Raw genomic sequence first — 55373 nt, 5'->3', positions numbered from 1 at the left:
GATCGACTTCGCCGGCGGCATCGCCGTCAACGTGCTCGGTCACTGCCACCCGGCGCTGGTAGCAGCCTTGACCGAGCAGGCCAATACCCTGTGGCACATCTCCAACGTGTTCACCAACGAGCCGACCCTGCGCCTAGGCAAGAAGCTGGTGGAGGCCACCTTCGCCGAGCGCGTGTTCTTCTGCAACTCCGGCGCCGAGGCCAACGAGGCCGCATTCAAGCTGGCCCGGCGTGTCGCCCATGACCGTTTCGGCGCGGACAAGCACGAGATCATCGCGGCCACCAACAGCTTCCACGGGCGCACTCTGTTCACCGTCAGCGTCGGCGGCCAGCCGAAGTATTCCGACGGTTTCGGGCCGAAGATCCAGGGCATCACCCATGTTCCTTACAATGATCTGGAGGCGCTGAAGGCGGCCATCTCCGACAAGACCTGCGCCGTGGTGCTGGAGCCGATCCAGGGCGAGGGCGGGGTGCTGCCGGCGGACAAGGCTTATCTGGAAGGTGCCCGCGCGCTGTGCAATGCGCACGATGCGCTGCTGGTGTTCGACGAGGTGCAGAGCGGCATGGGTCGCAGCGGCGAACTGTTCGCCTACATGCATTACGGCGTGGTGCCGGACATCCTCTCCAGCGCCAAGAGCCTGGGCGGCGGTTTCCCCATCGCGGCGATGCTTACCACCACCGAACTGGCCAAGCATTTCTCCCCTGGCACCCATGGCACCACCTACGGCGGCAACCCGCTGGCCTGCGCCGTGGGCGAGGCGGTGCTGGACATCGTCAATACCCGCGAGACGCTCGATGGCGTCAAGGCCCGGAGCGCGCGTTTCAAGAGCCGCCTGGAGGCCCTCGGCCAGCAGTACGGCCTGTTCGAGCAGGTGCGCGGCATGGGCCTGCTGCTCGGTTGCGTGCTCAATGACAAGTGGAAGGGGCAGGCCAAGCAGGTACTCGATGCCGCCACGGCCGAAGGCCTGATGGTGCTGCAGGCTGGCCCGGACGTGGTGCGTTTCGCCCCGAGCCTGGTGGTCGAGGACGTCGATATCGAAGAAGGCCTGGTTCGTTTCGAGCGTGCGCTGAGCAAGCTGACGGCGGCCTGAGTAGCCCCAGGCAAGGGTTCGAGCCGCACAGCCGCGGCTTGGGCCCGTGTCGCCGCCTTACCGATTCCCTGTTGAGAAGGAGTGCCCCATGCTGGTGATGCGCCCCGCGCAAATGGCGGATCTGGCCGAGGTGCAGCGGCTGGCTGCCGACAGCCCGGTCGGGGTCACCTCGTTGCCGGACGATGCCGGCCGCCTGGGTGACAAGATCGGCGCGTCGGAGTCATCCTTCGCTGCCGAGGTCAGCTTCAATGGTGAGGAAACCTATTTCTTCGTCCTCGAAGATACCGTCAGTGGGCGCCTGGTCGGCTGCTCGGGCATCGTCGCCTCGGCCGGTTATTCCGAGCCGTTCTACAGCTTTCGCAACGAAACCTTCGTGCACCACTCCCGCGAGCTGAAGATCCACAACAAGATCCACGTGCTCTCGCTGTGCCACGACCTCACCGGCAACAGCCTGCTCACCAGCTTCTATGTCGAGCGCTCGCTGGTGTCCACGGCGTTCGCCGAGCTCAACTCCCGTGGCCGCCTACTGTTCATGGCCAGCCACCCCGAGCGCTTCGCCGACGCGGTGGTGGTGGAGATCGTCGGCCACAGCGACGAGCATGGCGAGTCGCCGTTCTGGGACGCCGTGGGACGCAACTTCTTCGACATGAGTTATGCCGAGGCCGAGCGCTTGTGCGGTTTGCGCAGTCGCACCTTCCTCGCCGAGCTGATGCCGCATTACCCCATCTACGTGCCACTGTTGCCGGACGCGGCGCAGGAGGCCATGGGCCAGGTGCACCCGCGGGCGCAGATCACCTTCGACATCCTCATGCGTGATGGCTTCGAGACCGACCACTACATCGATATCTTCGACGGCGGGCCGACCCTGCATGCGCGCACCTCGGGTATCCGCAGCATCGCCCAGAGCCGCCTGGTGCCGGTGCTCATCGGCGAGGGCGCGCAGGCTGGCCGGCAGTACCTGGTGAGCAATGGCCAGTTGCAGGATTTTCGCGCCATCGTCGCCACGCTGGACTGGGTGCCGGGCAAACCCGTGACCCTCAGCGCCGAAGCCGCCGAAGTGCTGAGCGTGGGCGAGGGCGGCAGCGTGCGTTTGGTGGCGGTTTGAATCGAAGCGGCAAGCCCCAAGCTCCAAGCGGCAAGCCAGCCTGGCTTCTGACTTGTAGCTTGTCGCTTGAAGCTAATAGCTTGATCCGGAGGATCCAATGATCGTTCGTCCCGTGCGCAGTGCCGATTTGCCGGCTCTGATCGACCTGGCACGCAGTACCGGCGCCGGCCTGACCACCTTGCCGGCCAATGAGGCGCGTCTGGCGCAGCGTGTCGTCTGGGCGGAAAAGACCTTCCGTGGCGAGGCCGAGCGTGCCGACGCCGATTACCTGTTCGTGCTCGAGGACGATGCCGGCCAGGTGCTCGGCATCTCTGCCGTGGCGGGCGCCGTGGGCCTGCGCGAGCCCTGGTACAACTACCGCGTCGGTCTGACCGTCAATGCCTCGCAGGCGCTGAACATCCATCGGCAGATTCCGACCCTGTTCATGGCCAACGATCTGACCGGCAACAGCGAGCTGTGCTCCCTGTTCCTGCATGCCGATCACCGTACCGGGATCAATGGCCGCCTGCTGTCCAAGGCGCGCTTTCTGTTCATCGCCGAGTTCCGCGAGTTGTTCAGCGACAAGGTGATCGCCGAGATGCGCGGCATGTCCGACGAGCACGGCCGTTCACCGTTCTGGGAAAGCCTGGGGCGGCACTTCTTCAAGATGGAGTTCTCCCAGGCCGACTACCTCACTGGCGTTGGCAACAAGGCCTTCATCGCTGAGCTGATGCCCAAGTTCCCGCTCTATACCTGCTTCCTCTCGGCGGAGGCGCGCGCGGTGATCGGCCGTGTGCACCCAGATACCGAGCCGGCGCTGACCATGCTCAAGGCCGAGGGCTTCAGCTATCAGGGTTATGTCGACATCTTCGATGCCGGGCCGGCCATCGAGGCGGAAACCGCGAAGATTCGCGCCGTACGTGACAGTCAGCAACTGGTGCTGGCCATCGGCACGCCGGGTGACGACGCAGTGCCCTATCTGGTGCACAACCGCAAGGGCTACGACTGCCGCATCACCGTCGGCCCGGCGCGGGTGGCCGCCGGTACCCTGGTGGTGGCGCCATTGACTGCCAAGCGCCTGCGCATGTCCGCCGGTGACCTGGTACGTGCCGTGCCGCTGGCAGCCGGCGGCTGAAAAAACTGTACCGGGCCGGTCAGCCTGCCGGCCGTGAATGCGTGGAGTGAAAAATACAATGAGCACTCACTATATCGCCGGCCAGTGGCTGGCGGGGCTTGGCGAGCCGCTGCAGTCGCTCGACCCGTTCAGCCAGGCCGTGCTCTGGCAGGGGCACGGCGCCACGACCGAACAGGTCGATGCCGCTGTGACGGCTGCGCGCCAGGCCTTTCCGGCCTGGGCCGGGCAGTCGCTGGACGCCCGTATCGCCATGCTCGAGCGCTTCGCCGTGCAGCTCAAGGATCAGGCCGAGTCCCTGGCGCAGGCCATCGGCGAAGAAACCGGCAAGCCGCTGTGGGAAGCGGCCACCGAGGTCAGCAGCATGATCGGCAAGGTAGCCATCTCCATCCAGGGTTATCGCGAACGCACCGGCGAGAAACGCGGGCAGGTGGCCGACGCCAGCAGCGTGCTGCGGCACAAACCTCATGGCGTGGTGGCGGTGTTCGGCCCCTACAATTTTCCGGGGCATCTGCCCAATGGCCATATCGTGCCGGCGCTGCTGGCCGGCAACTGCGTGCTGTTCAAGCCCAGCGAGCTGACCCCGAAGGTGGCCGAGCTGACGGTCAAGTGCTGGATTGCGGCGGGGCTGCCGGCGGGCGTGCTCAATCTGCTGCAGGGCGGGCGTGGCACCGGCATCGCCCTGGCCGGTCATGATGGCATCGATGGGCTGTTCTTCACCGGCTCCAGCCGTACCGGCAACCTGTTGCATGCGCAGTTCGCCGGGCGCCCGGAGAAGATCCTGGCGCTGGAGATGGGTGGCAACAATCCCTTGATCGTCGATCAGGTGGCCGATGTCGAGGCCGCTGTCTATACCATCGTGCAATCGGCCTTCATCAGCGCCGGCCAGCGCTGTACCTGCGCGCGGCGCCTGCTGGTGCCCGCAGGAGAGTGGGGCGATGCCTTGCTGGCGCGCCTGGTGCAGGTGGCCGGGCAGCTTGGCGTCGGCCGTTTCGATGCGCAACCGGCACCTTTCATGGGAACGGTGATTTCCCTGCAGGCCGCCGCGCAGTTGTTGCAGGCGCAGCGGGAGCTGCTGGCCGGTGGCGCCACGGCGCTGCTGGCGATGACCCAGCCGCAGGCCGATGCGGCGCTGCTCACACCCGGCATCCTCGATGTCACGGCGCTGGCTGAGCGTCCGGATGCGGAATTCTTCGGCCCGTTGCTGCAGGTGATCCGCTACAGCGATTTCGAGGCCGCCCTCGCCGAGGCCAACGCCACCGCCTATGGTCTGGCTGCTGGGCTGCTGTCCGATTCGCGGGCGCGCTTCGAGCGCTTCTGGCTGCACAGCCGCGCCGGCATCGTCAACTGGAACAAGCCGCTCACCGGCGCCGCCAGCAGCTCGCCGTTCGGCGGCATCGGCGCCTCCGGCAACCATCGCCCCAGCGCTTACTACGCCGCGGACTATTGCGCCTATCCGGTGGCCTCGCTGGAAAGCGAAAGCCTGGCGCTGCCTGCGACCTTGAGTCCAGGAGTGAGCCTCTGATGCCTGCCTATGAGATGAACCTCGACGGCCTGGTCGGGCCGACCCACAACTACGGTGGGCTGTCCTACGGTAACGTCGCCTCGCAAAGCAACGGCCAGGCGGCCTCCAACCCCAAGGAAGCCGCCAAGCAGGGCCTGGCGAAGATGAAGGCGCTGATGGACATGGGCTTCAAGCAGGGCGTGCTGGCCCCGCAGGAGCGCCCGGCCGTCGCCGAACTGCGCCGTTTGGGCTTCAGCGGCAGTGATGTCGACGTGATCCAGCGCGCCGCACGCGAGGCCATGCCGTTGCTGGTGGCGAGTTGCTCGGCCTCGAGCATGTGGACGGCCAATGCCTGTACCGTCAGCCCCAGTGCCGACACCGCCGATGGCCGCGTGCACTTCACCGCCGCCAACCTCAATTGCAAGTTCCACCGCTCGATCGAGCACCCCACCACCAGCCGCGTGCTGCAGGCCATGTTCGCCGACGAGGCGCACTTCGCCCATCACCCGGCGCTGCCGGCGGTGGCGCAGTTCGGCGACGAGGGGGCGGCCAACCACACGCGCTTCTGCAAGGATTATGGCGCTGCCGGCGTGGAGTTCTTCGTCTACGGGCGCAGCGCCTTCGACACCCGCTACCCGGCACCGGCCCGTTACCCGGCGCGGCAGACCCTGGAGGCCAGCCAGGCGGTGGCACGCCTGCATGGCTTGAGCGAGGCGGGGGTGGTCTACGCTCAGCAGAATCCGGCAGTGATCGATCAGGGCGTGTTCCACAACGACGTGATCGCCGTGGGCAACGGTGAGGTGCTGTTCTATCACCAGGACGCCTTTCTCCACAGCGACCAGGTGCTGGCCGAACTGAGCGACAAGCTGGCCCGACGCGGTGGCAACCTCCAGGCGGTGTGTGTGCCGACTGCGGCGGTCAGCGTGCAGGATGCGGTTTGCTCGTATCTGTTCAACAGCCAACTCCTGACTCGCGCCGATGGCAGCATGCTGCTGGTGGTACCGGAGGAGTGCCGTCACAACGCCAGCGTCTGGCGCTACCTCGAACAGCTCACCGTCAGTGGCGGGCCGATCCGCGAGGTGCGTGTGTTCGACCTCAAGCAGAGTATGCAGAACGGTGGTGGCCCGGCCTGCCTGCGTCTGCGTGTGGCGCTGAACGAAGCTGAGCTGGCGGCGGTCAATCCGGGTGTGGTGATGACGGCTGGGCTGCACGAGCGCCTGGTGGCTTGGGTCGACAGGCACTACCGTGACCGCCTGAGCGAAGCCGACCTGGCCGACCCACAACTGCTGTACGAATGCCGCACGGCATTGGATGAACTGACGCAGATCCTTAAACTGGGCTCGGTCTATCCTTTCCAATTGAACTGAATTAGCGACAAGCTCCAAGCCTCAAGCTGCAAGTGTCAGCTTGTCTTGCAGCTTGAAGCTTGTAACTAGGAGCTGTTTCATGTCCCTGCAACTGATTCTCGAAGATACCGACGGCACTCAGCTAGAAACCTCCTGCACCCGCTTCGCCGTGGTCTGGCAGGGCAAGGAGGTATGGATTCAGGCCGTTGGCGATCAGTTGCTGATCGGTGTCGACGTCGAGGAGGGCGATACCGAGTACGCCAACCTGCTGCTGCGCCCGCAGGCCACCAATCTGGTCAGCCTGCAGCTGGAAATGGAGGCGGTCGATGCCGGTGACGACGATCACGTGCATGGTCCGGACTGCAATCACTGATCGAGCCTGGTAGGGGTGAGCGAAAACGCTTGTTCGCTCGCCCCTACAAGAATGCTGCGAACCAAGGAGTCGCCATGCTTGCCCTCGGCAAACTGCTTGAACTGACCCTGGCCGGCCATGAGCCGTCGGCGAAGATTCAACTGACACCCGACGGCACGCGCCTGCGATGGCTGGACGAAGGTGCGCTGGAGGTCACTCCGCCGGCTGCCCGTGACACTGGCCTCGACCTGCTGCTGTCGGCCGGCATCCACGGTAACGAAACTGCGCCTATCGAGCTGCTCGACCGTCTGCTGCGTGGCATCGCGCGCAACGAGTTGCATCCGGCGGCACGCATGCTTTTCCTGTTCGGTAACCCCGAGGCCATGCGCCGCGGCGAGCGCTACGTGGAACAGGACATCAACCGCCTGTTCAGTGGTCATCACGAACAGGCCAGCGGCTTCGAGGCGATTCGTGCCTGCGACCTGGAGCATCTGGCTGCCACCTTCTTCGGCAAGGCAACGGGGCGCATGCGGCTGCACTACGACCTGCACACCGCCATGCGTGGCTCGAAGATCGAGCAGTTCGCCCTCTATCCCTGGCAGGAGGGTCGCGCTCATTCCCGTCGCGAGCTGCAGCGCCTGCGCGCCGCCGGGATCGAGGCGGTGCTGCTGCAGAACAAGGCATCGAGTACCTTCAGCGCCTACACATATGCGCAGCTCGGTGCCGAGGCCTTTACCCTGGAGCTGGGCAAGGCGCGCGCCTTCGGGCAGAACCAGCGGATCAACCTCGGGCTGCTGGAAGGCGCTCTGCACGACTTGATCGAGGGGCGTGAAATGACGAGCGACGGGACTAGCCTCGATGGCCTGCAACTGTTCGCCGTATCGCGCGAGATCATCAAACACAGCGACAGCTTCCAGTTGCACCTGCCGGCGGACATCGAGAACTTCACTGAGCTGGAGCCCGGGTATCTCCTGGCCGAAGACATCGCCGGCACGCGCTGGGTGGTGCAGGGAGAGGGCGAGCGCATCATCTTTCCCAATCCCAAGGTCAGGAACGGCCTGCGCGCCGGCATCCTCATCGTTCCCGACGATGGCGCCGGCGTGCTGTAGCCCGGATGCAATCCGGGGATGGCCGGCACATTTTCCCCGGATTGCATCCGGGCTACGGTGTCGGCCAGTTGCTTTATCGCACAACTGTATCTTTCACTGTCCGGGCAGCCTCTTTAGCATGGGCTTTTTCGCCAGAAGCCGGGAATGCCTGCCATGCATCTGATCGACCTGCGTAGCGATACCGTCACCCAGCCCACCGCCGCCATGCGCGAGGCCATGCTCACCGCCGAACTGGGTGACGATGTGTATGGCGAGGATCCTACCGTCAACCGCCTGGAAAGCTGGCTGGCCAAGGAACTGGGCTTTGCCGCGGCACTGTTCGTGCCCACCGGCACCATGAGCAACCTGCTGGGCCTGATGGCGCACTGCGAGCGCGGTGACGAATACATCGTCGGCCAGCAGGCGCACACCTACAAATACGAGGGCGGTGGCGCCGCCGTGCTCGGTTCCATCCAGCCGCAGCCGATCGACGCCGAAGACGATGGCTCGCTGGATCTGGCCAAGGTGGAGGCGGCGATCAAGCAGGACGACTTCCATTTCGCCCGCACCCGCCTGCTGACACTGGAAAACACCATGCAGGGCAAGGTGTTGCCGCTCGACTATCTGGCCGCCGCGCGCGAGCTGACTCGTCGACGTGGCCTGAGTCTGCATCTGGATGGCGCGCGCCTGTTCAATGCGGCAGTCAAGCTGCAGGTGCCGGCACGCCAGATCACCCAGTATTTCGACTCCGTGTCGGTATGCCTGTCCAAGGGGCTCGGTGCGCCGGTCGGCTCGGTGCTCTGTGGCAGCGAAGAGTTGATCGCCAAGGCCCGGCGCCTGCGCAAGATGGTCGGCGGCGGCATGCGCCAGGCGGGCCTGCTGGCGGCAGCCGGGCTCTATGCCCTGGAACACCAGGTCGAGCGCCTGGCCGAGGATCATGCCAAGGCCGCGCACCTGGGCGAAGCACTGCGCGAGCTGGACTACAGTGTCGAGCCGGTGCAGACCAACATGGTCTACGTGCAGCTTGGCGAGCGGGCCGCGCGGATCAAGGCCTTCATGGCCGAGCGCCGCATCGCCGTCGTCGCCGCACCGCGCCTGCGCCTGATCACCCACTTGGATGTCGGTGCCGAAGGTATCGAGCGGGTGATCGAGGCCTTCGCCGCTTTCCGTGACCATTGAGCAAGAAAGGGACGGTTCATAGCTGTCGCCTATCAACAGGGCACTAGCCGCGGGCGACAGGGCCGATATAATGCGTCCCTTTGCAGACTGCGTGATAACCGTTGCGCCCGGTCATGCTGCGTTGGGAATCGGCTCGGAATGCTCATTCACAGGCTGTGAATTCTGCCTCCTCGCTGCCTTCTGCCTTGGCTGACCTTCGCTCGCTAGGTTGTCACTTCGCCGGCTCTGCCGTAGCCGCCTGATTCCGTGGATATCCCCTATGAAAAGCGCAGAAATCCGTGAAGCCTTCCTGAGCTTCTTCGAAGAAAAAGGGCACACCCGTGTCGCTTCCAGCTCGTTGATTCCGGCGAACGACCCGACCCTGCTGTTCACCAACGCAGGCATGAACCAGTTCAAGGACTGCTTCCTGGGCCTGGAAAAGCGCGTCTACACCCGCGCTACCACCAGCCAGAAGTGCGTGCGTGCCGGCGGCAAGCACAACGACCTGGAAAACGTCGGCTACACCGCGCGCCACCACACCTTCTTCGAGATGCTGGGCAACTTCAGCTTCGGCGACTATTTCAAGCGCGATGCCATCCATTACGCCTGGGAATTCCTCACCTCCGAGAAGTGGCTGAACCTGCCCAAGGAAAAGCTCTGGGTCACTGTCTATGCCACCGATAACGAGGCCTACGACATCTGGACCAAGGAAGTCGGCATCCCCACCGAGCGCATGATCCGCATCGGTGACAACAAGGGGGCGCCCTATGCCTCCGACAACTTCTGGGCCATGGGGGATACCGGCCCGTGCGGCCCGTGCACCGAGATCTTCTTCGACCACGGCGAGCACATCTGGGGCGGCCCACCCGGCAGCCCGGAAGAGGACGGCGACCGCTACATCGAGATCTGGAACAACGTCTTCATGCAGTTCAACCGCACTGCGGACGGCGTACTGCACCCGCTGCCGGCGCCGAGCGTGGACACCGGCATGGGCCTGGAGCGCATCAGCGCCGTGCTGCAGCACGTCAACTCGAACTACGAGATCGACCTGTTCCAGAACCTGCTGGCCGCTTCGGCCAAGGCCATTGGCTGCACCAACGAAGGCCAGGCCTCGCTGAAAGTGGTCGCCGACCACATTCGTTCCTGCAGCTTCCTGATCGCCGACGGCGTGACCCCGTCCAACGAAGGCCGTGGCTACGTGCTGCGCCGCATCGTGCGGCGTGCCTGCCGTCACGGCAACAAGCTGGGCGCCAAGGGCAGCTTCTTCTACCAGATCGTCGCTGCCCTGGTGGCCGAGATGGGTGACGCCTTCCCCGAACTCAAACAGCAACAGGCGCATATCGAGCGCGTGCTGAAGACCGAGGAAGAGCAGTTCGCCAAGACCCTGGAACAGGGCCTGAAGATACTCGAGCAGGATCTGGCCGAGCTCAAGGGCACTGTCATTCCTGGCGAGGTCGTGTTCAAGCTGTACGACACCTATGGCTTCCCGGTCGACCTGACTGCCGACATCGCCCGCGAGCGCGAGCTGTCGGTGGACGAAGAAGGCTTCGAGCGCGAGATGGAAGCGCAGCGCGAGCGCGCCCGTTCCGCCAGCGCCTTCGGCATGGATTACAACGCGCTGGTCAAGGTCGACGCCGACACCCGTTTCCTCGGCTACGAAGGCACCAGCGGCAGCGGCAAGATCATCGCCCTGTTCAAGGCCGGCAGCGCCGTGGACAGCCTCGCCGAAGGCGAGGAGGGCGTGGTGGTGCTGGATCAGACCCCGTTCTACGCCGAATCCGGTGGCCAGATCGGCGACTGCGGCTATCTGGAAGGTGCCGGCGTGCGCTTCGACGTGCGTGACACCACCAAGGCTGGCGGCGCCTTCCTGCACCACGGTGTGGTGGCCAAGGGCGGCCTGAGTGTTGGCGCCAGCGTCAAGGCCGAGGTCGATGCCGAGGTGCGCCAGGCCACGGCGCTGAACCACTCGGCCACTCACCTGCTGCACGAAGCCTTGCGCCAGGTGCTGGGCGAGCACGTGCAGCAGAAGGGCTCGCTGGTCAATAGCCAGCGCCTGCGCTTCGACTTCAGTCACTTCGAGGCGATCAAGCCCGAGCAGATCAAGCAGCTCGAGGACATCGTCAATCGCGTGGTGCGCGAGAACACGCCGGTAGAGACTGAAATCACCGACATCGAAACCGCCAAGGCCAAAGGCGCGACCGCGCTGTTCGGCGAGAAGTACGGCGATCAGGTACGTGTGCTGAGCATGGGCGGCGATTTCTCCGTCGAGCTGTGCGGCGGTACCCACGTGGCCCGCACTGGCGACATCGGTCTGTTCAAGATCGTCAGCGAAGGTGGCGTAGCGGCCGGCGTGCGTCGTATCGAGGCGGTCACCGGTGCAGCCGCGCTGGCTTACCTCAATGGCGCCGAAGAACAGCTCAAGGAAGCCGCCTCGCTGGTCAAGGGCAACCGCGACAACGTGCTGGACAAACTGTCGGCGCTGATCGAGCGTAACCGCCAGCTGGAAAAGGAACTGGAGCAGCTCAAGGCCAAGGCCGCCAGCGCAGCCGGTAACGATCTGGCCGCATCGGCCGTGGACGTCAAGGGCACCAAGGTGCTGGCTGCGCGTCTCGATGGCCTGGATGGCAAGGCGCTGCTGGCACTGGTCGACCAGCTCAAGAACAAGCTGGGCAGCGCGGTGATCCTGCTCGGCGGCGTGTTCGAGGAAAAGGTTGTGCTGGTCGCTGGCGTGACCCAGGATCTGACCTCCAGGCTCAAGGCGGGTGACCTGATGCGCCAGGCAGCAGCAGCCGTGGGCGGCAAGGGCGGTGGTCGTCCGGACATGGCTCAGGGTGGCGGCGTCGACGCTGGCAAGCTGGACGAGGCGCTGTCCTTGGCGGCTGCTCTGGTCGAACAGGCCTCGTGACCCGGGATGCCTGCGTCCTGACATGGCTTGGTGCGGGCGCGAATTTCATCAATGAGTTCGCTCCTGTACAGGCATCGGCGAGTTAACGTGGGTATCGTCTTGCAAGTAGCGTGAAAGCGAGGCCAGCAGTGCGTCCGGCAGGCCTTGGCAGTGTGACCCGATGCGGGTTTAATGGGCGCCCTTCGAGGAATCAGGCGGCTTTTTGAAATGGCTTTGATCGTACAGAAGTTTGGGGGCACCTCCGTCGGCACCGTCGAGCGTATCCAGCAGGTGGCCGAGAAGGTAAAGAAGTTCCGCGAGAAAGGTGACGACATCGTCGTCGTGGTGTCCGCCATGAGTGGCGAGACCAACCGTCTGATCGATCTTGCCAAGCAGATCACCGACGGCGAGCCGGTACCGCGTGAGCTGGATGTGATGGTGTCCACCGGTGAGCAGGTGACCATCGCCCTGCTGGCCATGGCGCTGATCAAGCGCGGCGTGCCGGCGGTGTCCTACACCGGCAACCAGGTGCGCATCCTCACCGACAGCGCCTACAACAAGGCGCGTATTCTGCAGATCGATGATCAGAAGATTCGTGCCGACCTCAAGGCCGGGCGTGTCGTCGTCGTCGCCGGCTTCCAGGGCGTCGACGAGCACGGCAGCATCACCACCCTGGGGCGTGGCGGTTCCGACACCACCGGCGTGGCCCTGGCGGCGGCGTTGAAGGCCGATGAGTGCCAGATCTACACCGATGTCGATGGCGTCTACACCACCGACCCGCGCGTGGTGCCCAAGGCCCAGCGTCTGGAGAAGATCACCTTCGAGGAAATGCTGGAAATGGCCAGCCTCGGCTCCAAGGTGCTGCAGATCCGCTCGGTGGAATTCGCCGGCAAGTACAATGTCCCGCTGCGCGTCCTGCACAGCTTCCAGGAGGGGCCGGGCACCCTCATTACCCTTGATGAAGAGGAATCCATGGAACAGCCGATCATTTCCGGCATCGCTTTCAATCGCGACGAAGCCAAGCTGACCATCCGTGGGGTACCGGATATCCCCGGCATCGCCTTCAAGATTCTCGGCCCGATCAGCGCCGCCAACATCGAAGTGGACATGATCGTGCAGAACGTCTCGCACGATAACACCACCGACTTCACCTTCACCGTGCACCGCAACGACTACAACAACGCCCTGAGCGTGTTGCAGAAGACCGCTGACGAACTGGGCGCCCGTGAAGTGGTGGGGGACACCAACATCGCCAAGGTGTCCATCGTCGGTGTCGGCATGCGCTCCCATGCCGGTGTCGCCAGTCGCATGTTCGAGGCCCTGGCCAAGGAGACCATCAACATCCAGATGATCTCCACCTCCGAGATCAAGGTATCCGTGGTCATCGAGGAAAAATACCTGGAACTGGCCGTGCGTGCCCTGCACACGGCTTTCGAGCTCGACGCCCCGGCTCGACAGGGTGACTGATGCATCGATCCGAAAGGCGCGGCTGGTTCCGCGCCTTTCGTCTTTTTGACTGGTACGCGGGAACTTTATTTCTACGCGAGCTGGTCAATACTTGGGTAGACGCTTGCTGGCTTGAATGAGCAGGAAGCCGACACCATTTTTCTTTTTGCAGACGTGTTGTCCTGAAATGTAATTCGTGAGGAGAAAGGAATGCTGATTCTGACTCGCCGGGTTGGAGAGACCCTGATGGTTGGTGATGATGTGACTGTCACCGTGTTGGGTGTGAAAGGTAACCAGGTGCGCATTGGTGTCAATGCGCCGAAAGAGGTTGCCGTGCACCGTGAGGAAATCTACCAACGCATCCAGAAAGAGAAGGGTGACGAACCAAGCCACTAATTTTTCTACAAATTTTTGTTTGCAAACGGGGAAAACATGGTTATCATGCGCCCCGTGTTGCGGAGAGGTGGCCGAGTGGCCGAAGGCGCTCCCCTGCTAAGGGAGTACACCTCAAAAGGGTGTCGGGGGTTCGAATCCCCCCTTCTCCGCCATTATTCAGCGAGCCGGGCGGTTGCCAGGCTGGCGAATCAACCAGAGGTGATCTGGTATAAAAGCACCAAAGATCTCGCGAAAGCGTAGCGAGCGAAGGGTAGGCGAGGCGAAAGCGAGCGAAGAAGCGCAGTTTAGTTTTCTAAATGAGCATTCTGAGTTCGGTTTCAACGAAGCATAACCAAGCGCAGTAGCTTTCGAGTGATCTGTAACGGACTCATAGCTCAGCTGGATAGAGTACTCGGCTACGAACCGAGCGGTCGGAGGTTCGAATCCTCCTGAGTCCGCCATATTCAAATGGCTTGCATCGCTGCAAGCCATTTTGTTTCAGCCAGTGGTGATCTGGCCTAAAACCACCATCAAGGTCGCATGAAAGCGTAGCTTTCGAGTGATCTTCAACGGACTCATAGCTCAGCTGGATAGAGTACTCGGCTACGAACCGAGCGGTCGGAGGTTCGAATCCTCCTGAGTCCGCCATATTCAATGGCGTTGCAGCGATGCAAGCCATTTTGCTTCAACCAGTGGTGGTCTGGTCTAAAAACACCATAAAGGTCGCATGAAAGCTTGTTGGCATTCGGGTGATCTTTAATGGACTCATAGCTCAGCTGGATAGAGTACTCGGCTACGAACCGAGCGGTCGGAGGTTCGAATCCTCCTGAGTCCGCCATACCCAAAAGGGCCTGCATCACTGCAGGCCCTTTTTCTTTGTGTGCTATTTCTTCACGCAGCCAGACGCGTCGAAGTTGACCTGCTGGCGGTTGCCGCGCTTGTCATCGTAGTGATAACGCTGCCTGCCGTTATGGCGGGTGATCCTGTCCGGCTTGCCCAGGCTGCTTTCCACATCGGCCAGACTCATGCCTGGGCGAACCTCCTTGCGGATGATCGCCTGGCGTTTTTCACGGCTTGTCAGCAGATTGCCGCAGCCGTCGTCCTGTTGGCCGACTGTCACCACCTCCGGTGAATTGGCATGTTTGCGTCCGGAGTGACGAGAGGGATCTGCCAGTGGAATCGCCTTGCCGCTGCTGGGAGTGAGGTTTTGCGCCTCCTGCAGGTGCTGTTGCTGGTCGCTCTCGCAGCCATGGAGGGTGAAGGTGACATGGCCGCCGGCGTCCACGCAGCGGAACACGCTGGTCGCCGAGCTGTCTTGAATAGGGGAGAGAAGCGCAGCGGCCAGTAGCGCTGCAAGGTGCGATCCGCGCATGAGTCGTCCTCCGTGACGTTTACCTGTTTCAGCCTAAACCGTTTTTTCGCTCTTACCAAGGTGTCCTGGCGGAGGTGGCCGGCGTCGCATAGCCAAGTTTTCATGCGAGATCGAAGTTTGTAGCGCAAGCAATTGTTCTTGCCGCGCTTTTGTCACGTACAAAGCTGTTTTGCGGTGTTATCATTTGCCGTGTCAGCCCCGCCGGGGCTTGTGGAATACCACCATGGACTTACCCAGTAGTTACTCAATACTCCCCTCGAACAATCGTGTAAGACCTGATTGATCCCCTTTGGCGTGCCCGCCAACTGGGGGTGGAGCGCGCCATGACCGAAGTAGAAGCCAAGAAGCCGCAAGAGAGCCTGCAGGATCGCCTGGCCCAGGTGATCGAACTGCTGCATCGGCACAAGCTGGTGGAAGACCTGACCCATCGTCAGGAAGGCCAGCACAGAGACCGGGTCGAGAGCCTGGTACACCGGCAGAATCTCGCCGAGCTGCAACGCAAGCTCGACGATGTGCACCCCGCCGACATCGCCCACATCCTCGAAGCCTTGCCGCTGGACGACCGTCTGACCGTCTGGCAACTGGTCAAGGCCGAGCGGGACGGCGACATCCTGCTGGAAGTGTCCGACGCGGTGCGCGAAACCCTGATCGCTGACATGGACGATCACGAGATTCTTGCGGCCGCCAAGGACATGGATGCCGATGAACTGGCCGATCTGGCGCCGGAACTGCCGCGTGACGTCGTTCACGAACTGATGGAGACGCTCGATGCCCAGCAGCGCGAGCGCGTGCGTTCGGCCCTGTCCTACGAGGAGGATCAGGTTGGCGCGCTGATGGACTTCGAGATGGTCACCATCCGCGAGGACGTCAGCCTGGAAGTGGTGCTGCGCTACCTGCGCCGCCTCAAGGAGCTGCCAGGGCATACCGACAAGCTGTTCGTGGTCGACTACGACGGTGTGCTCAAGGGCGTGTTGCCGATCAAGCGCCTGCTGGTCAACGATCCGGAGAAGCAGGTCGGCGAGGTGATGGCCGACGATCCGGTGAGTTTCCATCCCGACGAGGACGGCTACGACGCGGCCCAGGCTTTCGAGCGTTATGACCTGATTTCCGCTCCCGTGGTGGACAAGAACGGCAAGCTGATCGGCCGTCTGACCATCGATGAGATGGTCGACCTGATCCGTGAGGAAAGCGAAAGCGAAGTGCTGAACATGGCCGGTCTGCGTGAGGAGGAGGACATCTTCGCCTCGGTGTGGAAGTCGGTGCGTAACCGTTGGGCGTGGCTGGCGATCAACCTGGTCACGGCTTTCGTTGCTTCGCGGGTAATCGGTCTGTTCGAGGGCTCGATCGAGAAGCTGGTGGCGCTGGCGGCGCTGATGCCCATCGTCGCCGGTATCGGTGGCAACTCCGGCAACCAGACCATCACCATGATCGTCCGCGCCATGGCACTGGATCAGGTCAGCACCGGCAATACCAAACGCCTGCTGCGCAAGGAATTGGGGGTGTCCCTGATCAACGGCATTCTCTGGGGTGGGGTGATCGGCGCCGTTGCCTATGGCCTCTACGGTAGCTGGTCGCTGGGTGTGGTGATGACCGCAGCGATGACCCTCAACCTGCTGCTGGCGGCGCTGATGGGAGTGCTGATCCCCATGACCCTGGCGCGCCTGGGGCGCGACCCGGCCATGGGGGCCAGCGTGATGATCACCGCCATGACTGACAGCGGCGGCTTCTTCATTTTCCTCGGATTGGCCACGATCTTCCTGTTGTAATCAGTTCATCAGCTCGACCAGCCGCCAGGTATCGAGAAAGGCCGTGACCCGTGTGATCCGGCCATTTTCCAACTGCATGTGCCAGGAGTAGCTGTTCTCGTAGCGGCTGCCGTCCTTGGCGGTCGCCTGGCCATCCCAGTGCACGACCACGTAAGGCCCTTGCGCCACGATCTGGCGGACGGTGGGCACGATGGGCGTGGCCAGTTTGTCAGTGATGGGTTTGACTGCATCCTCCATGAACGCCTCTCGCGTGGGGTAAGTCCCGGAGTACGGGCTGCTGCCGGCCACGACCCAGACGGCATCATCGGCCAGCAACTGGAAGATGCCGCCTTGACCTGCGCGCCAATCATCGAAGGCTTTCTGAATCAGGGCCTGATTGGCAGCGGTGTTGTCAGTTGCCCAGGCCGGGAGGCAGAGGGATGCGCTCAGTAGCAATGCGGCGATGATCTTGTGCATGTTCATGGGCTTTTTTCCTTGGCTGACGGATAACGTTATTCGTCAATTGGGTTGCTTTTGCGGCGCAGTACCATGCCGCCGTGGTAGAGCACGTCGTTGATGAATTCACCATCAGCGGTAAAACCGGTGTCGTCGACGTAGTCGATATGGTTGCCGATGACACGGTAGTTGCCCTGATAGGCGCTTTCGCGATTGCCGCGTGCCTCGTCATAACGGCCATTGGCCAACAGCTCATGGCGGACATGGCCGTCGTCTGTTACCCACATGCCTACGTAAGGATGCGGGTTCTCGGATTGCGCCATTGCCGCGCTGGGTAGCAAGGCACCGCTGATTAGCAGTGTCGCGACGGTGTTCTTCGTTGACATGGTGGTCTCCATCAATGGGGGCTGGCGGTGGGGCGCACGATGACTTCGCTGACGTCGACGTCGTCGGGCTGTTCGACTGCATAGGCCACCGCGCGGGCAATGGCGTCCGGGGTGATGGCGATACGGCGGAAAGCCTTCATCGCATCGCGGGCACTGGCGTCGGTGATGCTGTCGGCCAGCTCGGACTCGACCACGCCGGGGCAGATGGTGGTGACGCGGATGCGCTCGCTCTCCTGGCGCAGGCCCTCGGATATGGCCCAGACCGCGTACTTTGTGGCGCAGTACACCGCAGCAGTGGGGGATACGGCGTGTGCACCGATGGAGGCAATGTTGATCACCTGGCCGTGCCCGCGTGCTTCCATGCCCGGCAGCACGGCGGCGATGCCATGCAGCACGCCCCGTACATTGACGTCGAGCATGCGGTTCCACTCGTCCACCTTCAGCGCGTTGAGCGGTGATAGCGGCATGATCCCGGCGTTGTTGACGATGACGTCGACAGGACCGTGGTGGGCCTCGGCATATTCGACGAAGGCCTGCATGTCATCCAACTGGCTGACGTCGAGAGCTCGGCAGGACGCCCTCAGACCTTGTGCCTGCAGCTCTTGCACGAGTATCTGCAGGCGTTCGATGCGTCGGGCGCCGAGTACCACCTGATGGCCCAGGCTGGCGAGGTGTCTGGCAATGGCTTCGCCGATGCCGCTGCTGGCGCCGGTGATGAGGATGACTTTGCTCATGTCGGTCTCCGTTGCGTTATGGAGCCTTCATGCTAGGCAGGGGTAGGGCGTCTGCTAAGTCTCGTTACTCTTTCGATATTGCCTATTCCTATTGAGCGCTCTCTACAATGTGCCGGTATTCATCACGAGCGAGTGTCTGAGGCATGCATGCGAGTTCCGAGAGCATGAAGCAGCGCATGGTCGAGTTGATGCTGCGCCTGGCCCCGGAGGAGGGCTATACCGCGGCGCAGCTCGATGGCGTCACCTACATGCGTTCCGATCGGCCGCTACCGGTGACGCCGGCGTTGTACGAGCCGAGCATCGTGATCGTGATTCAAGGGCGCAAGCGCGGGCTGCACGACGGCAATCTCTACGTCTACGATGCGCAGCACTATCTGGTGCTGGCGCTGCCTTTGCCGTTCTCCATCGAAACCGAGGCGACTGCCGAGGAGCCCATGCTGGGGGTGGCGCTCCGGGTCGATCCGCTGCTGGTGGCCGAACTGGTGATGGATCTGGACGAGCCCCCGGCCAATACGCCGGCAATGCTGTATTCCAGCCCAATGGATGCACGCCTGAGCGACGCGACACTGCGCCTGCTGGAGGCGTTGGCCGATCCGGACGAGGTGCGTCTGCTCGGGCCATCGATCGTGCGCGAGATCGTCTTTCGCGTGCTGCAGGGCGAGCAGGGTAGTGGTTTGCGCGCGACCTTGGCACAGAACAGCCATTTCGGCCGCATCGCGCGCGTTCTGCAGCGCATTCACCGCGATTATCAGGAATCGCTCGATGTGCCTGCGCTGGCCGAAATCGCCAGCATGAGCGTGCCGGCCTTTCATGTGCACTTCAAGGCGATGACCAGTCGCTCGCCGCTGCAGTACCTCAAGGCCATACGCTTGCATCAGGCGCGCCTGCTGATGATTCGCAGCGACATGAGCGCGATCAGTGCGGCGCAGCGCGTTGGCTATGAGAGCCCGTCGCAGTTCAGTCGTGAGTTCAAGCGTCTGTTCGGGCGCACGCCTGGTGATGAAACGCGCCATTTCAAACAGCTTCTCGCCCTGGCGCCAGCGGTCGATACCACAGTGCGCTCGGTCTCCTGAGCGCCGCCATAGAGCCTGCCTCCTTCTTGGGTAGTGGTCACTACGCAGACCTCTCTGGCGTTTGCTTCAAACGCTCGTTTCAGGCTAAGGTTCGGCAGCTTTGCCCAGGCGCTGACCCTGGGTGCTCCTGATCAATAATGAATGCAGCCACCAAGCTGCTGGCCAAAGGAGCCAAGATGACCCCCAGTGAACTGTTGCTCGAGGGTGTCGAACTCATGCTGTTCGGCATGGGTTTCGTGTTCGTCTTTCTGATCATGCTGGTCGTGGTGGTCAGCCTGATGTCACGCCTTATCGCGACCTTCGCGTCGCCCGCCGCCAATCCCGCCGCTGCTTCTGCAGTGCCCAGTGCCCGGCCGGCCAATCCTGTGCCGGACGCGGACACGCTGGCCGCCATCCAATCCGCCATTGCCCAGCACCGCGCCCGTCGCGGTTGATTCAGGTACAGAGGGAGCACCTGTATGACTGCCGTAAAACAAGCACTCGGCATTACCGATGTGGTGTTACGTGACGCCCATCAGTCGATCCTGGCGACGCGTCTGCGTCTGGAGGACATGCTGCCGATCGCGCCCAAGCTCGATCAGGTTGGCTTCTGGTCGGTGGAGTCCTGGGGGGGCGCCACCTTCGATGCCTGCATTCGTTACCTGGGTGAAGACCCCTGGCAGCGTATCCGTGAGCTGAAGAAGGCCATGCCCAACACCCGCCAGCAGATGCTGCTGCGTGGGCAGAACCTGCTGGGCTACCGCCACTACGCCGATGATGTGGTGGAAAAATTCGTCGAGCGCGCGGCCATCAATGGCGTTGACGTGTTCCGCGTGTTCGATGCGATGAACGATCCGCGCAACCTGCAAACCGCGCTCAAGGCCGTCAAACAGCAGGGCAAGCATGCCCAGGGCACCATCTCCTACACCACCAGCCCGGTGCATACCCTCGAGATGTGGGTCGACCTGGCCAAGCAGATCGAGGACATGGGCGCCGACTCGGTGGCGATCAAGGACATGGCCGGCATCCTCACCCCCTACACCGCGTTCGAGCTGGTGTCGCGTCTGAAAGCCAGCCTAGCCATTCCGATCCACATGCAGTGCCACGCTACGGCGGGGCTGTCCTCGGTGGCCATTCTCAAGGCGGTGGAGGCCGGTATCGACAATGTCGACACCGCCATCTCCTCGTTGTCGATGACCTACGGCCACTCGCCGACCGAGTCGGTGGTGGCCATGTTCCAGGGTAGTGAGCGCGACACCGGGCTCAATCTGGAGCTGCTGGAGGAAATCGCCGCTTACTTCCGCAAGGTGCGCAAGAAGTACGCGAAGTTCGAGGGCAACCTCAAGGGCGTCGATTCGCGCATTCTGGTGGCTCAGGTGCCGGGCGGCATGCTCACCAACATGGAAAGCCAGCTCAAGGAGCAGGGCGCCCAGGACAAGTTCGACCAGGTGCTGGCCGAGATTCCGCGCGTGCGCGAAGACCTGGGCTTCATCCCGCTGGTGACGCCCACCTCGCAGATCGTCGGCACCCAGGCGGTGATCAACGTGCTTACCGGCGAGCGCTACAAGTCCATCACCAAGGAAACCGCCGGCGTGCTCAAGGGCGAGTACGGTGCGGCACCTGCTGCCTTCAACGCCGAATTGCAGACGCGTGTGCTCGATGGCGCCGAGGCCATCACCTGCCGCCCGGCCGACCTGCTGGACGCCGAGATGGACAAGCTCACCGCCGAGCTCAGGGGCATCGCCCGGGAGAAGGGCATCAAGCTCGCCGCTGACGAGATCGACGACGTGCTGACCTACGCACTGTTCCCGCAGATCGGCCTGAAGTTCCTGGAGAACCGTGGCAACCCGGCGGCCTTCGAGCCGGCGCCCACCGGCCAGGAAGCGCCTGCCCGCGAGGCTGGCAAGCCGGAGGTCTATACCGTCGAGGTCAATGGCAAGTCCTTCGTCGTGCAGGTCAACGAGGGTGGCGATATCGAGGGGATCAAGCCTATCGGTGCTGCTTCGAGCGCCGCGCCCGCGGCGGCCACGGCCACGGCCACGGCCGGTGGCGGTGAGCCGCAGGCGGCGCCGCTGGCCGGCAATATCTTCAAGGTGCTGGTACAGCCAGGCCAGGCCGTGGAGGAGGGGCAACTGGTGATCATCCTCGAGGCGATGAAGATGGAAACCGAGATCCGTGCCTTCAAGGCCGGCACCATCGGTGCCGTCAACGTCAAGGTCGGTGATGCGGTGGCAGTGGGCGACAGCCTGCTGACCATCGGCTGAGGGGCGCATCATGGACAAGCTGCTCAAGCTCTGGCAGAGCACCGGCCTGTATCACCTGGAGCCGGGCCAGGCCTTCATGATCGCGGTGTGCATGCTGCTGATCTACCTGGCCATCAGGAAGGGCTTCGAGCCTCTGCTGTTGATCCCCATCGGCTTCGGCGGCCTGCTGTCGAACATCCCGGTGGCCAACATGGCCGAAGGGGCGGGGTTCCTGCACCTGATCTACGAAGTGGGGCTGCCTACCAGCATCTTCCCGCTGCTGATCTTCCTTGGCGTTGGGGCCATGACTGACTTCGGCCCGATGCTGGCCAACCCCAAGACTTTGCTGCTCGGTGCCGCTGCGCAGTTCGGCATCTTCGGTACGCTGCTCGGCGCCCTGGCGATCACCGCGCTGGGCATTCCCGGTATGGAGTTCACGCTCAAGGAGGCGGCGTCCATCGCCATCATCGGTGGGGCGGATGGGCCGACTTCGATCTTCGTCACCTCCAAGCTGGCCCCGCACCTGCTCGGCCCCATCGCCGTTGCCGCCTATGCCTACATGGCGCTGGTGCCACTGCTGCAACCGCCGATCATGCGGGCGCTGACTACCAAGGAGGAACGCGCCATCGTCATGCAACAACTGCGTCCGGTGGGGCAGACCGAGAAGATCGTCTTCCCCATCGTGCTGTGTATCCTCATCGGTCTGCTGCTGCCCGATGCCGCGCCGCTGATCGGTATGTTCGCCCTCGGCAACCTGTTGCGCGAGGCCGGGGTGGTCGAGCGTCTGGCCGATACTTCGCGCAACGCGCTGATCAATATCGTCACCATCTTCCTCGGCCTGACCGTGGGCTCGAAGCTGTCGGCAGAAGCCTTCCTGCAGCTCAAGACGCTGGGCATCCTGTTGCTGGGCATGCTGGCGTTCTGCGCCGGTACGGCGGCTGGGGTGCTGATGGCCAAGCTGATGAACCTGTTCAGCAGCAACAAGGTCAACCCGCTGATCGGCTCGGCGGGCGTGTCGGCGGTGCCGATGGCGGCGCGGGTGTCGAACAAGGTAGGGTTGGAGGCCAATCCGCAGAACTTCCTGCTGATGCACGCCATGGGGCCGAACGTGGCCGGGGTGATCGGCTCGGCGGTGGCGGCGGGGGTGCTGCTCAGTTTCGTCGGCTGACAGGCTTCTTGCAGGCAATAAAAAACCGGCTTTGAAAGCCGGTTTTTTCATAGCTCGTCCGCCTCAGGCTTCCTCGCTGGCCATTTCCGCGTCATGAGCGATCAGGGCGACCAATGCGGTCTGCTGGCGGCGCGATAACTGACGGAAGCGCTGCAGCAGTTCGCGTTCATGCAACGACAGTTCTGGGCTGTCGATGCTCAGGTTGAGATCATCACTCAAGGCACCTTCCTGCAGCATGCTCTGCTCCAGGCGGGCAATGATTTCCGAGTTCATGCTGCGGTGATGGTTGCGTGCTACGTCAGCGATGCGCTCACGCATACCATCAGGCAAGCGAACGACGAATTTGTCAGCCGTGCGGCTGGAGTAGGTAGCCTGTTTCATAGGGCGCTTACATTACCGGTTAGTTCAAGAAGCGATACTGGCAGTCAGTGTCGAGATTGTCACCGGATTCGACTGTCTTTGACACTAGCCGTTCAACCTGTATCGCGTTGTGCGTCTTTATGACCCAAGGGTCACCTGAACAGTTCCTTGACGCCAATTGCATGACGATTGTGGGCCAGGTAAAGGCTTTATGCCAGCACCGATTGTCAGAAATGAGCAGTGCTCAGCATAACCATGTCGCTTTGACGCGCTGCAGAGCAAAACGTTCAAGTCTCCCGTCATTCAATGGTCACCTTCGGTTCACTGGTCTGACATAGCTTACGCCTACCTTGGTCTACACCAGTGGGCGGTCGAGTGCTGCCCATCACATTTATCGACGATTGTGAGGCCAGGGCACATGAGCGCAGCGATTCGAGTCGAGCATCTGAACAAGACCTTCGGGCGCAAACAGGCCTTGTTCGATCTGGCCCTGTCGGTACAGCCGGGGGAAATGGTGGCACTGATCGGTGCGTCCGGCTCGGGCAAGTCGACCCTGCTGCGGCATCTGGCTGGCCTGACGCGTGGGGATGCCGGTCGTATCGAGGTGCTCGGGCGCCTGCTGCAGAGTGAGGGGCGGCTCAGTGGTGAGGTGCGCCGCCAGCGTGCCGACATCGGCTACATCTTTCAGCAGTTCAATCTGGTGGGGCGCCTCAGCGTGCTGCAGAACGTGTTGCTCGGCGGTCTCGGGCGCATGCCGCGCTGGCGTGGCAGCCTGGGCCTGTTCAACTCGCAGGAGAAGCAGCGCGCCATGCAGGCGCTGGAACGGGTTGGCCTGGCCCAGTATGCCGCTCAGCGCGCGTCGACCCTGTCCGGTGGTCAGCAGCAACGGGTGGCCATCGCTCGTGCACTGTGTCAGCAAGCCGAGGTGATTCTTGCCGATGAGCCGATCGCCTCGCTCGATCCGGAGTCGGCGCGCAAGGTCATGGAGATTCTCGCCGACATAAACCGCCGTGACGGCAAGACCGTGGTGGTGACCCTGCATCAGGTGGATTACGCCGTGCGCTATTGCCCGCGTGCAGTGGCACTCAAGGATGGGCGCATCCATTTCGATGGCTCCACCGCCGACTTCAACCCCGAGTTCCTCAACGACCTCTACGGCGGCGACCTCGATATCGACCTGCTGCTGCCGCAAGGGCGGCGCCCTCGTGCCGTTGCGCGCCCGCTGGTGCTGGCCAAGGCCTGACGCCGCCACCTAATCCGAACCAACCCCGCCAACCCGCAACAGGAGTGTGCTCCATGTTCAAACGCATCGGCCAGGTGCTGGCTGCCTCTGTGCTCGTCACCGGTTCCCTGCTGGGCTCGGCCCAGGCAGCCGAGGAACTCAACTTCGGCATCATCTCCACCGAGTCCTCGCAGAATCTCAAGACCATGTGGGATCCCTTCCTGGCCGACATGAGCAAGCAGACCGGGATCAAGATCAACGCCTTCTTCGCCCCCGATTATGCCGGGATCATCCAGGGCATGCGCTTCGACAAGGTGGACGTGGCCTGGTACGGCAACAAGGCGGCAATGGAAGCGGTGGATCGTGCTGGCGGCGAGATCTTCGCCCAAACCGTGGCGGCCAACGGCGCCCAGGGTTACTACAGCCTGCTGGTGGCGCACAAGGACAGCCCGATCAACTCGGTCGAGGACATGCTCAAGAATGCCGCCAACCTGACCTTCGCCAACGGTGACCTTAACTCCACCTCCGGCTATCTGGTACCGGGCTATTACGTGTTCGCCAAGAACAACGTCGACGCCAACAAGATCTTCAAGCGTTCGCTCAACGGCAGCCACGAGGTCAATGCCCTGTCGGTGGCCAACAAGCAGGTCGACGTCGGCACCTTCAACAGCGAAGGCATGGAGCGACTGGAGGTGACCGCGCCGGACAAGGCCGCGCAACTCAAGGTGATCTGGAAATCGCCGCTGATTCCGTCGGATCCCATCGTCTGGCGCAAGAACCTGCCGCAGGAAACCCGCGACAAGCTGCGCAACTTCTTCATGACCTACGGCGCCACGCCGGAACAGAAGAAGGTGCTGGCCGGTTTGCAATGGGGCCAGTTCAAGGCTTCGGACAACGACCAATTACTGCCGATCCGCCAGCTCGAACTGTTCAAGAAGCGCACCGAAGTGGCCAACAACACCACGCTCAAGGACGCCGACAAGCAGGCCCAGCTCAAGGTACTGGATGCCGAGCTGGCCAAGTTGCAGCAACGCATGGCCGAACTGGAGCAAAGCACTGGCGCCAGCGCCGGCTGATTTCGAGAGCCGCCATGCACTTGGCAGGGCGGCTCGTTCCGACGGCGTCATCGAGACTTACCCATGACCACTCTGACCACCGCCACCTCGGTCGATAGCAAGCGTAGCTGGCTGCAACTGGTCGGCTGGGGGCTGTTTTTCGCCGTGCTCGCCTGGTCCTGGCAGGGCGCGGAAATGAACCCGCTGGCCCTGCTGCGCGATGGCGGCAACATGGCCACCTTCGCCGCCGACTTCTTCCCGCCGGACTTCAGCGACTGGCGGCATTATCTCAAGGAAATGGTGACCACCGTGCAGATCGCCCTGTGGGGCACGGTGCTGGCCATTCTCTGCGCCATCCCGCTGGGCATCCTCTGCTCGGAAAACATCGTGCCCTGGTGGGTGTACCAGCCGGTACGGCGAGTGATGGATGCCTGCCGTTCGATCAACGAAATGGTCTTCGCCATGCTCTTCGTCGTCGCGGTCGGGCTGGGGCCCTTCGCCGGCGTGCTAGCGCTGTTCATCAGTACCACCGGAGTGCTGGCCAAGCTCTTCGCCGAAGCGGTGGAGGCCATCGATCCGGGGCCGGTGGAAGGGGTACGTGCTACTGGCGCCAGCGCCCTGCAGGAGGTGATCTTCGGCGTCATCCCGCAGGTGCTGCCGCTGTGGATCTCCTACTCGCTGTACCGCTTCGAGTCCAACGTGCGTTCGGCCACCGTGGTCGGCATGGTCGGTGCCGGCGGCATCGGGGTGATTCTCTGGGAAGCCATTCGCGGCTTCCAGTTTGGTCAGACCTGCGCCTTGCTGATCGTGATCATCCTGGTGGTGAGCGCCATCGACATCCTGTCACAACGACTGCGCAAACTCTTTATCTGAGAGGACGGGGGCGCCTGCGCACATCGTGTGAAAACGTAGCGAGCGAAGGTCAGGCAAGGCAAAAAGCGGCGAAGAAGCGCAGTTTACGAGCTGTAAATGAGCATTCTGAGCCGTTTTTTAACGCAGCATGGCCGAGCGCAGCAGTTTTCACACACTGTGCGGGTGCCTTTTTTAGAGCATTGACATGTCTAGACAAGATCAGCCCTTGTACCGCGAACTGGCCGCCGTGCTTCGCGAAGAAGTGCAGTGCATGAGCCCGGGCGATTACCTGCCGGGTGAGGTGCAACTGGCTGCGCGCTTTTGCGTCAATCGCCACACCCTGCGCCGCGCGGTGGACGAGCTGGTACTCGAAGGCCATTTGCTGCGGCGCCAGGGCAAGGGCACCCAGGTGCTGGCCAGGCCCTTGTTGTATCCGGTCGAGGCGGGCAGTGCCTTCAGTCAGTCGCTGTCGGCGCTGGGCTATCGCGTCGAGGCGCAGTTGCTCGAGCGCCTGAAACGCACGGCCAGCAGCGAGGAGTGCCGCCACCTGCAACTGCCCGATGGCAGCGAGCTGATCGAACTGGCCACCCTGCGCCTGCTCGACGGCCAGCCGCTGAGCCTGATCCGCCATCGTTTCTGCGCCAGCCTGGCGCCCTTGCTGGCTGACTACCAAGGCGGCTCGCTGCGCCAGTACCTGGCCGCGCGCGACCTGCCCCTGGTGCGCACCTTCAGCCTGATCGGCGCGCGCCTGCCCAGCCGTGACGAGGCCGCGCACCTGCTGATGCCGCGCCATGCGCCGCTGCTCAGCGTGCTGACCCTGTCCCGTGATTCCCATGGCCGGGCGGTTGAGCTGGCGCAGTCCAGCAGCCGCGCCGACCGCTTCCAGTACCAGGTTGCGACCTGATGGAGACCCGCATGAAGCAATCCGACCCGAACATCGCCGCGCGCCAGCGCTGGATGGGCGTGCTGGCCCGTGCCGGCGACGCCCTGGATGCCCACGAGGCGGCGCTCAAGGACAGCGCCTACCAACTGATCCGCGCGCCCGAGGTGGGCATGACCCTGGTGCGCGGACGCATGGGCGGCACCGGCAGCGCCTTCAACCTCGGCGAGATGACCGTGACCCGCTGCGTGGTGCGCCTGGCCGATGGCCGTACCGGCTACAGCTACCTGGCTGGCCGCGACAAGCGCCGCGCCGAACTGGCCGCCCTGGCCGATGCCCATCTGCAGGGCAGCGACCAGGCGCGCTGGCTGCATGACCTGATCGAACCCCTGGCCCGCCAGCAGCGTGAACGACGCCTGGCTCGGGCCGCCCGCAGCGCCACCACCCAGGTGGAGTTCTTCACCCTGGTCAGAGGAGAGGATTGATGACTACGCCGCACGGCTCGCACTGGCTGCAACCGGCTTTCGACGACCCGGTGCTGGATGCCCAGGTCAGCTTTCGCGCTGCCCTCGGTGCCCTGGCCGAACCGGGCTTGCCGCGTGCCATGGATCGCGCCCATGCCTTGGGTGAGCTGGCCCCGGCCACCTATGGTCTGTGCCTGGCCTTTCTCGATAGCGACACGCCGCTATGGCTGGCGCCGCGCTTCGACACGCCGCTGATCCGCGCCAACCTGGCTTTCCACTGTGGTTGCCCGATCGTCGCCGAGCGCGAGATCGCTCTGTTCGCCCTGCTCGATGAAAGCGAGCTGGACGATCTGTCGGACTTCGATAACGGCAGCGAGCGTTACCCCGATCAGTCCTGCACGCTGCTGATTCAACTCGACGATCTGCACACCGGCCCGGCCTTGCGCTGGCGCGGTCCGGGCATCAAGGACGTGCGCAGCGTCAACCTGCCGTTGCCCACCTCGTTCTGGCAGCAGCGTCAGGCACGCAATGCTTTCCCCCGTGGCCTGGACTGCTTCTTCGCTGCTGGCGGCGAAGTCATCGGCCTGCCGCGCAGCACCCGCGTGCTGATCGAAAACGAGGAGGCTGCCTGATGTATGTCGCCGTCAAGGGTGGCGAGCGTGCCATCGACAACGCCCATCGATTGCTGGCCAGCCGTCGCCGGGGTGATACCGCCATCGCCGAGCTGGGCGTGGAGCAAATCCGTCAGCAGCTACCGCTGGCCTTGGCCCGGGTGATGAGCGAGGGCTCGCTGTACGACGAACAGCTAGCCGCGCTGGCCATCAAGCAGGCCGCCGGTGACCTGATGGAGGCCATCTTCCTCCTGCGTGCTTACCGCACCACGCTGCCGCGCTTCGGCGCCAGCGAACCGCTGGACAGCACGAACATGCAGGTGGAACGACGCATTTCCGCCACCTTCAAGGACTTGCCCGGTGGCCAGGTGCTCGGCCCGACCTTCGACTACACCCACCGCCTGCTGGACTTCGCCCTGCTGGCCGAAGGCGACTATCCGGCGCCGGAAGCGGCCGTCGTCGATGAGCCCAATCCGTGTCCGCGCGTGCTGGATTTTCTTGCCGACGAAGGCCTGATGGCCCGCGAGGTGGATGACGGCGCGCCGGTGCCGGATATCACTCGCGAGCCGCTGGCTTTCCCAGCCAACCGCGCTGAGCGCCTGCAGGCCCTGGCCCGTGGCGACGAGGGCTTTCTCCTGGCGTTGGGCTATTCCACCCAGCGCGGCTACGGGCGCAATCACCCCTTCGCCGGGGAAATCCGCATCGGCACCGTCGAGGTGTGGATGACGCCCGCCGAGCTGGGCTTCGCCGTGCCGCTGGGCGACATCGAGGTGACCGAGTGCGAGATGGTCAACCAGTTCGTCGGTGAGACTGCCGAGCAGGCGCAGTTCACCCGCGGCTACGGCCTGGCCTTCGGTTATGCCGAGCGCAAGGCCATGGGCATGGCCCTGGTCGACCGCGCGCTGCGCGCTGGCGAGTACGGCGAAGAGGTGCAGGGCCCGGCGCAGGAGGAGGAATTCGTGCTGATGCACTGCGACAACGTCGAGGCCGCCGGCTTCGTCTCGCACCTGAAATTGCCGCACTACGTCGACTTCCAGGCCGAACTGGAACTGATCCGCAAGCTGCGCCGCCAGGCGCCGGCAGAGGAGAACCGCTGATGAACCTTTCCATCGCAAGCGGCGCCCGCGAGGCGTCGGCCTACAACTTCGCCTACCTGGACGAGCAGACCAAACGCATGATCCGTCGCGGCCTGCTCAAGGCCGTGGCCATCCCCGGTTACCAGGTGCCTTTCGGTGGCCGCGAGATGCCGCTGCCCTATGGTTGGGGCACTGGCGGCATGCAACTGACCGCCGCCATTCTCGGCGCGGACGACGTGCTCAAGGTGATCGACCAGGGCGCCGACGACACCACCAACGCCGTGTCGATCCGCCGTTTCTTCGCCCGTACTGCCGGCGTGGCCACCACCGAGCGCACGGTGGACGCCAGCGTCATCCAGACCCGCCACCGCATCCCGGAAACCCCGCTGTCGGCCGGGCAAATCATGGTCTACCAGGTGCCCATCCCCGAGCCGCTGCGCTTCATCGAGCCGTCCGAGAGCGAGACGCGCACCATGCACGCGCTGGAAGACTACGGTGTGATGCACGTGAAGCTGTACGAGGACATCGCCACCTTCGGCCATATCGCCACCGCCTACGCCTACCCGGTGACGGTGGACGAGCGCTACGTGATGGATCCATCGCCGATTCCCAAGTTCGACAACCCCAAGCTGGACATGAGCCCGGCGCTGATGCTGTTCGGCGCCGGCCGCGAGAAGCGCCTCTACGCAGTACCGCCCTACACCCGCGTGGTCAGCCTGGACTTCGAGGATCATCCCTTCGCCGTGCAGCAATGGGACGAGTGCTGCGCCTTCTGTGGCAGTACGGAATCCTTCCTCGACGAGCTGATCGTCGACGACGCCGGCAGCAAGCGCTACGTCTGCTCCGACACCGACTACTGCCGCCAGCGCAGCGAGGGGAACCTGCAATGAGCGCCGCCGAACGTCTGCAACCTGTCGAGCAAACGCCTGAGCCGCTGTTCTCGGTAAGCGACCTGACCCGCCTGTACGGCCCGGACAAGGGCTGCCAGGGGGTGAGCTTCGACCTCTATCCCGGCGAGGTGCTGGGTATCGTCGGCGAGTCCGGTTCGGGCAAGTCCACCTTGCTCGGCCTGCTCTCCGGGCGCTGCCCGCCAGATCGCGGCACGGTGAGCTACCGCAGCCGCGACGGCCAGTGGCTCGACCTGTACAGCGCCAGCGAGGCCGAGCGGCGCACCCTGCTGCGTACCGAGTGGGGCTTCGTCGAGCAGAACCCGCGCGACGGCCTGCGCATGGCGGTATCGGCCGGCGCCAACATCGGCGAGCGGCTGATGGCCCAGGGCTTGCGTCACTACGGCGAACTGCGCGCCGCCGGGCTGCACTGGCTGGATCAGGTGGAGATCGACCTGGCGCGCATCGACGACCTGCCGCGTACCTTCTCCGGTGGCATGCAGCAGCGCCTGCAGATCGCCCGCAACCTGGTCTCCGCGCCGCGTCTGGTGTTCATGGACGAGCCGACCGGCGGGCTGGATGTCTCCGTGCAGGCGCGTCTGCTCGATCTGCTGCGTGGCCTGGTGCGCGAGCTGGATCTGGCGGTGGTGATCGTCACCCACGACCTGGCGGTGGCGCGCCTGTTGGCCGACCGGTTGATGGTGATGCGCCGCTCGAAGGTGGTGGAGGAGGGGTTGACCGACCAGGTTCTCGACGACCCGCAGCACCCGTATTCGCAGCTTCTGGTGTCGTCGGTGTTGCAGCCCTGATGACGCCCCGCAATCGCCAACCCGTAGCCCGGATGCAATCCGGGAAAGCCGTGCCAGCCATCCCCGGATTGCATCCGGGCTACGACCAATAGCAACAGCTCGCTCCTACGAGGCAGAGAGGATCGAATGAACAACCTGATCGAGGTCAGTGGCCTCAGCAAGACCTTCACCCTGCACCAGCAGAACGGTGTTGTCCTGCAGGTGCTGCGCGACCTGAACTTCGCCGTGCGCGGCGGTGAGTGCTTGGTGCTGGCCGGCCAGTCCGGTGCCGGCAAGTCGACCCTGCTGCGCACGTTGTACGGCAACTACCTGGCCAGCAGCGGCAGCATCCGCATCCTGCATGAGGGGCGCCCGGTGGAGCTGGTCGGCGCGCAGCCGCGCCGGGTGCTGGAGGTGCGTCGGCAGAGCCTGGGGTACGTCAGCCAGTTCCTGCGGGTGATTCCGCGTGTCTCGACCCTCGACGTGGTGATGGAGCCGGCGCTGGCGCGTGGCTGGGCGCGCAGCGACGCCGAGGCGCGGGCCAAGGCGCTGCTGACGCGGCTGAACATTCCCGAGGCGTTGTGGCAACTGGCACCGGGCACCTTCTCTGGTGGCGAGCAGCAGCGCGTCAATATCGCTCGCGGCTTCATGGTGGAGTGGCCGGTGCTGCTGCTCGACGAGCCCACCGCCTCGCTGGACGAGGCCAACCGCCAGGTGGTGCTGGAGCTGATCGATGAAGCCAAGGTGGCCGGCAGCGCGCTGGTCGGCATCTTCCACGATCGCACGGCCCGCGAGGCGGTGGCCGATCGTTACCTCGACATGAGCGCTCTCGCGGCGCAACCGGAGTATGTCTATGTCGTCTGAACAGATTCTCGGCAATGCTCGCATCGTCACGGCTGACCGTGAGTTTCTCGGCACCCTGTTGCTGCGCGATGGCCTGATCGCGGCGGTGGATGAAGGCACCAGCCGTCTGCCGCAGGTTCAGGATCTCGGCGGTGACTACCTGTTGCCAGGGTTGGTGGAGCTGCACACCGACAACCTGGAAAAGCACATGAGCCCCAGGCCGGGTGTGGACTGGCCGTCGGCCTCGGCGGTGCTGACCCACGATGCGCAGATCGTTGCCGCCGGCATCACCACGGTGTTCGATGCGCTGTCCATTGGTGACATCAACCCACGCGGCAAGCGCATGCAGCAACTGCCGTCGATGATCGAGGCCATCGCCGCCAGCGAGGCGGCTGGGCAGACCCGCGCCGAGCACCGCCTGCACCTGCGTTGCGAGCTGTGCCACCCCGATGCCCTGGCCGTCTATCGCGACCTGGTGGAGCACCCGCTGGTGGCGCTGGTGTCGGTGATGGATCACTCACCCGGCCAGCGCCAGTTCGCCAGGCTGGAGAAGTACCGCGAGTACTACATGGGCAAGTACCACCTGAGCCCGGCGGAGATGGAGGACTTCATCCAGGAGCAGATCGCCAACTCGCGCCAGTACAGCGACCGCCAGCGCCAGGCCATAGTCGAAGACTGCCACGCCCGCGGTATCTCGGTGGCCAGCCACGACGACGCGACCCTGGCTCATGTGCAGGAGTCGGCCGGCTTCGGCATGGCCATCGCCGAATTCCCTACCACCCTGGAAGCCGCCCAAGCCAGCCACGAGCTGGGCCTGAAGGTGCTGATGGGTGCGCCGAACCTGGTGCGCGGCGGCTCGCACTCGGGCAATATCGCTGCCGCCGAGCTGGCCCGGCATGGTGTGCTGGACATCCTTTCCAGCGATTACTACCCGGCCAGCCTGCTGCATGCGGCCTGGCTGCTCGCCGGCCAGGACAACGACTATGATTTACCAGCGGCCATCGCCACCGTGAGCCGCGCACCGGCCAGGGCGGCCGGTATGGATGATCGCGGCGAGATCCGCGTCGGCTTGCGCGCCGACCTGATCCAGGCCAGGGTGCATGGTGAACAGCCGGTGATCCAGCAGGTGTGGCGGCAAGCACGAAGGGTGTTCTGATGCGGGGCAGGTTGATCTATCTGATGGGGCCTTCAGGCTCGGGCAAGGACAGCCTGTTGCTGGCGGCGCGGGCGCCGTTGGAGGCGCGTGGCTGCCGTTTCGCCCGGCGGGTGATCACCCGCAGTGCCGAGGCTGTGGGCGAGGATGCCGTAGGTGTCACTCGCGCCGAGTTCCAGCGCCTGGAGGGCGAGGGCGCCTTCGCCCTGAGCTGGCAGGCCAACGGCCTGGCCTATGGTATCCCGCGGGAGATCGACGATTGGTTGGACGCCGGGCATGACGTGCTGATCAATGGCTCGCGCGGCCATCTCGACACGGCCCGTCGGCGCTACCCGAAGCTGCTGGCCATCGTGCTGCAGGTCGATGAGGCAGTATTACGCCAGCGTCTGCTGACCCGTGGCCGGGAGACACCGGAGCAGATCGAGGCACGCCTGGCGCGCAGCCGTGAATTGCAGGCTGGCACTGCTTTCTCCCCTCGCCCGCTTGCGGGAGAGGGGCCGGGGGAGAGGGTGGGTCAGGCCGGCACCATCATCCTCGACAACTCCGGCCCCCTCGAGGACACCCTCAGCCGTCTGCTGCACTTGCTCGACGAGAACCGCCGGTGCGCCTGACCCTGTTGGGCACCGGTGATGCCCGCCAGGTGCCCGTTTACAACTGCGACTGCCCGGCCTGCACGGCTGCCCGCGTGCAGCCGGCGCGACGCCGTGGCCCCTGTTGCGCGCTGATCGAATGCGGCACACAGCGCTGGCTGCTCGATAGCGGCCTGACCGACCTCACCGAGCGCTTCGCGCCGCACAGCCTCAGCGGCATCCTGCAGACCCACTACCACGCCGACCACGCCCAGGGCCTGCTGCACCTGCGCTGGGGTCAGGGTCTGGTGATCCCGGTGCATGGGCCGTATGACCCCGAAGGCCTGGCCGATCTGTACAAGCACCCCGGCATCCTCGACTTCAGCCAGCCCTTCGCCGCCTTCGAGTGCCGCCAGCTAGGCGAACTGAGCGTCACCGCGCTGCCGCTGAACCATTCCAAACCGACTTTCGGCTATCTGTTGGAGGGGCAGGGCAGGCGCATCGCCTACCTCACCGATACGGTCGGCGTGCCCGAGGCCAGTTGTCTGGTACTGGAGCGCGTGCCGCTGGATCTGCTGGTACTCGACTGCTCCACCGCACCGCAGCCGGTGGCGCCGCGCAACCACAACGACCTGACCCGCGCGCTGGAGGTCATCCAGCGCCTGCAGCCGACACAGGCGGTGCTGACCCATATCGGCCACAGTTTCGATGCCTGGCTGCTGGCGCATCCCGACGCCTTGCCGGAAGGCGTCAGCCTGGCCCGTGACGGTTTGCTGCTGTAGCCCGGATGCAATCCGGGAACAACGTTCGAGGAAGCATTCCCGGATTGCATCCGGGCTACGCCTTGCTGCCCAGTGTTTCGGCCTTGCGCAACCAGGCCTGGCGCTGCTCCTCGCTGGCCGGGCGCACCGGGGCGAACTCCGCCAGGCGCCGCGTCCTGATGCCGCAGAAACCGAGAATGGTGCGCACCATCTGTCGATGCGCCGGGGCGCCGTAGACCCAGCGGAAGTACCAGGGTGGCGTGTCCAAGGTCACCAGCAGATCGGCGCTGCGGCCGCTGAGCAGCTTGTCCCAGAGTTGTGAGCGGTTGCGGTACTTGAAGGCGAAGCCGGGTAGGAACACGCGGTCGAAGAAGCCCTTGAGCAAGGCCGGCACGCCACCCCACCACACCGGGTAGACGAACACCAGATGCTCGGCCCAGTGGATCAGGCGCTGGGCCTCCAGCAGGTCGGGTTCCAGGGGCTGGCTCTGTGCGTAGCCGTCATGCAGGATCGGGTCGAATTGCAGCTCGCCCAGGCGCAGTTGCCGCACCACATGGCCCTTGCTGCGCGCGCCCTGGCTGTAGGCCTCGGCCAGGGCGTGACACAGGCTGTTCTGCTTGGGTGTGCCGAGAATCAGCAGAATGCGCTTGCCATCACCCTCCAGCGGCGTTGCGCCGCTCTTGCCCTCACTCATGCCGCCCGGCTCCGAGCATGTCCTGTGGTCGTACCCATTGGTCGAATTCCTCTTCGTTGAGGTAGCCGAGCTGCAGTGCCGCCTGGCGCAGGGTACTGCCCTCGGCATAGGCCTTCTTGGCGATTTCCGCGGCCTTGTCGTAACCGATGTGCGGGTTGAGCGCGGTCACCAGCATCAGGCCGTTTTCCAGGTGCGCAGCCATCTTCGCAGCGTCTGGCTGCAGGTCGGCCACGCAGTGCTGCTGGAAGTTGCGGCAGCCATCGGCGAGCAGTCGGATCGACTGCAGCAGGTTATGGATGATCACCGGCTTGAACACGTTGAGCTGCAGGTGGCCCTGGCTGGCGGCGAAACCGATGGTGGCATCGTTGCCCAGCACCTGGCAGGCCAGCATCGACAGCGCCTCGCACTGGGTCGGGTTGACCTTGCCGGGCATGATCGAGCTGCCCGGCTCGTTGGCCGGCAGGCGTACCTCGGCGAAGCCGGCACGCGGCCCGGAGCCGAGCAGGCGCAGGTCATTGGCCAGTTTCATCAGGGCCACGGCCAGGGTTTTCAGTGCGCCGGAGAGCTGCACCAGCGGCTCGTGGCCGGACAGTGCGGCGAACTTGTTCGCTGCGCTGGTCAGCGGCAGGCCGGTGAGAGCGGCCAGCTCGGCGGCGATGGCTTCGGCGAAACCGGCCGGGGCATTGAGGCCGGTGCCCACGGCGGTGCCACCCTGGGCCAGTTCGCAGACGGCGGGCAGGGCGGCACGAATGGCCGCTTCGGCATGGCCGAGCTGGGCGACGAAGGCGGACAGTTCCTGGCCGAAGGTGATCGGCGTGGCGTCCATCATGTGCGTGCGCCCGGTCTTGACCAGGTTGGCATGGCGCTGCGCCTGTTCCTGCAGGCCATCGCGCAGCTCCGCCAGTGCCGGCAGCAGGCAATGGCGTACACCCTGTGCGGCGGCGATGTGCATGGCGGTGGGGAAGCAGTCGTTGGAGCTCTGCGCACGGTTGACGTGATCGTTGGGGTGCACCGGGCTCTTGCCGCCACGCTGGCCGCCGGCCAGCTCGTTGGCGCGACCGGCGATCACCTCGTTGACGTTCATGTTGCTCTGCGTGCCGCTGCCGGTCTGCCAGACCACCAGGGGGAACTGCGCGTCATGCTGGCCCTCGAGCACTTCGTCGGCGGCCTGCTCGATCAGCCGGGCGATGTCTGCGGGCAGTTCACCGCTGCGGCTGTTGACCCGTGCGGCGGCCTTCTTGATCAGCGCCAGGGCGTGCAGCACGGCCAGTGGCATGCGCTCGGCGCCGATGGCGAAGTTGATCAGCGAGCGCTGGGTCTGCGCGCCCCAGTAGACGTCGGTGGGGACTTCGATGGGGCCGATGCTGTCGGTTTCGGTACGGCTCATGGCGTTCTCCTGGCTGTAGCAAGGTTGCTGGCAGTTTAGGTCGCGCCGTTGCGCACTGGTTCCACGCGTGCGTTACCAGCGGGCGTGAGTTTCGCCGAGCCAGCCCAGGGCGCCATCGACCGGCACGCGCTCGCCTTGTGGGCCGCGCAATAAGCCCTCGTAGTAGCCGAACCATTGCTGGGTGTCGGCATGGAAGGGGCCGAACCTGGGACGGGCGCGGTGTAACTGACGGGGCGTGAAGCTCAGATCCACCCGGCCATCGTCACTGTGTAACTGCCAGGGGGCCAGGGTGGTGGGCGCTGACTGGCTGATATGCAGCGGACTGTCCAGCGGCGACAGCTCGCCACCGAACCACAGGGCGTTCTCCGACAAGCCGCTGTACTCCAGCCAGCCCGCGCCGAAGTTGCCGGCGATACCGCCCGGCGCAGCGAAGGTGGCGCGCTGCCAGTAGCTGTTGAAGGGCCAGACGCCACGGCCAAAGTCGAGAGCGGCGAAGCTCTGGCCCGGCGTGCAGGCATAGTGACGCTGCCCCAGTTGCACACTACCGAGCGTCGGCATGCCGAGCTGCCGGCTACAGGCATGGAAGCCGCCATGGGCCAACGGGGTGACCAGGTTGAGTGACTCCAGGTGCGCCGGGCGCTGGATGTCCAGCGCCACTTGCAGCGCATGGCCGCCGATATCCGGGGCCGTAGCTGTCAGGCGCAGGCGGCCGGGGTGCTCATCGATGCGCAGTTGCAGCCGCGAATGCAGGAAGACATGACTTTCCTGGGGCAGGTCGGGCAGGTGGCAGCCCAGGCCGAAGGGGCGCAACTGGGTGTGGGCCACCGCCAGCCCACTTTCCAGGTCGAGGAAGTAGAGGGCGCCATAGCCGATGTAGTCGAGATCGGCCAGGGTCAGCGAGAGCATCCACTGCGGGTTGGTGATGCACCAGTGGTTCCAGCGCTTGCGTCGCCCGGGATGGCCGTGCAGCGCGCAATGCACTTGAGGCCGCGGTGACAGGCCGATGGCATCGGGCAGCAAGCGGCCCTTGCGATCGCACAGGGGCTGGGGGGTGAAGGCTACGGGGGCGGCGAAACTGTTCATCGAGCACGTCCATGTGTGTGCGGGTCGGCAAGTGATTGCCGGATGGGGTCATTCGGTCAGATACCGAGCATGCCGATAACGCTTGAGCATGGGCAAGTGCTGGCAATTTGGCAATCGATCAATGGAGTACGCCAGTGCACGAAATCACTGTGCGCCGTTTCACAACCCTTATCGCTTGAGGGAAAACCGAGTTGGGCACAAAATGCCGTCACCACAGTCTATTCAGACTCATTCACCACAGTCGGAGCCTTTCATGCCCCGTTTCCACCAGTTGTGCGCCGCCTTCCTGCTCGCTGCCGGCTCGTCCCTGGCCATGGCCGATGCGGCCAGCCATGCCGCCGATGCCGAGCGTTTTCTCAAGCTGGCGCATGCCGACAAGCTGACCGTGCCGGTGTATGCCCAGGTGCAGCAGATGTTCGCTCAGCGTTTCGCCCAGGCGCCGGATGGCAAGAAGGCGGTGCTGGAGAGCTACCAGGCCAAGGCCAATGCCGCGCTGGACAAGGCGGTCGGTTGGGACAAGCTGAAGCCGGACATGATCAAGCTCTACACCAGCAACTTCAGCGAGCAGGAGCTCAAGGATCTGATCACTTTCTACCAGTCGCCACTGGGCCAGAAAGTGCTGCAGAAGATGCCGACCCTGACCGCACAATCGGCGCAGATCACCCAGGGCAAGCTGGAGGCGGCCGTTCCTGAGGTGAACAAGCTGCTGGCGGACATGAGCAAAGATCTCGGTATCAAGCAACCCGCGGAGTGACGATGTCCAAGCAAGCCCTGATCGAGCAGGCCCTGGCCGCGCTGCAACCCGAGCACCTGGACGTGCTGGACGAGAGCCACATGCACAGCCGCGGCCTGGAAACCCACTACAAGGCAGTGATCGTCAGCCCGGTATTCGCTGGCCTGAATGCGGTCAAGCGCCACCAGAAGGCCTATGCCACGGTGGGAGAGCTGATGAGCCAGATCCATGCCCTGGCGCTGCATACCTACACCCCCGAGGAGTGGGCGGCACAGGGCGTGGCACCGGCTTCGCCGACCTGCCGCGGCGGCCATTGATGTAGCCCGGATGCAATCCGGGAAGTCCGGCGCCAGTTCCCGGATTGCATCCGGGCTACGTGACAGGCTGTCGCGTCTTGTCGCCGAGCACCCCAGGCGGTTCGCTGCTTTGCTACAATCCCCCCGCGCCGGCTCAAGCCGGCGCTTTTATTTAGACTCTCGATCTAGCGAGCTAGAGCCATGCAAGGCGAAAACAGGCGAGGAAGCGCAGTGTACTTTGTACATGAGCATTACTCGTTTCACTCGCCCTTCGGGCCGTCCTCCGGACGTTCAGTGACTTGTCACTGTCCGAGCCTGTTTTTAACGCAGCAAGGCCGACGCGTAGCTGATCGAGACCCAGTCCGCCCTTTACGTGGGTGACTACTGAGAGACTATTCATGACCGACAAGATCGTCGTCGCGGCGCTGTACAAGTTCGTCTCCCTGCCGGACTATCAGGCGCTGCGCGAGCCTCTGCTGCAAACCCTCATCGACCATGGCATCAAGGGCACTCTGCTGCTCGCCGAGGAGGGCATCAATGGCACCGTTTCCGGCACCCGTGCGGGTATCGATGCGCTGCTCGCCTGGTTCCGCCAGGATGAGCGCCTGGCCGATATCGACCACAAGGAATCCTATTGCGATGAACAGCCGTTCTATCGCACCAAGGTCAAGCTGAAGAAGGAAATCGTCACCCTCGGCGTGCCGGGTGTCGATCCTAATCAGCGTGTCGGCACATACGTCGAGCCGCAGGACTGGAACGCCCTGATCAGCGATCCCGAGGTGCTATTGATCGACACGCGCAACGACTACGAGGTGGCCATTGGCACCTTCGAGGGCGCCATCGACCCCAAGACCAAGTCGTTCCGCGAGTTCCCCGAGTACATCAAGGCCCACTTCGACCCGAGCAAGCACAAGAAGGTGGCGATGTTCTGCACCGGCGGCATCCGCTGCGAAAAGGCATCGAGCTACATGCTTGGAGAGGGCTTCGAGGAGGTCTATCACCTCAAGGGCGGCATCCTCAAGTACCTGGAGGAAGTGCCACAGGAGCAGACCAAGTGGCGTGGCGACTGTTTCGTCTTCGACAACCGTGTGACCGTGCGCCACGACCTCTCCGAAGGCGACTACGATCAATGCCATGCCTGTCGCAACCCGATCTCCGTGGAAGACCGCCAGTCCGAGTTCTACAGCCCCGGCGTGAGCTGCCCGCACTGCTGGGATTCGCTGCCGGAGAAGACCCGCGAGAGTGCCCGTGAGCGGCAGAAGCAGATCGAACTGGCCCGTGCGCGCAACCAGCCGCATCCCATCGGCCGCGACCCCCGCCAACTGAACGAGGTGTGACCATGGCCAGCCGCCTGCTCTACGTGATGGATCCGATGTGCTCCTGGTGCTGGGGCTTCGCTCCGGTGGTCGAGGCGCTGGCCGAGCAGGCGGCGGCCGGCGTGCCGCTGCAGATCGTGGTGGGCGGCCTGCGTCGCGATCAGGTGGCGGTCGATGCCGCTGCCAGGGTGCGTTACCTGGGCTACTGGCAGGCGGTCAACGCCAGTACCGGGCAGTTGTTCGACTTCGAGCGTGGCCTGCCGGAGGGACTGGTGTACGACACCGAGCCGGCCTGCCGCGCTCTGGTCACCGCGCGCAGCCTCGATGCCTCCAGCGCCTGGAGCCTGCTCAAGCTGATCCAGCAGGCCTTCTACACCGAGGGGGCCGATGTCACCCAGGCCAGCGTGCTGGCGCAACTGGCCGAGCGGGCCGGTATTCCGCGTATCGAATTCGCCGAGGCCTTCGACAGCCTGGCCATGCGCGAGGCCACCGCCGCGGACTTCACCTGGGTGCAGGATCTGGGCATCGCCGGCTTTCCCACCCTGTTGGCCGAGCGTGACGGCCAACTGGCGCTGCTGACCAACGGCTATCAGCCGCTCGAGGCGCTGGCACCGCTACTGGGGCGTTGGCTGGAGCGTGCTGCCAATGCCTGATCGGTTGAGCTGGGCAGAAGTCCGTCGCCTGGCCCTGCGTCACAAGAAAGCGCTGATCCTGGCCAATCTGGTGGCCGTACTGGCCACCCTGTGCAGCGTGCCGATTCCTCTGCTGTTGCCCTTGCTGGTGGACGAAGTGCTGCTCAAGGATGGCGACGCGGCGCTCAAGGTGATGGACAATTTCCTGCCGGCCGACTGGGAAACGGCAGCCGGCTATATCGGCCTGATGCTGTTTTTGACCTTGCTGTTACGCGGCTCGGCGCTGATCTTCAACGTATTGCAGGCGCGCCTGTTCGCCAGGCTGTCGAAGGACATCGTCTACCGCATTCGCATGCGCCTGATCGAGCGCCTCAAGCGCATTTCCCTCGGCGAATACGAAAGCCTCGGTGGCGGCACCGTGACCACCCACCTGGTTACCGATCTGGATACCCTGGACAAGTTCGTCGGCGAGACCCTGAGCCGCTTCCTGGTGGCCATGCTGACGCTGGTCGGCACCTCGGCCATTCTCATCTGGATGCACTGGAAGCTGGCGCTGCTGATTCTCTTGTTCAACCCGCTGGTGATCTACGCCACGGTGCAACTGGGCAAGCGCGTCAAGCATCTGAAGAAGCTGGAGAACGACAGCACCGGGCGCTTCACCCAGGCGCTGACCGAGACCCTCGATGCCATTCAGGAGGTGCGCGCCAGCAACCGCCAGGGGCATTTTCTCGGCCGCCTCGGTGCACGTGCGCGGGAGGTGCGCGACTACGCCGTGGCCTCGCAATGGAAGAGCGATGCCTCCAACCGCGCCAGCGGCCTGCTGTTCCAGTTCGGCATCGACGTGTTCCGCGCCGCGGCGATGCTCACCGTACTGTTCTCCGATCTGTCCATCGGGCAGATGCTCGCGGTGTTCAGCTACCTGTGGTTCATGATCGGCCCGGTGGAGCAACTGCTCAACCTGCAGTACGCCTTCTACGCCGCCGCTGGCGCGCTGACGCGCATCAACGAGCTGCTGGCGCGCCAGGACGAACCGCAGTACGCCGGGCGTGTCGACCCCTTCAAGGGGCGCGACACCGTGGGCATCGAGATCCAGGGGCTGACCTTCGCCTATGACGACGAGCCGGTGCTCGATCGCCTCGACCTGTCCATCGCGCCGGGCGAGAAGGTGGCCATAGTCGGTGCTTCCGGTGGCGGCAAGAGTACCCTGGTGCAGTTGCTGCTAGGGCTTTACACGGCCCAGGCCGGCACCATCCGCTTCGGCGGCAGCAGTCAGGAGGAGATCGGCCTGGATCGCGTGCGCGACAACGTCGCGGTGGTGCTGCAGCACCCGGCGCTGTTCAACGATACGGTGCGCGCCAATCTGTGCATGGGCCGCGAGCGCAGCGACGAGGCCTGCTGGCAGGCGCTGCGCATCGCCCAGCTATACGACACCATCGCGCTGCTGCCGCAGGGCCTGGACAGCGTGGTCGGGCGCAGTGGTGTGCGTTTGTCCGGTGGCCAGCGTCAGCGCCTGGCCATCGCCCGCATGGTGTTGGCCGAGCCCAAGGTGGTGATTCTCGACGAGGCCACCTCGGCGCTGGACGCTGCCACCGAGTACGCCCTGCATGAGGCTCTGGGGCGCTTTCTCGACGGGCGCACCACCCTGATCATCGCCCACCGCCTGAGCGCGGTGAAACAGGCCGACCGCGTGCTGGTATTCGATGGCGGCAGCATTGCCGAAGATGGCGACCACCAGCAGCTGATCGCCGAAGGCGGCCTGTACGCCAAGCTCTACGGGCACTTGCAGCAGGGCTAGGGTGCGCTATACGCACCGCCGCGAAGCGTAGCTCGGATGCAATCCGGGATGGCGTGGCGAGGCGCTCCCCGGATTGTATCCGGGCTACCTGGCAGGCCTGTCCTGGCTCATCAAGGCTTCGCTCAACTCCTCGAACAGCGTCTGCACCGAGCGCAGGGCGCGGCAGTCGGGGCGGGTCAGCAGCCATAGTTCGGTGTCGCAACCGGCCAGCGGCGCGCTGAGCGCCCGCAGGTCGGGTTGGCTGCGCAGGACGAAGTCGGGCAGGGCGGCCACGCCGAGCCCGGCGCGGGCCAGTTGCGCCACGGCGTACATGCTGCTGCAGCGGTAACTGGGGGTGACACTCGGCATCTCGCGTTGGCGCCAGAGCACTGTGGCGTGATCCGGCATCGATTCGTCCGGGGCGATCCAGCTCTGTCGCGGTAGGTCGCTGCGATCCTGGCCGTCGTCGCGCGCGCAGACCAGGTAGGACACCCTGGCCAGGCGCCGGCCGACCAGGTGTTCCGGCGGCTGATTGGTCAGGCGCAGGGCCAGGTCGGCATCACGCCGGCTGAGGTTGGCGAAGTCGTTGGAGGTCACCAGCTCCAGCGACAATGCCGGGTAGCTGGGCATGAAGCGCGCCAGTGCCGGCAGCAGCAGACTGCTCAACACCGCGTCGGTACAGGTCAGGCGCACCGTACCGCTGACCACCTGTTTGCCCAGCTCCAGGGCCACGCGCGCAGCCTCCAGCGCTTGTTCGGCACGCTCGGCCTGCTCGGCCAGGGCGCGTGCGGCTTCGCTTGGCTCGTAGCCGCGCCGGCTCTTCTCGAACAAGGCTACCCCCAGCGCCGCCTCCAGGCGGCGCACGGCGCGGAACACGGTGGAAACGTCCACCTGCAGCAGTTCGGCGGCCCGCGCCAGGGAGCGGCCACGCACCAGAGCGAGTACCAGTGAAAGGTCGGCGTGGTCGATCTGATATTGCATGAGTGCAAGCTCTACTTGCCTATTCGCCAATTATCATTGCGTTAGCGCCATCTTATAGTGCCAGGCAGACCGCCATGCAAGAGGGCCAGCAACCATGTACAGCAAATGTCGAGTCAAGGTCGCCCTGGTGGGTGACTACAATACGGCGATCACTGCGCACCGCGCCATTCCCGAGGCTCTGGATCTGGCCAGCGAGGCGCTGGGCGTGGCGGTCGAATACCACTGGCTGGGCACCGAGCGCATTCTCGATGACGCGAGCTTGCTGGCCTACGATGGCATCTGGTGCGTACCGGGCAGCCCCTATGCCGCCACCGAAGGCGCGTTGCGCGCTATCCGCTTCGCCCGCGAGCAGGGCGTGCCATTTCTCGGCACCTGTGGCGGCTTCCAGCACGCGCTGCTGGAGTATGCGCGTAACCGCCTGGGTTGGACGGATGCCGAGCACGCCGAGTTGTCACCACAGGCACAGACTCCGCTGATCGCGCCTCTGGCCTGTGCTCTGCAGGACGTCAGTGAGCGTGTGCACCTGGTATCGGGTTCGCGTATCGCCGAGCTGTATGGCGTACGCGAGATCAGCGAGCAGTACCTGTGCCGTTATGGCCTCGATGATGCTTTCGTCGAGCCGTTGATGGCCCAGGCGTTGAAGGCCTCCGGGCACGATGAGGCCGGTGCCGTGCGTGCCATCGAGCTTGAGGATCATCCCTTCTTCATCGCCACCCTGTTCCAGCCTGAACGCGCTGCTCTGGAAGGGCGCTTGCCGCCGCTGGTCGCAGGCCTGGTCGGCGCTTGCGCGGTGCAGTCGGTGCACGAGGCGCAGCAGGACGCGGTGGCATGATCGCCGCGACGCCGCAGCCGCCTTACTACGTGGTGATCTTCACCTCGGTACGCACCGAGGTGGACGCCGGCTACGCCGAAGCGGCGCAGCGCATGCTGGAGCTGGCCGCGCAGCAGCCTGGGTTTCTGGGTGTGGAGTCGGCGCGCAGCGACGGCCTGGGTATCACCCTGTCCTATTGGCAGAGCGAGGAGGCCATCCTTGCCTGGCGCGAGCATGCCGAGCACAGCGCCGTGCGCGAACGTGGGCGGGCCGAATGGTATGCCGCCTGTACAACCCGTGTGGCCAAGGTGGAGCGAGCCTATGGTTTTCAGCGCTCGGTGTGAGAGCAAGCGGCAAGGGTATCAACCAGGGTGTAAGGAAATATTTACGGATGCCAGGGTTTTGCATGCCAAGCGCTTGGCCTTGCAGGCTGTGTAAGGAAAATTTGCCACTTCTGCAGCGAATCCCTGCGCCCAGGTGTCGCACCCCATCTTGAGAGCGGCTCTGCGCTCGGTTGTCATGAGGTTGTCCGCAACGCATTCGTGCGCTTGCCATAACAATGACAATCAGGAGGCAGAATGAACGCCGTGGCCAAGATCGAACAGCACAACCCCATCGGGACCGACGGTTTCGAGTTCGTCGAATTTACCGCACCGAGCGCCGAAGGCATCGAGCAACTGCGCCAGTTGTTCACCGCCATGGGTTTCACCGAAACCGCCAAGCACCGCTCGAAAGAGGTGTGGCTGTTCCAGCAGAACGATATCAATATCGTGCTCAACGGCAGCCCCAGCGGGCACGTGCGTGCCTTCGGCGAGAAGCATGGCCCCAGCGCCTGCGCCATGGCCTTCCGGGTCAGGAACGCCGCCCAGGCCGCCGCCTACGTCGAACAACAGGGCGCTACTCTGGTGGGCAGCCACGCCAACTTCGGCGAGCTGAACATCCCGTGCGTCGAAGGCATCGGCGGCTCGCTGCTGTATCTGGTCGACCGCTATGGCGACAAGAGCATCTACGACGTCGACTTCGAGTACATCGAAGGCCGCAGCCCCAATGACAATGCCGTCGGCCTGCAGTGCATCGACCACCTGACCCACAACGTGCGCCGCGGGCAGATGGACGTCTGGTCGGGCTTCTACGAGCGCATCGCCAATTTTCGTGAGATCCGCTACTTCGATATCGAAGGCAAGCTCACCGGCCTGTTCTCCCGCGCCATGACCGCGCCGTGCGGCAAGATCCGCATCCCGATCAACGAGTCGGCCGATGACAAATCGCAGATCGAGGAATTCATCCGCGAATATCACGGCGAAGGCATCCAGCACATCGCCCTGAGCACCGACGATATCTATGCCACCGTGCGCCAGTTGCGTGCCAACGGCGTGGACTTCATGACCACCCCGGACACCTACTACGAGAAGGTGGACAGCCGTGTTGCCGGCCATGGCGAGCCGACCGACGTACTGCGTGAACTGAACATCCTGATCGATGGTGCGCCGGGCGATGACGGCATCCTGCTGCAGATCTTCACCAATACGGTGATCGGCCCGATCTTCTTCGAGATCATCCAGCGCAAGGGCAACCAGGGCTTTGGCGAAGGCAACTTCAAGGCCTTGTTCGAGTCGATCGAGGAAGACCAGCTACGTCGCGGTGTGATCAAGGCCGAGGAGTGACGCCATGAGCCGTCAATGGATCCGCTTTCCCCTGCGCGAGGGCGAATGCTCGCGCCAGGCCCATTGCGACCTGCCGCAGGGCACCTTCGAGCGTGAAATGGGCCGCGAAGGATTCTTCGGTCCCACCGCGCACCTGCACCACAAGCATCCGCCGACCGGCTGGGTCGACTGGCAAGGCCCGCTGCGCCCGCATGCCTTCAACTTCAACGACATCCCCAGCGAGCGCGACTGCCCGCTGGCGGCGCCGCTGACGCTGCACAATGCCGACGTCAAGCTGCGCGTCTGGCGCACCCATGGCGCCATGCGCCATCTGGTGCGCAATGCCGATGGCGACGAGCTGCTGTTCGTGCATGAAGGCAGCGGGCATTTCCATTGCGATTTCGGCCATCTGGAATACCGCGACGGCGATTACCTGCTGATCCCCCGCGGCACCGCCTGGCGCATCGAGGCCAGCACACCGAGCTACTTCCTGCTGATCGAGAACACCGACGGCGCCTACCAGTTGCCGGACAAGGGTCTGCTCGGCCCGCAGGCGATCTTCGATCTGGCGGTGCTGGAACACCCGCATATCGATGATGCCTTCAAGGCGCAGCAGGACGAGAACACCTGGCAGATCAGGATCAAGCGGCGCGGCCAGATCAGCACCGTGACCTACCCGTACAACCCGCTGGATGTGGTCGGCTGGCATGGCGACAACACCGTGGTGCGTCTGAACTGGCGCGATATCCGTCCGCTGATCAGTCATCGCTACCACTTGCCGCCGTCGGTGCATACCACCTTCGTCGCCAATGGCTTCGTGGTTTGCACCTTCACCCCGCGCCCGGTGGAATCCGACCCCGGCGCGCTCAAGGTGCCGTTCTTCCACAACAACGATGACTACGACGAAGTGCTGTTCTACCACCGCGGCAACTTCTTCAGCCGCGACAACATCGAGCAGGGCATGGTCACCCTGCACCCGTGCGGCTTCCCCCATGGGCCGCACCCCAAGGCGCTGAAGAAGAGCCAGGAGGATCCGGCCACCTTCATCGATGAGGTGGCGGTGATGATCGACACCCGCCGCGCCCTGGAAGTGAGCGACGCCGCAGGCGCGGTGGACGTGGCCGAGTACGTCAACTCCTGGCGCGCGCCGGGTACACAAGCTTAAGAGCGGGTACCAATCGTCCCCTCTCCCCTCGGGGAGAGGGTTAGGGAGAGGGGGCTGACAGCACACCCTCTCCTCCGGCCCCTCTCCCACAAGTGGGAGAGGGGAGAACAGCCCGCACGCGAACAGACGAATAGGTAGGAACCATGAAACTCGCATCACTGAACCAAGGCCGCGATGGCGTGCTGATCGTCGTTTCCCGCGATCTCACCCGCGCCGTGCGCGTGCCGCAGATCGCCGCCACCCTGCAGGCCGCGCTGGACGACTGGGCCGTAGCCCGGCCGAAACTGGAAGCGGTCTATCAGCGCCTCAACGATGGTCTGCTCGATGACGCCTTTGCCTTCGATCAGACGGCCTGCCACAGCCCCTTGCCGCGGGCCTATCACTGGGCTGACGGCAGCGCTTACGTCAACCACGTCGAGCTGGTGCGCAAGGCGCGCGGCGCCGAGATGCCGGAATCCTTCTGGCATGACCCGCTGATGTACCAGGGCGGCGCCGATGCCTTTATCCCGCCGCACGCACCGATCCGCCTGGCCGACGAGGCCTGGGGCATCGACCTGGAGGCAGAGCTGGCGGTGATCACCGACGACGTGCCCATGGGCGCCACACCAGCGGAAGCGGCCGGGCATATCCGCCTGCTGATGCTGGTCAACGACGTGTCGCTGCGCAACCTGATCCCCGGCGAACTGGCCAAGGGTTTCGGCTTCTACCAGAGCAAGCCATCGTCGAGCTTCTCGCCGCTGGCCATCACCCCGGACGAGCTGGGCGAGAGCTGGAAGGATGGCAAGGTGCACCGGCCACTGGTGTCGCATATCAACGGCGCGCTGTTCGGCCAGCCGGATGCCGGCGTGGACATGACCTTCAATTTCCCGACCCTGGTGGCCCACGCCGCCAAGACCCGGCCGCTGGGCGCTGGCAGCATCATCGGTTCGGGCACCGTTTCCAACTATGACCGCAGCGCCGGCTCCTCCTGTCTGGCGGAGAAGCGCATGCTGGAGATCGTCGAGCAGGGCGAGGCGAAGACGCCATTCCTCAAGTTCGGCGACCGGGTGCGTATCGAGATGTTCGACGCGGCTGGCCAGAGCCTGTTCGGTGCCATCGATCAGGTGGTGGAACGCTATGAGCCATAAGCTGCAAGCCACAAGCTGCAAGCGGTGTGCGCGCAGGCTTTTGCTTGAGGCTTGTCGCTTGCAGCTTGCCGCTGGAGGCACAGCCTCATGCTGAAACTCTATGGCTACTGGCGCTCCAGCGCCGCCTACCGGGTGCGTATCGCCCTGAACCTCAAGGGCCTGGCTTACCAGCAGGTGCCGGTGCATCTGATCAAGGATGGTGGGCAGCAGCACGGCGCCGACTACCGTGCGCTGAACCCGCAGCAGTTGCTGCCGCTGCTGGTGGACGAAGAAAACGGCGGCGTGCGCATCCCCCAGTCGCTGGCGATCCTCGAATACCTGGAAGAAATCTTCCCGGTGCCGGCGCTATTGCCGGCCGACCCGGCCGAGCGTGCCCAGGTGCGGGCGCTGGCACTGCATATCGCCTGCGATGTGCATCCGCTGAACAATCTGCGCGTGCTGCAGTACCTGGCCAGCGAACTGGGCGCCTCCGACGAGGCGAAGAACGCCTGGTACCGGCACTGGGTCACGCTCGGTCTGGCAGCGGTGGAGGAGGGCCTGGCCGCATTCGACGGGCGCCTGTCGCTCGGTCAGCGACCTGGATATCTGGAAGCCTGCTTGATTCCGCAACTGTATAATGCGCGGCGTTTTAACTGTGACCTTGCCGCGTACCCACGCATCGTCGCCATGGCTGCGCGCTGTGAACCCCTGGAGGCCTTCCGACTGGCCGCGCCGGAGGTGCAAGCCGACGCCCAGTGACACCCCCGGCTTTTATCCAAGCCTTGCATTCCGCTGCGCCACGAGCGCGGCGGGTTCGATTCCGTCACAGATAAAAACAAGCAGGTGACGCATGACCCGTGAAAAACCCAAGAACCTCTGGCTCTCGCGCTGGGGCTTCATCCTCGCTGCAACCGGCTCGGCCGTCGGCCTGGGCAATATCTGGAAATTCCCCTATATCACTGGCGAGTACGGTGGCGGCGCCTTCGTGCTGATGTACCTGGCGTGCATCCTGGCCATCGGCATTCCGGTGATGATGACCGAGATCGCCGTCGGCCGCCGTGGTCGCGGCAGCCCCATCGACGCCATCGGCCGCGTGGTTCGCGAGAACGGCGGCAACCCGGCGTGGAAGGCAGTGGGCGGCATGGCCATGCTCGCCGGTTTCATGATCCTGTGCTTCTACGTGGTCGTCGCCGGCTGGGCCTTCGCTTACACCTGGAAGATGCTCGACGGTTCGCTGACAGCCACCAGCGTCGAGGCGCTTGGCGGGGTGTTCGAGGCGCACAACGCCAACCCCTGGCAACTGGGTGGCTGGAGCGTGTTGGTGGCGCTGCTGACCCTGTGGATCGTGGCCAAGGGTGTGCAGAAGGGCATCGAGAACGCTGTGCGCTGGATGATGCCGGGGTTGGCGCTGATGCTCGTGGCGCTGGTCGGTTATGCCCTGAGCAGTGGCAGCTTCGATGCCGGTTTCGCCTTCCTCTTTCACTTCGACGCCTCGAAGATCACCGGCGAGGCGCTGCTGGCGGCGTTGGGCCATGCCTTCTTCACCCTCAGCCTGGCTTCCGGTGCCATCCTCACCTATGGCTCCTACATTCCCGATGGCCAGTCCATCGCCCGTACCACCTTCATGGTGGCCATCTGTGACACCCTGGTGGCGTTGCTGGCCGGCCTGGCGATCTTCCCGATCATCTTCGCCAACGGCATGAGCCCCAGTGCCGGGCCGGGGCTGATCTTCATGAGCCTGCCGCTGGCCTTCCAGCAGATGCCCTTCGGCACGGTGTTCGGCGTGCTGTTCTTCGCCATGGTGTCGATCGCCGCGCTCACTTCGGCGATCTCGATGATCGAAGCCACCGTGGCCTACCTGAACGAGAAGCACGGTATCAGCCGTCTACGCGCGGCCATCGGTGCAGGCGCGGTGCTGCTGGTGATCAGCCTGCTGGCGATGCTCTCGTTCAACCTGATGGCGGGCTGGACGCCGCTGGGCAAGAATTTCTTCGACTGGCTGGATTACCTGACCTCGCGCTGGATGATGCCGCTGGGTGGCATTTTCATGGTGGTGCTGGCCGGCTATGCGCTGCGCAGCGAGATCATGCGTGACGAGCTGAACCTGCCACCGGCTGGCTATGCCTTGTGGTTGTTCATGGTGCGCTACGTCAGCCCGGTGCTGATTCTGGTGGTGTTCCTGCACGCCCTGGGCTGGCTGCTGTTCGACCCCGTGGCGCAGTGGTACTGGATCGCCGGCGCCATCGGCCTGCTGGCAATTGCCGGTGAGCTGACCAGCCCTCGAGTACTGAGCAATCTGGCCAGCCGCTGAGTGGCAGAAGGTGAGAACACAGAGCGCAGCTTCGGCTGCGCTTTTTTTGCGCCCCGTAACTATCTTGACGGCGGAAAACCGCCAGGTGCTGGTGGGCCATGAGCGAATTGTTGCCGGTGGGCAGTGCTGGGCAGGTGCGAGGCCATCGTCGACTCATGCGTGCTGAGTTGCTGCCGATATCCAAATGACGGGCATCCCTCATGTCTGGCGCAAGGCTTGCTTTGGCAAACCTTTGGCCTCCTCGACGAGGCCTCACCAGAATAAAAAGAGTCTTGGAGTTTTTTATGTTAGAGCCTGCCGTTCGCCTGTTGGCCAATCTTTCCGTTGGCAAGAAACTGATCTGTGGCTTTGGCCTGGTACTGCTGCTTACCGCTGCCATGACGGGTATCGGTTTTCTCGCTGTGCAGGCCGTGCTGCAAGGGCATCATCAGGTCGGGCAATTGGCCGAAGTGAACATCGAGGTGCTCGAGGCGCGCCGGTTGGAGCGCAATTTCGCCATCGAGCCGACTGCCGAGAATGCCGAGCGCGTGCGCAAGAGCCTGAGCGTGGTGAAGGACTCGCTGGAGCACCTGATACAGTCGAAGACCCTGGACGGTACACGCGTGCAGACCATGCAGCAGGCGGTCGACGAGTACATGCAGCAGTTCGACAGCTATGTCGATCTGCAGGGCAAGGCCCGAGCGGCGCGTGCCGACATGCGCAGTGCGGCGGGCGAGGCCCGCGATCAGTTCGAGACCATCGAACTGGGCATGTACGATGCCGTGCGCGAGTTGCGCCTGCAGGGCGACAACCTGCGTGGCAGCGACCCCCTGACCCTGGCCGAAACCGCCTCCGGCCTGAGCAAGCGCATGCTCGATCTGCGCAGCCAGGAAAGCCTGTACATCATCGACGGCTCGGCCGAGGCGCTGGAGGAGTGGAACTACCTCAGCGAAGACCTGCAGAACGTGGCGCGTAGCCTGATGGTCTGGCTCGACGACGAGCAGAAGGCGTCGATCGAAGCGGCCTTGCAGGCGCTGACCACCTATCAGCGCTCTTTCCTCTACTACCAGCAATTGCGGGCGCAGAACAAGGCCACCGAAGACGCCATGATCGAGCGTGCCCGTTCGGTCATCGGCCTGGCCGAGGCTGCACAGGCCAGCGCCGAGGAGAGCATGCAGGGCGACAGTCGCCAAGCCCAGTTGATGCTCGGTGGCATGGGCATCGCTGCCGTGGTGCTGGGCCTGTGTGCGGCCTTGCTGATCACCCGTTTGATCGTCGTGCCGCTGCGCCAGACCGTGGGTTTCGCCGAGCGCATCGCCGCGGGCGACCTCAGCCAGGATATCCCGCAGAACCGGCGCGACGAGCTAGGCCAATTGCTCGCTGCCATGCAGGGCATGACCAGCAGCTTGCGTACCCTGGTCGGGCGCATCGGGGGTGGTGTCGGGCAGATCGCCGCCGCTGCCGAGCAACTCTCTTCCATCACCGCGCAGACCAGCGCTGGGGTGCAGACGCAGAAGCTGGAAACCGAGCAGACCGCCACCGCCATGCATCAGATGGCAGCGACCGTGCAGGAGGTGGCGCATAACGCCGAGATGGCCTCGCATGCAGCGAAGGAGGCCGACCGCGAAGCGCAGCAGGGCAACGAGGTAGTGCAGCAGGCGGTGGATCAGGTGCACAGCCTGGCGACCGAGGTGGAGCAATCAGCCGAGGCCATTGCCGCCCTGGATCAGGAGAGCAGCCGCATCAGCAGCGTACTCGAGGTGATTCGCGGTGTGGCCGAGCAGACCAATCTGCTGGCACTCAACGCCGCCATCGAGGCGGCGCGTGCCGGTGAACAGGGGCGCGGTTTCGCCGTAGTCGCCGACGAGGTGCGAGCCCTGGCCAAGCGTGCCCAGGACAGCACCGAGGAAATCGAAACCCTGATCGGCAGCCTGCAGCGCATGGCCAAGGGCGCCGTGCAGCAGATGGAGAGCAGCCGTAGCCTGACCCAGCGTACCGTGGCCCTGGCCGGCCAGGCCGGTGAGGCACTGGCGCGCATCACCCAGTCGGTCAGCACCATCGAACAGATGAACCAGCAGATTGCCGCCGCTGCCGAGGAGCAGAGCGCGGTAGCCGAAACCATCAACGAGAGCGTGACCCGCGTGCGCGACATCGGCGAGCAGAGTGCGACGGCCACCGAGCAGACCGCCGTTTCCAGTGCTGAGCTGGCGCGCCTGGGGGTGGAGTTGCAGGGACTGGTGCGGCAATTCCGCACCTGATCTTCAGCCCAGGTGGAAGCCGCCGTCGATGGGGATGATCGCGCCGGTCATGTAGGCACCGGCGCTGCCTGCCAGGCTCAGCGCCAGTGCGGCCATTTCCTCTTCGCGGCCCCAGCGCTGCATCGGGATCAGCGCCATATCGGCGGCCAGGGCCGCTTCGTCCTCGGCGATGAAGCGGGTCATCTTGCTGGGAAAGCGCCCCGGCGCGATCACATTGACGTTGATGTGCTCGCTCACCAGCTCCTTGGCCAGCATGCGCGACAACTGATGCAGGGCCGCCTTGCTCGGGCCATAGGCATAGGCGTGCTCGCCCATGGCGCTGATGCCCGCCACCGAACCGATATTGATCACTCGCGCCGGTCGCTCTGCCGAGCCAGCCTTGCGCAGCAGCGGCAGCAGTTGCTGGATGCAGCCGAACACCGAGGTGACGTTGAGCTGCATGACTTTCTCGAAGCCCTTGGCCGGGTAGCTTTCCAGCGGTGCGCCCCAGGTGGTACCGGCGTTGTTGACCAGGATATCCAGGCGCTCGATGCGCTCGCCCAGTTCTCTGGCCAGGGCGTGCACGCCTTCCTCGCTGGCCAGATTGGCAGCCAGGCCGGTACAGCGGCCGAGCGCAGAGAGCTCGGCGGCGGTCTGCGCGCAGGCTTCGCCGTCGCGGGCGCAGACATAGACATGGGCGCCAGCCTCGACGAAGGCCTTGGCGATCATCAGGCCGATACCGCGGGTGCCGCCGGTGACCAGGGCCGTGCGCCCGGCAAGGGAGAAGTAAGGATGCATGGAAAGGCCTCATGAGCGATTGAGACCTTCACCCTAGAGCCTGGCTGCCGAGAAAGCAGGCATCATTGCCGGGCGAAATGACGCCTCATGCGTTTTGCCTTGTCGCGGCTAAAGCCCCTCCCGCGTAATCGGCGCCCTGTGGGAGGGCTTCAGCCGCGACTTGCCACTTGCACATCCAGCACGCGAATGCGCTCCGGCTCGGGGTAGTGCCAGTGCACGTCCAGATCCCAGAAACGTGCACCGTAGCGGCGCTCTGGCTGCGGCTGTTGATAGGCCGGGCGCGGATCCTGCGCCAGGCATTGCTCGATCAGTGCCACCAGCGGTTCGTCCAGGCGCTGGCCATGGCCATGGGCAGCTTCCAGCGCCTCGGCCTGCCACTCCACCGCGATCAGTGGCGGTGGGGCGCCGGCCATGTCGTTACGAGCCTCGGCCACGGCATCGGCATAGGGCACGTAAGGCTTGATATCCAGCACCGGCGTGCCGTCGAGCAGGTCGATGCCGGACAGGTGCAGGCGGCCAGGCTCTACCTTGTCCAGGCGCACCACCGACTGGCCGATGCCGTTGGGGCGGTGGGTGGCGCGAGTGCTGAACACCCCCACCGACTGGTTACCGCCCAGGCGCGGTGGGCGCACCTTCAGGCGTGGCTTGTCTTCCAGGGCCTGGTGAAAGAGAAACAGCAGCCAGACATGGCTGACCTGTTCCAGCCCCTGCACGGCGTCGCCCTGGTCGAAGGGCGGCAACAGCTCCAGCACGCCTCGGGCAGCGGGTGCCAGGTGCGGCTGGCGGGGAATGGCGAACTTTTCCTTGAAGCAGGAGCGGACGATGCCCACCGCACTGACGCTGTGCTTCATCGTGGCACGAGCATCTTGCAGCCGGCATCGCGGAAGGGGCCGGTGAAACGGATCCAGCCTTCGCCGGGGCTGACCTGGGCGCAGGTCAGGTGGCCGTCGCTCTTGCTCTGCCACAGATAGAAGGGCGCCGACCCGGCAAGGCTGGGCAGGCTCAGGGCGAGCAGGGCGGTCAGAAGCAAAGTGCGCATGGTGACGTTCTCCTGTACGTGAGCATTGAACCCTAACACGGGTGTCTCAGAAGCGTTCCTTCTCTCCCAGATAGCGCCACTGCCCGGCCGGTAGCTTGGCCATGGGCACGCCGCCGATGCGGATACGCTTGATCGCCTTGATTTGCAGGCCCAGCGCCTTGCAGATCTGCTGCAGCAGGTCGGGTGCCGGGTTCTTCAGGGCAAAGCGCAGGCGCTGCTCGCTCTGCCAACTGGCCTTGCAGGGCGGGAACTGCGTGCCCTTGTGGATCAGGCCCTTCTTCAGCCGTTCAAAGGTGCTGGCCGGCACTTCGCCGCTGACATCCACCAGATATTCCTGCTCCAGCTTGGCGCCATCCTCGCGTAGCTTGCGCTGGGCCCGCCAGTCCTGGCTGAGCACCACCAGGCCGCTGGCGCCGCTCTGCAACGGCAGGCTCTGTTCCTGGCGCAGGAAGTGGCCGTGCAGGATGCGCTGGGCATGCGGGTCTTCTTCCCAGTGGTTCTCGCGCACCAGCAGATGCTGCAATTGCGCGGCACTGGTACCCGCAGGGCAGTGCACCAGCAGCGTCACCGTCTCTACCGGTTCAAGCGTGGCATCGGGATGCAGCTCGACGCACTGATCCTCGACCTTGAATTGCGGCGCCTCGACCACCTGACCGTCCACCGTGACCCAGCCTCCGGTGATGTACAGATCAGCCTCGCGCCGTGAACAGCCGAAGAGTTCGATGACGCGTTTGGACAGGCGGGTGGGTTCGCTCATGGTGGCGCTCGATAAAAAGAAAGTCATTGTACCGGCAAGGCGTTGGGGGGCCGTAAAGAAAAAGCCCCGCACGCTGCGGGGCTCTTGATGTGGGGGCGGGCTTAGACCAGTTCGCCCCACATATCGTACTCGTCGGCATCGACGATGCGCACACGCACCTTGTCACCCGCTTTCACGGCGGTGGAGTCGATGAACACGCTGCCGTCGATCTCCGGGGCATCGGCCCAGGAACGCGCCACGGCGCCTTCGTCATCCACTTCGTCGACCAGCACGTCCATCTCCAGGCCGATCTTGGCCTGCAGGCGCGCCGAGCTGATGGCCTGCTGGTGCGCCATGAAGCGCTCCCAGCGCTGCTGCTTGATTTCGTCTGGCACGGGCTCCAGACCCAGATCGTTGGCCGGCGCGCCTTCTACCGGGGAGTACTGGAAGCAGCCGACGCGATCGAGCTGCGCCTCGGTCAGCCAGTCCAGCAGGTACTGGAAGTCCTCTTCGGTC

At 64.3% G+C, this 55373-nt stretch carries 56 protein-coding genes and 4 tRNA genes (2 of these 60 running past the window's edge); 46 read left to right on the top strand and 14 right to left on the bottom strand.

Going from position 1 to position 55373, the window contains the following annotated elements; genetic code table 11:
• From PVE35_RS13865 to PVE35_RS13795, 15 genes are all read left to right on the top strand, one after another.
• A protein-coding gene (locus PVE35_RS13865) for an aspartate aminotransferase family protein (protein WP_277372136.1) crosses the window boundary here: on the top strand, window positions 1–1090 show its 3' portion. The gene continues 131 nt to the left of window position 1, outside the view; the window shows 1090 of its 1221 coding nt (coding positions 132–1221); the start codon falls outside the window, past its left edge; the stop codon is at window positions 1088–1090.
• 88 nt (window positions 1091–1178) lie between these two features.
• Entirely contained in the window at window positions 1179–2195 is a 1017-nt protein-coding gene (aruF, locus tag PVE35_RS13860; RefSeq protein WP_268183278.1) for an arginine/ornithine succinyltransferase subunit alpha, read from the top strand.
• Window positions 2196–2292: 97 nt separating this feature from the next.
• Window positions 2293–3309, top strand: coding sequence for an arginine N-succinyltransferase (gene astA, locus PVE35_RS13855; protein WP_277372135.1), 1017 nt, complete (start codon window positions 2293–2295; stop codon window positions 3307–3309).
• A gap of 58 nt (window positions 3310–3367) precedes the next feature.
• Window positions 3368–4831 (top strand): succinylglutamate-semialdehyde dehydrogenase, encoded by a 1464-nt coding sequence (astD, locus tag PVE35_RS13850; protein ID WP_277372134.1) that lies wholly within the window; start codon window positions 3368–3370, stop codon window positions 4829–4831.
• Window positions 4831–6177 (top strand): N-succinylarginine dihydrolase, encoded by a 1347-nt coding sequence (gene astB, locus PVE35_RS13845; RefSeq protein WP_277372133.1) that lies wholly within the window; start codon window positions 4831–4833, stop codon window positions 6175–6177. The genes astD and astB overlap by 1 nt, the downstream gene beginning before the upstream one ends.
• A gap of 79 nt (window positions 6178–6256) precedes the next feature.
• Window positions 6257–6529, top strand: a complete 273-nt coding sequence (locus PVE35_RS13840) for a topoisomerase II (protein WP_268183286.1) — start codon at window positions 6257–6259, stop codon at window positions 6527–6529.
• 74 nt (window positions 6530–6603) lie between these two features.
• Window positions 6604–7617: a succinylglutamate desuccinylase gene (gene astE, locus PVE35_RS13835; RefSeq protein WP_268183288.1), complete on the top strand. Its 1014-nt coding sequence runs from the start codon at window positions 6604–6606 to the stop codon at window positions 7615–7617.
• A gap of 153 nt (window positions 7618–7770) precedes the next feature.
• Entirely contained in the window at window positions 7771–8775 is a 1005-nt protein-coding gene (gene ltaE, locus PVE35_RS13830; protein ID WP_268183289.1) for a low-specificity L-threonine aldolase, read from the top strand.
• Window positions 8776–9034: 259 nt separating this feature from the next.
• Complete coding sequence (gene alaS / locus PVE35_RS13825) at window positions 9035–11659, top strand: alanine--tRNA ligase (protein ID WP_277372132.1); 2625 nt, start codon at window positions 9035–9037, stop codon at window positions 11657–11659.
• Between the two features lie 207 nt (window positions 11660–11866).
• Window positions 11867–13105, top strand: a complete 1239-nt coding sequence (locus PVE35_RS13820; protein WP_277372131.1) for an aspartate kinase — start codon at window positions 11867–11869, stop codon at window positions 13103–13105.
• Between the two features lie 189 nt (window positions 13106–13294).
• Entirely contained in the window at window positions 13295–13480 is a 186-nt protein-coding gene (gene csrA, locus PVE35_RS13815; RefSeq protein ID WP_003244478.1) for a carbon storage regulator CsrA, read from the top strand.
• 61 nt (window positions 13481–13541) lie between these two features.
• Window positions 13542–13632 (top strand) — tRNA-Ser (locus PVE35_RS13810).
• Between the two features lie 211 nt (window positions 13633–13843).
• A tRNA-Arg gene (locus tag PVE35_RS13805) sits at window positions 13844–13920 on the top strand.
• 110 nt (window positions 13921–14030) lie between these two features.
• Window positions 14031–14107: transfer RNA gene (locus PVE35_RS13800), tRNA-Arg, on the top strand.
• A 113-nt stretch (window positions 14108–14220) separates the two neighbouring features.
• A tRNA-Arg gene (locus PVE35_RS13795) sits at window positions 14221–14297 on the top strand.
• A 45-nt stretch (window positions 14298–14342) separates the two neighbouring features.
• Here the strand turns inward: PVE35_RS13795 and PVE35_RS13790 are convergent.
• The gene (locus PVE35_RS13790) at window positions 14343–14831 is read right to left on the bottom strand and encodes a DUF4124 domain-containing protein (RefSeq protein ID WP_268183295.1); all 489 of its coding nucleotides are present in this window, start codon (window positions 14829–14831) and stop codon (window positions 14343–14345) included.
• A 323-nt stretch (window positions 14832–15154) separates the two neighbouring features.
• Between PVE35_RS13790 and mgtE the strand changes: the two genes are divergently transcribed.
• Window positions 15155–16597, top strand: coding sequence for a magnesium transporter (gene mgtE / locus PVE35_RS13785; protein WP_268183297.1), 1443 nt, complete (start codon window positions 15155–15157; stop codon window positions 16595–16597).
• Here the strand turns inward: mgtE and PVE35_RS13780 are convergent, their stop codons facing one another.
• From PVE35_RS13780 to PVE35_RS13770, 3 genes are read right to left on the bottom strand one after another with little or no spacing between them, the layout of a single operon-like run.
• A complete protein-coding gene (locus PVE35_RS13780; RefSeq protein ID WP_277372130.1) occupies window positions 16598–17059 on the bottom strand; it encodes a nuclear transport factor 2 family protein in 462 nt (153 codons plus the stop codon). It lies immediately after the preceding gene.
• A 29-nt stretch (window positions 17060–17088) separates the two neighbouring features.
• The gene (locus tag PVE35_RS13775; RefSeq protein WP_277372129.1) at window positions 17089–17418 is read right to left on the bottom strand and encodes an Atu4866 domain-containing protein; all 330 of its coding nucleotides are present in this window, start codon (window positions 17416–17418) and stop codon (window positions 17089–17091) included.
• An 11-nt stretch (window positions 17419–17429) separates the two neighbouring features.
• A complete protein-coding gene (locus tag PVE35_RS13770) occupies window positions 17430–18152 on the bottom strand; it encodes an SDR family oxidoreductase (RefSeq protein ID WP_268183302.1) in 723 nt (240 codons plus the stop codon).
• A 143-nt stretch (window positions 18153–18295) separates the two neighbouring features.
• Between PVE35_RS13770 and PVE35_RS13765 the strand changes: the two genes are divergently transcribed.
• From PVE35_RS13765 to PVE35_RS13750, 4 genes are all read left to right on the top strand, one after another.
• Window positions 18296–19225, top strand: a complete 930-nt coding sequence (locus PVE35_RS13765) for an AraC family transcriptional regulator (RefSeq protein WP_277372128.1) — start codon at window positions 18296–18298, stop codon at window positions 19223–19225.
• Window positions 19226–19401: 176 nt separating this feature from the next.
• The gene (locus PVE35_RS13760; RefSeq protein WP_268184261.1) at window positions 19402–19659 is read left to right on the top strand and encodes an OadG family protein; all 258 of its coding nucleotides are present in this window, start codon (window positions 19402–19404) and stop codon (window positions 19657–19659) included.
• 24 nt (window positions 19660–19683) lie between these two features.
• Window positions 19684–21468, top strand: a complete 1785-nt coding sequence (oadA, locus tag PVE35_RS13755) for a sodium-extruding oxaloacetate decarboxylase subunit alpha (protein ID WP_277372127.1) — start codon at window positions 19684–19686, stop codon at window positions 21466–21468.
• Between the two features lie 10 nt (window positions 21469–21478).
• On the top strand, window positions 21479–22615 hold the full coding sequence (locus PVE35_RS13750; RefSeq protein WP_268183310.1) for a sodium ion-translocating decarboxylase subunit beta: 1137 nt from the start codon (window positions 21479–21481) through the stop codon (window positions 22613–22615).
• 63 nt (window positions 22616–22678) lie between these two features.
• Here PVE35_RS13750 and PVE35_RS13745 read toward each other — a convergent pair whose 3' ends face one another.
• Entirely contained in the window at window positions 22679–22996 is a 318-nt protein-coding gene (locus tag PVE35_RS13745) for an Arc family DNA-binding protein (RefSeq protein ID WP_268183312.1), read from the bottom strand.
• A gap of 397 nt (window positions 22997–23393) precedes the next feature.
• Here PVE35_RS13745 and phnC point away from each other — a divergent pair, with 397 nt between their 5' ends.
• The 13 genes from phnC to phnP all read left to right on the top strand — a co-directional run bounded on the left by phnC (window position 23394) and on the right by phnP (window position 34157).
• The gene (gene phnC, locus PVE35_RS13740) at window positions 23394–24218 is read left to right on the top strand and encodes a phosphonate ABC transporter ATP-binding protein (protein ID WP_277372126.1); all 825 of its coding nucleotides are present in this window, start codon (window positions 23394–23396) and stop codon (window positions 24216–24218) included.
• Window positions 24219–24271: 53 nt separating this feature from the next.
• Window positions 24272–25273, top strand: coding sequence for a phosphonate ABC transporter substrate-binding protein (gene phnD, locus PVE35_RS13735; protein ID WP_277372125.1), 1002 nt, complete (start codon window positions 24272–24274; stop codon window positions 25271–25273).
• A 63-nt stretch (window positions 25274–25336) separates the two neighbouring features.
• Window positions 25337–26125 (top strand): phosphonate ABC transporter, permease protein PhnE, encoded by a 789-nt coding sequence (gene phnE / locus PVE35_RS13730; protein ID WP_277372124.1) that lies wholly within the window; start codon window positions 25337–25339, stop codon window positions 26123–26125.
• A gap of 184 nt (window positions 26126–26309) precedes the next feature.
• Complete coding sequence (phnF, locus tag PVE35_RS13725; protein WP_277372123.1) at window positions 26310–27008, top strand: phosphonate metabolism transcriptional regulator PhnF; 699 nt, start codon at window positions 26310–26312, stop codon at window positions 27006–27008.
• An 11-nt stretch (window positions 27009–27019) separates the two neighbouring features.
• Window positions 27020–27469, top strand: a complete 450-nt coding sequence (gene phnG / locus PVE35_RS13720) for a phosphonate C-P lyase system protein PhnG (RefSeq protein WP_277372122.1) — start codon at window positions 27020–27022, stop codon at window positions 27467–27469.
• Complete coding sequence (gene phnH / locus PVE35_RS13715; RefSeq protein ID WP_277372121.1) at window positions 27469–28080, top strand: phosphonate C-P lyase system protein PhnH; 612 nt, start codon at window positions 27469–27471, stop codon at window positions 28078–28080. The genes phnG and phnH overlap by 1 nt, the downstream gene beginning before the upstream one ends.
• On the top strand, window positions 28080–29156 hold the full coding sequence (locus tag PVE35_RS13710; protein ID WP_277372120.1) for a carbon-phosphorus lyase complex subunit PhnI: 1077 nt from the start codon (window positions 28080–28082) through the stop codon (window positions 29154–29156). Before phnH ends, PVE35_RS13710 begins: the two co-directional genes overlap by 1 nt.
• Entirely contained in the window at window positions 29156–30025 is an 870-nt protein-coding gene (locus PVE35_RS13705; protein WP_277372119.1) for an alpha-D-ribose 1-methylphosphonate 5-phosphate C-P-lyase PhnJ, read from the top strand. Before PVE35_RS13710 ends, PVE35_RS13705 begins: the two co-directional genes overlap by 1 nt.
• The gene (phnK, locus tag PVE35_RS13700) at window positions 30022–30831 is read left to right on the top strand and encodes a phosphonate C-P lyase system protein PhnK (protein ID WP_277372118.1); all 810 of its coding nucleotides are present in this window, start codon (window positions 30022–30024) and stop codon (window positions 30829–30831) included. The genes PVE35_RS13705 and phnK overlap by 4 nt, the downstream gene beginning before the upstream one ends.
• A 126-nt stretch (window positions 30832–30957) precedes the next feature.
• The gene (phnL, locus tag PVE35_RS13695) at window positions 30958–31674 is read left to right on the top strand and encodes a phosphonate C-P lyase system protein PhnL (RefSeq protein WP_277372117.1); all 717 of its coding nucleotides are present in this window, start codon (window positions 30958–30960) and stop codon (window positions 31672–31674) included.
• Window positions 31664–32809 (top strand): alpha-D-ribose 1-methylphosphonate 5-triphosphate diphosphatase, encoded by a 1146-nt coding sequence (locus PVE35_RS13690; protein WP_268183331.1) that lies wholly within the window; start codon window positions 31664–31666, stop codon window positions 32807–32809. Before phnL ends, PVE35_RS13690 begins: the two co-directional genes overlap by 11 nt.
• Complete coding sequence (gene phnN / locus PVE35_RS13685; RefSeq protein WP_277372116.1) at window positions 32809–33417, top strand: phosphonate metabolism protein/1,5-bisphosphokinase (PRPP-forming) PhnN; 609 nt, start codon at window positions 32809–32811, stop codon at window positions 33415–33417. The genes PVE35_RS13690 and phnN overlap by 1 nt, the downstream gene beginning before the upstream one ends.
• A complete protein-coding gene (gene phnP, locus PVE35_RS13680; protein ID WP_277372115.1) occupies window positions 33408–34157 on the top strand; it encodes a phosphonate metabolism protein PhnP in 750 nt (249 codons plus the stop codon). Before phnN ends, phnP begins: the two co-directional genes overlap by 10 nt.
• A gap of 55 nt (window positions 34158–34212) precedes the next feature.
• On the opposite strand, the gene PVE35_RS13675 is transcribed toward phnP, so the two are convergent.
• The 3 genes from PVE35_RS13675 to PVE35_RS13665 all read right to left on the bottom strand — a co-directional run bounded on the left by PVE35_RS13675 (window position 34213) and on the right by PVE35_RS13665 (window position 37300).
• Entirely contained in the window at window positions 34213–34830 is a 618-nt protein-coding gene (locus tag PVE35_RS13675; RefSeq protein WP_268183339.1) for an NAD(P)H-dependent oxidoreductase, read from the bottom strand.
• Window positions 34823–36217 (bottom strand): class II fumarate hydratase, encoded by a 1395-nt coding sequence (locus PVE35_RS13670; RefSeq protein ID WP_277372114.1) that lies wholly within the window; start codon window positions 36215–36217, stop codon window positions 34823–34825. Before PVE35_RS13670 ends, PVE35_RS13675 begins: the two co-directional genes overlap by 8 nt.
• A 72-nt stretch (window positions 36218–36289) precedes the next feature.
• Entirely contained in the window at window positions 36290–37300 is a 1011-nt protein-coding gene (locus PVE35_RS13665) for a DUF2804 domain-containing protein (RefSeq protein ID WP_277372113.1), read from the bottom strand.
• A 253-nt stretch (window positions 37301–37553) separates the two neighbouring features.
• Between PVE35_RS13665 and PVE35_RS13660 the strand changes: the two genes are divergently transcribed.
• From PVE35_RS13660 to PVE35_RS13640, 5 genes are all read left to right on the top strand, one after another.
• Window positions 37554–38054, top strand: coding sequence for a DUF2059 domain-containing protein (locus tag PVE35_RS13660; protein WP_268183344.1), 501 nt, complete (start codon window positions 37554–37556; stop codon window positions 38052–38054).
• A 2-nt stretch (window positions 38055–38056) separates the two neighbouring features.
• Window positions 38057–38350, top strand: a complete 294-nt coding sequence (locus tag PVE35_RS13655; RefSeq protein WP_277372112.1) for a BolA family protein — start codon at window positions 38057–38059, stop codon at window positions 38348–38350.
• 377 nt (window positions 38351–38727) lie between these two features.
• Window positions 38728–39666: a rhodanese-related sulfurtransferase gene (locus PVE35_RS13650; protein WP_277372111.1), complete on the top strand. Its 939-nt coding sequence runs from the start codon at window positions 38728–38730 to the stop codon at window positions 39664–39666.
• 2 nt (window positions 39667–39668) lie between these two features.
• Complete coding sequence (locus PVE35_RS13645; RefSeq protein ID WP_277372110.1) at window positions 39669–40298, top strand: DsbA family protein; 630 nt, start codon at window positions 39669–39671, stop codon at window positions 40296–40298.
• On the top strand, window positions 40291–42072 hold the full coding sequence (locus PVE35_RS13640; protein ID WP_268183352.1) for an ABC transporter ATP-binding protein: 1782 nt from the start codon (window positions 40291–40293) through the stop codon (window positions 42070–42072). Before PVE35_RS13645 ends, PVE35_RS13640 begins: the two co-directional genes overlap by 8 nt.
• A gap of 84 nt (window positions 42073–42156) precedes the next feature.
• On the opposite strand, the gene PVE35_RS13635 is transcribed toward PVE35_RS13640, so the two are convergent.
• Window positions 42157–43032: a LysR family transcriptional regulator gene (locus PVE35_RS13635; protein ID WP_268183354.1), complete on the bottom strand. Its 876-nt coding sequence runs from the start codon at window positions 43030–43032 to the stop codon at window positions 42157–42159.
• A gap of 94 nt (window positions 43033–43126) precedes the next feature.
• Between PVE35_RS13635 and PVE35_RS13630 the strand changes: the two genes are divergently transcribed.
• The 8 genes from PVE35_RS13630 (at window position 43127) to PVE35_RS13595 (ending at window position 52305) form a co-directional block, all read left to right on the top strand.
• A complete protein-coding gene (locus PVE35_RS13630; RefSeq protein ID WP_277372109.1) occupies window positions 43127–43864 on the top strand; it encodes a CTP synthase in 738 nt (245 codons plus the stop codon).
• Complete coding sequence (locus PVE35_RS13625) at window positions 43861–44187, top strand: antibiotic biosynthesis monooxygenase (protein WP_277372108.1); 327 nt, start codon at window positions 43861–43863, stop codon at window positions 44185–44187. Before PVE35_RS13630 ends, PVE35_RS13625 begins: the two co-directional genes overlap by 4 nt.
• A gap of 234 nt (window positions 44188–44421) precedes the next feature.
• Window positions 44422–45507, top strand: coding sequence for a 4-hydroxyphenylpyruvate dioxygenase (gene hppD, locus PVE35_RS13620; protein ID WP_277372107.1), 1086 nt, complete (start codon window positions 44422–44424; stop codon window positions 45505–45507).
• Window positions 45508–45511: 4 nt separating this feature from the next.
• The gene (locus PVE35_RS13615) at window positions 45512–46651 is read left to right on the top strand and encodes a homogentisate 1,2-dioxygenase (protein ID WP_277372106.1); all 1140 of its coding nucleotides are present in this window, start codon (window positions 45512–45514) and stop codon (window positions 46649–46651) included.
• A 143-nt stretch (window positions 46652–46794) separates the two neighbouring features.
• Complete coding sequence (locus tag PVE35_RS13610) at window positions 46795–47778, top strand: fumarylacetoacetate hydrolase family protein (protein ID WP_277372105.1); 984 nt, start codon at window positions 46795–46797, stop codon at window positions 47776–47778.
• 87 nt (window positions 47779–47865) lie between these two features.
• A complete protein-coding gene (gene maiA, locus PVE35_RS13605; protein WP_277372104.1) occupies window positions 47866–48516 on the top strand; it encodes a maleylacetoacetate isomerase in 651 nt (216 codons plus the stop codon).
• Window positions 48517–48607: 91 nt separating this feature from the next.
• Window positions 48608–50068, top strand: coding sequence for a sodium-dependent transporter (locus PVE35_RS13600; RefSeq protein ID WP_268183364.1), 1461 nt, complete (start codon window positions 48608–48610; stop codon window positions 50066–50068).
• 284 nt (window positions 50069–50352) lie between these two features.
• On the top strand, window positions 50353–52305 hold the full coding sequence (locus PVE35_RS13595; protein ID WP_268183365.1) for a methyl-accepting chemotaxis protein: 1953 nt from the start codon (window positions 50353–50355) through the stop codon (window positions 52303–52305).
• A gap of 3 nt (window positions 52306–52308) precedes the next feature.
• On the opposite strand, the gene PVE35_RS13590 is transcribed toward PVE35_RS13595, so the two are convergent.
• From PVE35_RS13590 to rimO, 5 genes are all read right to left on the bottom strand, one after another.
• Window positions 52309–53082: an SDR family oxidoreductase gene (locus PVE35_RS13590; protein WP_277372103.1), complete on the bottom strand. Its 774-nt coding sequence runs from the start codon at window positions 53080–53082 to the stop codon at window positions 52309–52311.
• Between the two features lie 149 nt (window positions 53083–53231).
• Complete coding sequence (tsaA, locus tag PVE35_RS13585; RefSeq protein WP_268183369.1) at window positions 53232–53933, bottom strand: tRNA (N6-threonylcarbamoyladenosine(37)-N6)-methyltransferase TrmO; 702 nt, start codon at window positions 53931–53933, stop codon at window positions 53232–53234.
• Window positions 53930–54121 carry a hypothetical protein gene (locus PVE35_RS13580; RefSeq protein WP_268183371.1) on the bottom strand — a complete coding sequence of 64 codons (192 nt, stop codon included), beginning with the start codon at window positions 54119–54121 and terminating at the stop codon, window positions 53930–53932. Before PVE35_RS13580 ends, tsaA begins: the two co-directional genes overlap by 4 nt.
• A gap of 46 nt (window positions 54122–54167) precedes the next feature.
• Window positions 54168–54878 carry an rRNA pseudouridine synthase gene (locus PVE35_RS13575; protein ID WP_277372102.1) on the bottom strand — a complete coding sequence of 237 codons (711 nt, stop codon included), beginning with the start codon at window positions 54876–54878 and terminating at the stop codon, window positions 54168–54170.
• 101 nt (window positions 54879–54979) lie between these two features.
• Window positions 54980–55373 carry the 3' portion of a 30S ribosomal protein S12 methylthiotransferase RimO gene (gene rimO / locus PVE35_RS13570; RefSeq protein ID WP_268183375.1) on the bottom strand. It continues 929 nt past the right edge of the window, so only the last 394 of its 1323 coding nucleotides appear in the window; the start codon falls outside the window, past its right edge — the gene reads right to left on this strand; its stop codon occupies window positions 54980–54982.

This window comes from Pseudomonas sp. AA-38 (genome assembly GCF_029457475.1).
Taxonomy (GTDB): Bacteria; Pseudomonadota; Gammaproteobacteria; order Pseudomonadales; family Pseudomonadaceae; genus Aquipseudomonas.
The sequence above is the reverse complement of the archived record's forward strand: the minus strand, read 5'-3'. Positions and strand labels throughout refer to the sequence as shown.

Bases quoted from the DNA above. Each gene is read 5' to 3' on its own strand.
- PVE35_RS13790 (WP_268183295.1), bottom strand. From the start codon at position 14,831: ATGCGCGGATCGCACCTTGCAGCGCTACTGGCCGCTGCGCTTCTCTCC.
- PVE35_RS13820 (WP_277372131.1), top strand. From the start codon at position 11,867: ATGGCTTTGATCGTACAGAAGTTTGGGGGCACCTCCGTCGGCACCGTC.
- PVE35_RS13630 (WP_277372109.1), top strand. From the start codon at position 43,127: ATGTACAGCAAATGTCGAGTCAAGGTCGCCCTGGTGGGTGACTACAAT.
- PVE35_RS13750 (WP_268183310.1), top strand. From the start codon at position 21,479: ATGGACAAGCTGCTCAAGCTCTGGCAGAGCACCGGCCTGTATCACCTG.
- PVE35_RS13575 (WP_277372102.1), bottom strand. From the start codon at position 54,878: ATGAGCGAACCCACCCGCCTGTCCAAACGCGTCATCGAACTCTTCGGC.
- maiA (WP_277372104.1), top strand. From the start codon at position 47,866: ATGCTGAAACTCTATGGCTACTGGCGCTCCAGCGCCGCCTACCGGGTG.
- PVE35_RS13600 (WP_268183364.1), top strand. From the start codon at position 48,608: ATGACCCGTGAAAAACCCAAGAACCTCTGGCTCTCGCGCTGGGGCTTC.
- PVE35_RS13645 (WP_277372110.1), top strand. From the start codon at position 39,669: ATGGCCAGCCGCCTGCTCTACGTGATGGATCCGATGTGCTCCTGGTGC.
- PVE35_RS13650 (WP_277372111.1), top strand. From the start codon at position 38,728: ATGACCGACAAGATCGTCGTCGCGGCGCTGTACAAGTTCGTCTCCCTG.
- PVE35_RS13660 (WP_268183344.1), top strand. From the start codon at position 37,554: ATGCCCCGTTTCCACCAGTTGTGCGCCGCCTTCCTGCTCGCTGCCGGC.
- PVE35_RS13705 (WP_277372119.1), top strand. From the start codon at position 29,156: ATGAACCTTTCCATCGCAAGCGGCGCCCGCGAGGCGTCGGCCTACAAC.
- phnC (WP_277372126.1), top strand. From the start codon at position 23,394: ATGAGCGCAGCGATTCGAGTCGAGCATCTGAACAAGACCTTCGGGCGC.
- PVE35_RS13760 (WP_268184261.1), top strand. From the start codon at position 19,402: ATGACCCCCAGTGAACTGTTGCTCGAGGGTGTCGAACTCATGCTGTTC.
- PVE35_RS13775 (WP_277372129.1), bottom strand. From the start codon at position 17,418: ATGTCAACGAAGAACACCGTCGCGACACTGCTAATCAGCGGTGCCTTG.
- phnN (WP_277372116.1), top strand. From the start codon at position 32,809: ATGCGGGGCAGGTTGATCTATCTGATGGGGCCTTCAGGCTCGGGCAAG.
- PVE35_RS13710 (WP_277372120.1), top strand. From the start codon at position 28,080: ATGTATGTCGCCGTCAAGGGTGGCGAGCGTGCCATCGACAACGCCCAT.
- phnH (WP_277372121.1), top strand. From the start codon at position 27,469: ATGACTACGCCGCACGGCTCGCACTGGCTGCAACCGGCTTTCGACGAC.
- PVE35_RS13690 (WP_268183331.1), top strand. From the start codon at position 31,664: ATGTCGTCTGAACAGATTCTCGGCAATGCTCGCATCGTCACGGCTGAC.
- PVE35_RS13635 (WP_268183354.1), bottom strand. From the start codon at position 43,032: ATGCAATATCAGATCGACCACGCCGACCTTTCACTGGTACTCGCTCTG.
- phnD (WP_277372125.1), top strand. From the start codon at position 24,272: ATGTTCAAACGCATCGGCCAGGTGCTGGCTGCCTCTGTGCTCGTCACC.
- alaS (WP_277372132.1), top strand. From the start codon at position 9,035: ATGAAAAGCGCAGAAATCCGTGAAGCCTTCCTGAGCTTCTTCGAAGAA.
- PVE35_RS13675 (WP_268183339.1), bottom strand. From the start codon at position 34,830: ATGAGTGAGGGCAAGAGCGGCGCAACGCCGCTGGAGGGTGATGGCAAG.
- hppD (WP_277372107.1), top strand. From the start codon at position 44,422: ATGAACGCCGTGGCCAAGATCGAACAGCACAACCCCATCGGGACCGAC.
- PVE35_RS13580 (WP_268183371.1), bottom strand. From the start codon at position 54,121: ATGCGCACTTTGCTTCTGACCGCCCTGCTCGCCCTGAGCCTGCCCAGC.
- astE (WP_268183288.1), top strand. From the start codon at position 6,604: ATGCTTGCCCTCGGCAAACTGCTTGAACTGACCCTGGCCGGCCATGAG.
- PVE35_RS13765 (WP_277372128.1), top strand. From the start codon at position 18,296: ATGCATGCGAGTTCCGAGAGCATGAAGCAGCGCATGGTCGAGTTGATG.
- PVE35_RS13840 (WP_268183286.1), top strand. From the start codon at position 6,257: ATGTCCCTGCAACTGATTCTCGAAGATACCGACGGCACTCAGCTAGAA.
- phnK (WP_277372118.1), top strand. From the start codon at position 30,022: ATGAGCGCCGCCGAACGTCTGCAACCTGTCGAGCAAACGCCTGAGCCG.
- oadA (WP_277372127.1), top strand. From the start codon at position 19,684: ATGACTGCCGTAAAACAAGCACTCGGCATTACCGATGTGGTGTTACGT.
- PVE35_RS13770 (WP_268183302.1), bottom strand. From the start codon at position 18,152: ATGAGCAAAGTCATCCTCATCACCGGCGCCAGCAGCGGCATCGGCGAA.
- mgtE (WP_268183297.1), top strand. From the start codon at position 15,155: ATGACCGAAGTAGAAGCCAAGAAGCCGCAAGAGAGCCTGCAGGATCGC.
- csrA (WP_003244478.1), top strand. From the start codon at position 13,295: ATGCTGATTCTGACTCGCCGGGTTGGAGAGACCCTGATGGTTGGTGAT.
- tsaA (WP_268183369.1), bottom strand. From the start codon at position 53,933: ATGAAGCACAGCGTCAGTGCGGTGGGCATCGTCCGCTCCTGCTTCAAG.
- astA (WP_277372135.1), top strand. From the start codon at position 2,293: ATGATCGTTCGTCCCGTGCGCAGTGCCGATTTGCCGGCTCTGATCGAC.
- ltaE (WP_268183289.1), top strand. From the start codon at position 7,771: ATGCATCTGATCGACCTGCGTAGCGATACCGTCACCCAGCCCACCGCC.
- phnF (WP_277372123.1), top strand. From the start codon at position 26,310: ATGTCTAGACAAGATCAGCCCTTGTACCGCGAACTGGCCGCCGTGCTT.
- PVE35_RS13780 (WP_277372130.1), bottom strand. From the start codon at position 17,059: ATGAACATGCACAAGATCATCGCCGCATTGCTACTGAGCGCATCCCTC.
- PVE35_RS13615 (WP_277372106.1), top strand. From the start codon at position 45,512: ATGAGCCGTCAATGGATCCGCTTTCCCCTGCGCGAGGGCGAATGCTCG.
- PVE35_RS13595 (WP_268183365.1), top strand. From the start codon at position 50,353: ATGTTAGAGCCTGCCGTTCGCCTGTTGGCCAATCTTTCCGTTGGCAAG.
- aruF (WP_268183278.1), top strand. From the start codon at position 1,179: ATGCTGGTGATGCGCCCCGCGCAAATGGCGGATCTGGCCGAGGTGCAG.
- phnE (WP_277372124.1), top strand. From the start codon at position 25,337: ATGACCACTCTGACCACCGCCACCTCGGTCGATAGCAAGCGTAGCTGG.
- astB (WP_277372133.1), top strand. From the start codon at position 4,831: ATGCCTGCCTATGAGATGAACCTCGACGGCCTGGTCGGGCCGACCCAC.
- PVE35_RS13625 (WP_277372108.1), top strand. From the start codon at position 43,861: ATGATCGCCGCGACGCCGCAGCCGCCTTACTACGTGGTGATCTTCACC.
- PVE35_RS13745 (WP_268183312.1), bottom strand. From the start codon at position 22,996: ATGAAACAGGCTACCTACTCCAGCCGCACGGCTGACAAATTCGTCGTT.
- PVE35_RS13665 (WP_277372113.1), bottom strand. From the start codon at position 37,300: ATGAACAGTTTCGCCGCCCCCGTAGCCTTCACCCCCCAGCCCCTGTGC.
- PVE35_RS13670 (WP_277372114.1), bottom strand. From the start codon at position 36,217: ATGAGCCGTACCGAAACCGACAGCATCGGCCCCATCGAAGTCCCCACC.
- PVE35_RS13610 (WP_277372105.1), top strand. From the start codon at position 46,795: ATGAAACTCGCATCACTGAACCAAGGCCGCGATGGCGTGCTGATCGTC.
- phnL (WP_277372117.1), top strand. From the start codon at position 30,958: ATGAACAACCTGATCGAGGTCAGTGGCCTCAGCAAGACCTTCACCCTG.
- PVE35_RS13655 (WP_277372112.1), top strand. From the start codon at position 38,057: ATGTCCAAGCAAGCCCTGATCGAGCAGGCCCTGGCCGCGCTGCAACCC.
- phnG (WP_277372122.1), top strand. From the start codon at position 27,020: ATGAAGCAATCCGACCCGAACATCGCCGCGCGCCAGCGCTGGATGGGC.
- PVE35_RS13590 (WP_277372103.1), bottom strand. From the start codon at position 53,082: ATGCATCCTTACTTCTCCCTTGCCGGGCGCACGGCCCTGGTCACCGGC.
- PVE35_RS13640 (WP_268183352.1), top strand. From the start codon at position 40,291: ATGCCTGATCGGTTGAGCTGGGCAGAAGTCCGTCGCCTGGCCCTGCGT.
- astD (WP_277372134.1), top strand. From the start codon at position 3,368: ATGAGCACTCACTATATCGCCGGCCAGTGGCTGGCGGGGCTTGGCGAG.